The organism is Lelliottia sp. AC1 (genome assembly GCF_023278595.1).
Classification (GTDB): Bacteria; Pseudomonadota; Gammaproteobacteria; order Enterobacterales; family Enterobacteriaceae; genus Enterobacter; species Enterobacter nimipressuralis.
Genome location: NZ_CP025699.1, coordinates 112,941 through 169,933, shown reverse-complemented (window position 1 = coordinate 169,933; position 56,993 = coordinate 112,941). Strand labels below are relative to the sequence as shown.

Sequence of the window (56,993 nt, the reverse complement as noted above, 5' to 3'; positions counted from 1 at the left end):
ACCACTCCGCGCACGATAGAAGGCCGCACATTCTGATATTTCACCAGCCGGGACGTGTAGCTATTCAGCTTATTGAACACTTCATGAAGAGTGTAAAACGTGTCGTGACGAACCCGTCCTGGCATTTTGATTGCCTTAAGCGCGCCTTCCACTTTGTCATCGACCGGACGGTGATTAAACCGGGCATGTGTACGATTGAACAGACGCACCGGGAAGTCTGGTGAAGAGACGGGATAAATGGTCCGAACTTCTTCACCCAGTACGTGCCAGTAGCGCGGAATACGCCAGGCCTGATCTGCGGCAGGTTCATCGTCCGCTTTGAGCGCCAGAATGAAATCAACCAGCTCAGCGTCGAGGATCTCATCGCTGTCCATGCACAGCACCCAGTCGTTTGTCGCCAGATCAATTGCATGATTCATCTGCGCGCCGTGCATTGCATAGGGGTGGTAGTGGGTGGTAAGGCCGTATTCGCGGCAGATATCCAGCGTGGCATCCGTACTCCCGGAATCAACCACGACGAATTCATCCGCCACGGTGAGCAGCGGTGGCAGGACTTCACGCAGCAGACGCGCTGAGTTACAGGTCAATAAACAAACGGTAAGCTTGAACATAGGCACTGTAAAAGTAAATGAAACCTAAACAAACTTTATAAGCGTGTGGTTAAAAAAGCGAAGTAAAAATCGAAATAATCTGATTGCGGATACAAGAAGTGTGAAAGAGTCAAAAAAAAAGCGCCCGCAGGCGCTTTCATGTTTAATCCCAGCTCAGGATCACTTTCCCGGACTGGCCCGAGCGCATCGCGTCGAAGCCTTTCTGGAAATCATCGATGCCGAAATGGTGCGTAATGATTGGCGTCAGATCCAGACCGGACTGGATCAGCGCAGCCATTTTGTACCAGGTTTCAAACATCTCACGGCCATAAATGCCTTTGATGAACAGACCTTTAAAGATGACTTTGTTCCAGTCGATAGACATATCTGACGGCGGAATACCCAGCATCGCGATACGGCCACCGTGGTTCATGGTATCGAGCATAGTGCGAAACGCAGGCGGTGCGCCGGACATCTCCAGTCCCACATCGAAGCCTTCGGTCATGCCAAGCTCGGCCATCACGTCGCTCAGGTTCTCTTTCGAGACATCCACTGCGCGAGTCACGCCCATTTTGCGCGCCAGAGACAGGCGGTATTCGTTCACATCGGTGATCACGACATTCCGCGCACCCACATGTTTCGCCACCGCTGCGGCCATAATGCCGATTGGGCCTGCGCCTGAGACCAGCACATCTTCACCCACTAAATCAAACGACAGCGCTGTGTGAACCGCGTTGCCGAACGGGTCGAAGATCGAAGCCAGGTCGTCAGAGATGTTGTCCGGAATTTTGAAAGCATTAAACGCCGGGATCACCAGATATTCAGCGAAACAACCCGGACGGTTAACGCCTACGCCCACAGTGTTACGGCACAGATGGGTGCGTCCACCGCGACAGTTACGGCAGTGACCGCAGGTGATATGGCCTTCACCGGAGACGCGATCGCCGATTTTGAACCCCTTCACTTCCTGGCCGATACCGACCACTTCGCCGACGTATTCATGACCAACCACCATCGGAACCGGAATGGTTTTTTGCGACCACTGATCCCAGTTGTAGATGTGAACGTCGGTACCGCAAATGGCGGTTTTACGAATTTTGATCAGCAGATCGTTATGACCGACTTCCGGCTCCGGCACGTCGGTCATCCAAATCCCTTCTTCCGCTTTCAGTTTGGATAACGCTTTCATCACACGTCCTCAGGCAATCACGCCCAGTTGTTTGCCGATGCGGGTAAAGGCTGCCACCGCACGCTCGATTTGCTCAGGTGAGTGCGCCGCAGACATCTGGGTGCGGATACGCGCCTGACCTTTTGGCACCACCGGGAAGAAGAACCCGGTGACGTAAATCCCCTCTTTTTGCAGCTCGCGGGCAAAGTTTTGCGCCACAACCGCGTCACCTAACATCACCGGGATAATCGCGTGATCGGCACCTGCCAGCGTAAAGCCTGCAGCGGTCATTTTTTCGCGGAACAGACGCGCGTTAGACCACAGGCGATCGCGCAGCTCAGCGCCCGACTCCACCATCTCCAGCACTTTAATGGAGGCAGAGACAATCGCCGGTGCCAGAGAGTTAGAGAACAGATACGGACGGGAGCGCTGGCGCAACCATTCGACCACTTCCTTGCGCGCTGCGGTATAGCCGCCGGACGCGCCGCCGAGCGCTTTGCCCAGCGTACCGGTGATGATGTCCACGCGACCCATCACGTCACAATATTCGTGGGAACCGCGACCGTTTTCACCGACAAAACCGACCGCGTGAGAGTCATCGACCATCACCAGCGCATCGTATTTGTCTGCCAGGTCGCACACGCCTTTCAGGTTGGCAATCACGCCGTCCATGGAGAACACGCCGTCGGTGGCGATCAGCACGTGACGCGCACCGGCTTCACGCGCCTCTTTCAGACGCGCTTCCAGCTCCTGCATGTCGTTGTTGGCATAGCGGAAACGCTTCGCTTTACACAGACGCACGCCGTCGATAATCGAAGCATGATTCAGGGCATCAGAGATAATCGCGTCTTCCGCACCCAGCAGGGTCTCGAACAGACCGCCGTTGGCGTCGAAGCAGGAAGAGTAGAGAATTGCATCTTCCATCCCGAGGAACGCCGCCAGCTTGCTCTCAAGCTGTTTGTGGCTGTCCTGCGTGCCACAGATAAAGCGCACGGAGGCCATACCAAAACCGTGGGTGTCCATGCCGTTTTTGGCAGCGGCAATCAGCTCAGGGTGATTCGCAAGACCTAAGTAGTTGTTCGCGCAAAAGTTGATCACCTTGCTGCCGTCAGCGACGGTGATATCCGCCTGCTGCGCAGAAGTGATAATACGTTCTTCTTTGAACAACCCTTCCGCGCGGGCGGTCTCCAGGTCGTTGTTTAACTGTTTGTAAAAATCACCACGCATTGCAATTCTCCAGACTCGGCAAATTTCGGCACATATTACCCAAACCTATACGTCGATACGAGATGACGCATCATCAGTTATCGTTTTTGCAGCATAAATCACGTGTACCCCTGCTGCATATCGGTGAATGGCTGAAGGGGCGCCATACTAATGATATGATATGAATATTAGTGTTCGGGACTGGCCCCGAACTCCACACTACAAAGGTTACCGTTATGATCATCGTTACCGGCGGCGCGGGCTTTATTGGCAGCAATATTATCAAGGCCCTCAATGACAAAGGCATCACCGACATTCTGGTCGTGGACAACCTGAAAGACGGCACCAAGTTCGTGAACCTGGTCGATCTGAACATCGCCGACTACATGGATAAAGAAGATTTCCTGATCCAGATTATGGCAGGTGAAGAGTTCGGCGAGATCGAAGCCATCTTCCACGAGGGTGCCTGCTCCTCCACCACCGAGTGGGACGGCAAGTACATGATGGATAACAACTATCAGTACTCCAAAGAGGTTCTGCACTACTGCCTGGAGCGTGAAATTCCGTTCTTGTACGCCTCTTCTGCGGCGACCTACGGCGGCCGTACCTCCGACTTTATTGAATCACGCGAATACGAACAGCCGCTGAACGTCTACGGCTACTCCAAATTCCTGTTCGACGAATACGTGCGTCAGGTTCTGCCGGAAGCCAACTCCCAGATCGTGGGCTTCCGCTATTTCAACGTCTACGGACCGCGTGAAGGCCATAAAGGCAGCATGGCGAGCGTGGCGTTCCACCTGAACACGCAACTGAACAACGGCGAAAGCCCGAAACTGTTCGAAGGCAGCGACGGCTTCAAACGCGATTTCGTCTATGTGGGTGATGTGGCGGCAGTGAATCTGTGGTTCTGGGAAAACGGCGTCTCCGGCATCTTCAACCTGGGTACCGGCCGTGCGGAATCCTTCCAGGCGGTAGCTGACGCGGCGCTGGCCTACCATAAAAAAGGCAGCCTCGAGTACATTCCGTTCCCGGAAAAACTGAAAGGCCGTTACCAGGCGTTCACTCAGGCCGATCTGACCAATCTGCGTGCTGCGGGCTACGATAAGTCGTTCAAGACCGTTGCCGAAGGCGTAACGGAATATATGGCCTGGTTAAACCGCGATTCACAAACTCATTAAGCGGTAACAAGGCTGCATCTGAGTGCATCCCCAGGAACATAGGATAACTATGTGACTGAGGTGAATGCAGGCAGCCAACGCTGAGACCGTTTGAAGGATGAAGTGAATGAAAATACTGGTGATTGGTCCGTCATGGGTGGGCGACATGATGATGTCGCAAAGTCTCTATCGCACGCTCAAGGCGCGCTATCCCCAGGCGATAATCGACGTGATGGCACCCGCGTGGTGCCGTCCGTTATTGTCGCGGATGCCGGAAGTGAACGAAGCGATCCCCATGCCGCTCGGCCACGGGGCGCTGGAAATTGGCGAGCGTCGCAAGCTCGGGCATAGCCTGCGCGAGAAACGCTACGACCGCGCGTTTGTTCTGCCGAACTCTTTTAAATCTGCCCTGGTGCCTTTCTTTGCGGGCGTCCCGCACCGCACCGGCTGGCGCGGCGAGATGCGCTACGGTCTGCTCAACGATGCCCGTGTGCTGGATAAAGAGGCCTGGCCGTTAATGGTCGAGCGTTACGTGGCGCTGGCGTATGACAAAGGCGTGATGCGTACAGCGAAAGATCTGCCTCAGCCGCTCCTGTGGCCGCAGTTGCAGGTGCACGACGGCGAAAAATCGCAAACGTGTAATGCGTTTGACCTTTCGGCGGAACGCCCGATGATCGGCTTCTGCCCTGGGGCAGAATTCGGCCCGGCAAAGCGTTGGCCGCACTATCACTACGCCGAGCTGGCAAAACAGCTGATCGACGAAGGCTATCAGATCGTGCTGTTCGGTTCGGCGAAAGACCACGAAGCGGGCAACGAAATTCTCGCCACCCTGAGTAACGAACAGCAGGCCTGGTGCCGCAATCTGGCAGGGGAAACTCAGCTGGAGCAGGCGGTTATCCTGTTGGCGGCCTGTAAAGCGGTCGTCACCAACGATTCGGGGCTGATGCACGTCGCCGCCGCGCTAAACCGCCCGCTGGTCGCGCTGTATGGCCCAAGCAGCCCGGATTTCACACCGCCTCTGTCCCATAAAGCGCGTGTGATTCGCCTGATCACCGGCTATCACAAGGTCCGCAAAGGCGATGCGGCAGAAGGCTATCACCAGAGTCTGATCGACATTACGCCCCAGCGTGTCCTCGATGAACTCAACGATCTGCTGTTGAACGATGAAGGATAACGAATGCGGGTCTTGATCGTGAAAACCTCTTCTATGGGCGATGTCCTGCACACGCTGCCGTCTCTGACGGACGCGATGCGCGCCATCCCCGGTATTCGTTTTGACTGGGTGGTGGAAGAGGGCTTCGCGCAAATCCCCACCTGGCACGAGGCGGTAGACCGGGTTATCCCGGTGGCGATTCGCCGCTGGCGCAAAGCCTGGTTCTCCGCACCGATTAAAGCTGAACGCAAAGCCTTTCGCGAGGCGGTGCAGGCCCAGCGCTACGATGCAATCATCGACGCCCAGGGCCTGGTTAAAAGCGCCGCACTGGTGACGCGCCTGGCGCATGGCGTCAAACACGGTATGGACTGGCACAGCGCCCGCGAACCGCTGGCGAGCCTGTTCTACAACCGCCGCCACACCATCGCTAAACAGCAGCACGCCGTTGAGCGCACGCGCGAGCTGTTCGCTAAAAGCCTCGGCTACGCCAAGCCTGAAATCCAGGGCGATTACGCTATCTCGCAGCACTTCTTAACGGGATCGCCCCATGACGCTCAGCCTTACCTGATCTTCCTCCACGCCACAACGCGCGACGACAAGCACTGGCCAGAATCTCACTGGCGGGAACTGATCGGGCTGCTCGGCCACACAGGCTTGCGGATAAAACTCCCGTGGGGCGCGCCACACGAAGAGGCGCGGGCCAAACGGCTGGCGGAAGGATTTGATTACGTCGAGGTTCTGCCACGCATGCAACTCGATGGCGTTGCACAACAGCTGGCGGGGGCGATCGCGGTGGTTTCTGTGGATACGGGGCTAAGTCACCTGACGGCGGCACTCGATCGTCCTAATATTACGCTTTACGGCCCAACCGATCCGGGCCTTATCGGCGGCTACGGAAAAAATCAAACTATCTGCCGCCCGGAACATTCATTGCAGCTGAGCGACCTCAGCGCCGCTGCGGTTTTTGCGCAATTAGAGCCTTTGCTGGCAGCAGAGAGAGCCTATGTCTGATTTTTTCTCAGCGGAGCGTCCGCCAAAACGCGTGCTGATCATCAAGCTGCGTCACCACGGTGACGTCCTGCTGACCTCACCGGTCTTTACCGTATTGAAAAAAAACTGGCCGGACGTGGAAGTCGATGCCCTGGTGTATGACGATACCCAGGCGATGCTCACCAGCCATCCGTATATTGACCAGGTGCATACCATTGGCCGCAACTGGCGCAAGCAGGGGTGGTTTGCCCAGCTCCGCCTGTACCGTGCGCTGCTCAAAACGCTGAAAGCGCGTCACTACGACGTGCTGATTAACCTCACCGAACACTGGCACGGCGCGCGTCTGGCGCGTCGTCTGAAACCGCGCGTCTCCGTGGGCTTTAAGCCGGAGAAACGCAGCGGGCTGGCGCGTCGTCGCTGGGTGAAATCCTTCACCACGCTGTATCCAGCGATTCAGGATAACAGCCGTCACATGGTGGAGGTGAACCTCGACGCCCTGCGTCGAATCGGAATTCACCCGCAAAACGATGACGATAAACATACGCTGTTTGTGCCAGGCGACGCGGCGGAAGCCTCAATCGCGGAAAAACTGGCCGGTTTTGGCCTTGCCAGCAAATCCTATATTCTGGTGCACCCGACCTCCCGCTGGATGTTCAAAGCCTGGGATATCAAAAAGCTGGCGGCCACCATCGACAACCTCGCCTCGCGCGGGCTGCCGATTATCCTCTCGGCTGCACCGTCGAAAGAGGAGTCGGCCTATATGGATGAGCTGCGGGCTGCGCTCAGACAACCGGTGTTTGATTTAAGCGGGCAGCTGAATCTGAAAGAGTTGGGCGCCCTGATGAAACACGCGCGGATCTACTTCGGCGTCGACTCAATGCCGATGCACCTCGCGAGCGCCGTTGGCACGCCAACCGTGGCGATTTTCGGCCCGACAGGGGCGATCAAATGGGCGCCGTGGGGCGTGAACTATCGCGTCATCACCGCCGGAATGACTTGCCAGCCGTGTGGCAAAGCAGGCTGTGGCGATGGCGGCGTGTCGGACTGTATTACGGCGATTACGCCTCAACAGGTCCTGAGCGCCATTGATACGCTGCTGCTGGACTCTCCGGCATGAAACTGGCGATCGTCCGACAAACCTATAACCCCAACGGTGGCGCGGAGCGTTTTGTCTCCCGCGCGCTGAACGTACTGGCGCAGGATACGGCGCTGGATGTGACGCTGATTGCCCGCCAGTGGGAAGACGCTGCCGGCTGGAACACGCTGACGGTAAATCCGCCGTTTCGTAACCGTCTGACCCGTGAATCCGGCTTTGCTGACGCCGCCGCCGCGCAGTTTACGCAGTTCGATATCGTGCAAAGCCATGAGCGCATTCCGGGCGCGACGATTTTCCGCGCGGGCGATGGTGTTCACGCCACCTGGCTTGAGCAATACAGTCGCATTTTGTCGCCGCTGGCGCGCTGGGCGCAGTCCCTGAGCCGCTATCATCGCTATATTTTGCAGGCAGAAACGCAGATGTTTATCCATCCGCAGCTGCGCAAAGTGATCTGCAACTCGAAGATGGTGCGCGACGATATTGCTCGCCGCTTTGCGCTGCCGGACGATAAATTGACGGTGATTTATAACGGCGTCGACACCCAACATTTCTCGCCCGACGTGCGCGCACTCTCCCAGCGTGATGCGTGGGGCATTCCACGTCATGCGCCGGTGCTGGCGTATGTCGGGTCCGGTTTCAGTCGCAAAGGGGTGGCTACTGCCCTGCGCGCCATTGCGCCGCATCCTGACGTCTGGCTGGTGATCGCCGGACGCGATAAACATGCCCGTAAATTCGAAAAGCTGGCTCAGACCCTCGGTGTGGTATCCCGCGTACGTTTTCTGGGACCGGTGGCCGATGTTCGCCAGGTATACGGCACCGCCGATGCGCTGATCCTGCCGACCCTTTACGATCCGTTCCCGAATGTCTGCGTCGAAGCGCTGGCCTGCGGTCTGCCGCTAATGACCAGCCACGGCTGCGGTGCGGCGGAGTGGATCGAAGAGGGCGTTAACGGCTGGGTACGTGATGCCCTCGACAGTAACGGCTATCAACAGGTCGTCGGCGAATGGCTTAAAGGGCGAGAACTCGGGCGGGACTATTCAGCAGCGGCGCGTGCCACTGCTGAACCTTACACCCTTGAGAGAATGGCGAAAGAGCTACAGTCGCTCTATCACGATTTGCTGCGCTGAGCGGCATCGGAAAAAACCTTCTCCATCGCATCCAGCATGCATTCGCGCGTAAAATGGGCGCACAGGTAGTCATATCCCTGCTGCGCCAGCGTCTCGCGAAGAGGCGCGTCGTTATACAGTTTCTCAATCGCCCCTTGCAGCGCAGACTCATCACGCTGAGCAATCAGTAATCCCGTTTTGCCGTCGATCACCGCATCCGCTGTACCACCCGCATCGGTGGCTATGGTCGCGATACGTGAGGCCAGCGACTGCAATACTCCCTGCGGCACCCCTTCCATATCGTGCGATGGGCTAAGGGCAATATCAAATGCCGGGAACCAGCGCTCCGGGTCGCTGCGATGCCCGGCCATGAGCACGCGCTGCTGCAACCCCAACGCGGTGATTTCCTGCTCCAGCGTCGCCTTGTGTGGCCCCTCACCGACGATCGCCAGTTTAATACGCGGGTTATCGATCTTCGCCAGAGCGCGCAGCAGCACGCTGTGGCCTTTGTTCGGGCGCAGATGCGAGACCACGCCGAGCCAGAAATCATCCTGCGTTAAACCGCAATGCTCACGGGACTGCTGTTTATCAGCAGGATGAAAACGCTGGGTATCTACCCCACTGGGCACCGATGTGCTCTGTGCCATCGGCACACCAATATCAGCCACCTGATGGCGAAGCGCCTCGCCCGTGGTCACAATATGGGCGCAGGCTTTGCGAAACAGCCAGCGGGTCGTCCAGTTGTTACGTGGAACGCCCGACGCATGGCGAGTTCGTACCAGCGGGACGGGATTCGAGAGAGTCAGGTTGGCGAGCGCCACCAGCCAGGTATCCGCAGAATTGTGACTATTGATGACATCTATAGATTTTCGGTTGTCTTTCAACCAACGACGCAGCAACTGCAGATTTTTGAAATTTTTGCGCTTCAGCGGCATCATCACTACCGTCAGCCCCGCTTCACGGGCCAGGGCGTGCAGCGGCGCTGTTTCCGGGCAGAGAATGGTCACCTGATGGCCGCGATGAATAAGCCCTAATGATTCGTTGATAATGCGCAGCGGCTGCCCGCCTTTGCCACCATCTGCTTCAGTGTGAACAATATGCATACATTTCCTGTGAATGGGCTGTAACCGGACTCATACGGGCATTATATACATTGCCAGCAACGGAATGCACAAAGTCAGCATTAAGCGGGAAATCACGGATTATTCTTGCTTACAAACATAGTCCTTCTGTAGTTAAGGTATTTGTGGTACTTTTCCCACGCTTTTATTCCCATCGGATATCCGTGGAATTATCGTATAGCATTGTTAACTAACCGGTATAAAAGCCTAAATCCTTAACCAGTACCATAAATATGACAAATATTCGCAACATCCTGACGGGCCTTTTAGTACCGGCTGTACTGGCTTTGTGTTTTGTCTGGCCAATCCCGAATGACCAGCTTCCTTTTCACCGCAATGGCCTGATCTATCCCATCATCGCTGTGACTCTGGGTCTTTTTTTTAGCTCAACCTCGGCGAAGAAAAACCTTGACGTCAGCAAAATTAAGTTCGTTCTCATCGCGATATGGATATTAACGTTCTATGTCTTGATTAACGGCTTTTTTGTCGCGCCTGATATTAAAGAGATGGTATCGACGTGGGATGGGCAATGGTTGCGCCCGGTATTACTTTTCTGCGCAGGTCTGGTGTTAATCCCAGCCATTCAAACCCAGTATCCTTCTATTTCAGCCGCCCGCTATTTCACGCTGATCGTTCTCTTTTTCTGGGGCGTGGTCTGTATTCATTTACTGGATACACTCTGGCTCTACTGGCGCGACGGTGTGATCCATTGGGGCGAAACGCGGATTGTATACAACCGCACGCGTATGAGTTTCCAGGTGAACATGATCACTGGATTCCTGATTGCGGAACTGTTAGCGCGCGGCTTACTGCATCAACGTTTCTTACGCCTGAAAACGCCGTTCCTGGCCTTCATGCTGATCTGCAACCTGATCTGCACAGCGCTGGTTGATACGCGTTGGGGCACCATCGGCCTGGTCGGCAGTCTCTTCTCGACCTTTGTCCTGCTGAGCCTGCACAGCATGCGTCGTAGTCGGGTGATAATCACCGCTGGTGTGTTATTTATTATATTCATCGCGTCATTGTTGCTAGGTTACACATCCTGGAAAACCGACCCACGCTGGCAGAATCTGGAAACCGATGCTATTACGGGCTGGAACGCCCCTTTAACAAGTTTCTGTTATAACAAAACAAACGGTAGCGTTCCTCGCAACGATGAAGGCCGTGCGATGAACCATTCCAATGGTTGCCGCGCAAGCTATTTCCATCAGGGCTGGAAACTGATTGCAGAACATCCCGCAGGGATGGGGCCGCGCAAAGAAGCGTTCCGCTACGTGCTGCGCCGCGATACCCAGGACAACCGCATTAACATTCCTCACAGCCACTACGGTCTCATTGAATTCGGCATCCAGAATGGGATTGCCGGGATTGCGGGCTGGCTGATTCTGCTGGCAGGCTGCTGGTACGTTGGCTGGCGTGAATTCCGTCATGGCAATACCATGGTCGGGATGTTCTTGCTGCTGTTCACTATCGGTTTCTTCTCCCGAACCATGGTCGATCACAACCTGAAAGATCACTATCTGGAGCAATATCTACTCTTGACCGGGCTGCTTATCGGGATGTGCGCACTGCGTACGACTAAAGGCACAGAGCCCCTCTCCTGAGTACAAATATCGTGCGCCAGTGCCAGTCCGCACTGGCGCACGTATTTCCACCCGAACTCTTTAGCCTGTCGGCTGTCGAATTGCCATCGCACGTTACGGTTGAATACGCTGATCGCTGCAGCACCGCAGAATAATACGGAGTAAGCATGTCTGGAACGCCTCAATTAAGCCTCATTGTCGCCGTATATAATGGTGAATCTTTCCTGAGCGCTTTTTTTGACAGCATTAAGAAACAGAATCTGGAAAGCCTGGAATTGATCGTGGTGAATGACGGTTCCACCGATAATTCTGCGGACATTATCGCGCGCTACGCCAGTGAATTTAGCGATTTTCAGGTCATCGATCAGCCCAACGGCGGCGTCTCTGCCGCCCGTAATACCGGTCTTGCGGTCTCGAAAGGCGAGTATGTCGCTTTCCCGGATATCGACGATGTAATCTATCCCGGCATGTACCCGCGACTGCTGGAGCTCGCCTTTGCCGGAAACCTCGACGTTGCCACCTGTAACGGCACCTACATTTACGATGATGGCCGCCCGTCGAAGAAGATTTTTCCATCCGATAAGCTCGCCTCCACGGACGTTCTCGATGGCCCTATATGGCTACAAATGGCGCTGGAGTCGCGTAAATTCCTGCATGTCACCTGGTTGAATATCTATCGCCATGCCTTTATCAAAGAGCAAGGGTTTACCTTCGAGCACGGTCTGCGCCATCAGGATATTCCGTGGACAACGGAAGTGCTGCTGACCGCCAAACGCGTTCAGTATGTGGATGAAGTCTTTTACGATTATCTGATTCACTCAGCGTCGGTTTCCCATACGCCGGGCACCGACGATACGCGGATGCGCTCATCTCGCCATTACATGAAAATACTGGAGATGCTGGAGGCGATTAATCAGCGCCATCCAGAACAGGTTAAGCGCGTCCCGGCCTGTCACTGGCAAATCGCCAAAGAGGGTTTGGGCATTCTGCACAGTATTAACAATATCGAAGACAAGGCGAAAAAGCGCGAGATTACCCAGGAGCTGTTCGATCGCGGTATCTGGTCAATGATCTGGAAAAACGCGCGCGGCTTGCGTCAACGCTGGCGTCTGGGACGTCGCTACTTCCGTCTTAAAAAAATTCTCGGCTAACGGACATTATGAGCAAACTCAAACTACACGCGGTCTCCCGCGCTGATTTTATTGCTAAAAATTACGCAGATTTCCAGACATTGCTGGATAACCGCGTAAACCCGGACAGCATCCCTGAGCGTTTTTATTGTGGTGGCCGCGGCGGATGGACTTTCCAGACGACGCTGGCGCTGAAACACTATTACGGCGATGACATTGAGTGCTCGTTTGGCTCAGAGTGTCGGGCTGATGCCATCAACCTGATGCATAACGATGACTTTGGCTCACGCGTAAAACCGTGGCGCGGTGTGACCGTGGTAGCGCGTGCCGACCGTCCGCCGGTCATAGGTGCTGATGTCGTGGTGGATCAGAACCCTGAAGTCGATGGTCACAGCAATCGTATTTTCGTACCGTACTGGCCACAGCCCGGTGTAAAACCTCGCGAACGCACGGATGAAACCGTCAAAACCGTGGCCTTCTTTGGTCGCGTCGACAGCTTCCCGGAAGCGTATCGCGAAGGCAACTTCAAACAGCGTCTGGCGGAACAAGGTATCGAATTGCGCATTTCATTCGATAACTGGACGAACTACCAGGATGTGGATGTGTGCATCAGTTTCCGCAAATCGCACGATCACAAACTCGCCCGCAAACCTGCCAGTAAGCTCATCAACAACTGGCTGGGTAAAACGGTCATGGTCTGTGACGACGAGCCCTCTTACCGCGCTATCCGTGAGTCTGAACTGGACTATCTGATCGCTAAAACCCCGGACGAAGCGTTCGAGGCCATTATGCGCTTAAAAAATTCTCCTGAGCTGTATCGTCAGATGCGTGAACAGGGTGATAAACGTCTGCAGGTCTATTCCCGCGAAGCGGTTGCCGCCCGCTGGTATGCCCTGTTTGAGGATATCTGGCGTAAAGGATTGCACAATCGCCCCACACTGGTTCGCGCACTGCGCTTTGGATTTGGTAAAGCCATTCGTCCGCTGACTAAAAAGTTCTGAGTTAGATTGAGTCTGAACATGTTTAAAACATCTACACAATCATCACTCACACCGCGCCGCAATCTCCTGCGCACGCTGGTGTTGACGCTGGCTTTCCTGGTGCTGTTTTCGCTTTCCGAAATCATCATTCTGTTAAAAGACCACGTTTACCAACCCAAAGCCGGGGATATCTCGCTTTATCTGATCATTTCGCTGTTAGCGGCGGTGAGCGCTCGATTCTTCCTCACGCGCCTGCTGCTGGCGGTGACGTTTATCGTGCAGATCTCAGAAGCGGTCTACTATCAGTTTTACGGTCAATTCTATGGCCCAAGCGAAGTCTGGCTGGCGTTCGTTGAAACGAAAGATATCGCCAGCGGGATCACCGACAGCCTCGGCTCGCTGGGCATCTACTTTGCGATCATGATCGTGGCGGTTGTGTTTGCTCTGGTCTTTACCCGCCGGATGGCACCGCAGTGGCATAAATGGCTGGCAATGCCGTGCCTGCTGGCTATCGTGGTGATGTTCGCGGGCCAGTTCTACAAAGCGATCGACGGGCAGATGTATAAATTCAACCCGGATCTCCGCCACTCGCTGCTGCGTAATGGTCTGTCTGCCATGAGCTTCAGCGCCATACGCCTGATACCGGAAGCCCTTTCCGGTGAAAACCAGAGCGTCACCCATTATGAGCCGTACCAGGTTACACCGGTAGAAGGTTCCCAGGCGGGCAAATACTCCATCATTCTGGCGATTGGCGAGAGCCTGAACCCGCACCACGTTAGCGCGCTGGGTTACGATCGTGATACCACGCCGGAACTGAAAGCGCTGATGCAGCAGTATCAGGGGTCTGGTCGTTTGATCGTCTCCAACGCCGTCTCGACGCGCGTCGCCATTCCGATGCTGGTGAATAACCTGCGCGAGCCAGATAACTACGGCGCGTATAAATCGAAATCGACCAATATCTTTGCCAATGCGAAGAAACAAGGTTATCAGACCGCATTCATCTCCGCGCAAGGTCTGGAGGGGCTGAGTAACTGGATCGGCATCCACGATATTGATCTGTGGGAAGACACGCAGATCCGGCCGGCTCCTGATGTCGGCGCAGACGTTGTGCTCACACCGTCAGTGGAAAAAGCGACGCTGGACTGGAACAAACCCTTCCTGATGGTACTTAACAGTCGCGCGCCGCACATTCCTTACGAGCGCAACATTCCTCAGGGCTTCGCCAAATTCTCTTCGCCGCGCCTGAACGATGATGTTGCACAGAAGAAAAATGAGTACGACGACGCCGTGCGTTTGTACGATAAAGAGCTGGCCTCTGCGATTCGTACTACCATGGCGAAATCCAAACTGCCGGTGCTGGTGTTTATCACCTCGGATCACGGGGAGCGCGTGGGCGATGGCGGATTGTTCGGCCACTCCGTCGTTGAGATGCCGATCGCTCAGGTGCCGTTCCTCTATTTCAGCAACGACCCGGCCTATTCCATGAAGGCGATTAGCCCGCAGATCCCGCTGAACCACTTCCAGGTGGCGACGCTGATCAACAAAATGCTGGGCTACTCGGTGAGCAACCCGAATCAGAAAGACGACAGCTTCTTTATCACCGGCGGCGATATTCGCGGCCTGTCGGAGCGGGTGACCTATCATCTGAATGCACTCCCTGAAGCAGAACGTTAATTCGCAAGAGACAAAACGGGCAAGCAATTGCCCGTTTTTTTTTGGGAAAATGAATGCAACACAGCCAAATGCACGAGCAAAAACGCCAAAGAGATAGCTTTAAACCGCCTAAATGCTTAGAATTTGCCCGCCGAAACTAAAAAACGGATAATCGCTTGGAATTGTTGTATACCGCCCTGCTTTACCTCATTCAGCCACTGGTGTGGCTGCGACTGCTGCTTCGTAGCCGTAAGGCGCCTGCGTATCGAAAACGCTGGGCTGAACGTTATGGCTATTGCCGCAACAAAGTCGCCCCGGACGGTATTTTACTGCACTCCGTATCCGTCGGTGAGACGCTGGCGGCAATCCCGCTGGTACGCGCTCTGCGCCACCGCTATCCGTCATTGCCTATCACCGTCACCACGATGACTCCGACCGGCTCCGAACGCGCCATGTCGGCCTTCGGCAAAGACGTGCATCACGTCTACCTGCCGTATGATTTACCCTGCGCCATGAACCGCTTCCTCAACACCGTGCGTCCAAAGCTGGTGATCGTGATGGAAACCGAACTGTGGCCAAATATGATTTCCGCCCTGCATGCCCGTAAAATTCCGCTGGTCGTGGCGAACGCCCGTCTGTCGGAGCGTTCGGCGAAGGGCTACGGCAAGCTGGGCAGCTTTATGCGCCGCCTGCTGTCAAAAATCACGCTGATCGCCGCGCAAAACGAAGAAGATGGCGCACGCTTTATCTCCCTTGGACTGAAGCGTAATCAGCTCGCCGTCACCGGCAGCCTGAAATTTGATATTTCCGTCACGCCGGAACTCGCCGCCCGCGCAGTCACGTTACGTCGCCAGTGGGCACCGCGTCGTCAGGTGTGGATTGCCACCAGTACTCACGACGGCGAAGAAGAGATTATCCTGCAGGCCCATCGCCAGCTGCTGGCGAAATTCCCGGACCTCCTGCTGATTCTGGTCCCTCGCCATCCGGAGCGCTTCAAAGATGCCCGTGAAATGGTGCAGAAAGCCGGATTTAGCTTCACCCTGCGTAGCAGCGGCGAGATCCCGTCTGGCAGCACTCAGGTGGTGATTGGCGATACGATGGGCGAACTGATGCTGCTGTACGGAATTGCCGATCTGGCCTTCGTCGGCGGAAGCCTGGTTGAGCGCGGCGGCCACAACCCGCTGGAGCCGGCCGCACACGCGATTCCGGTGCTCATGGGTCCGCATATTTTTAACTTCAAAGATATCTGCGCTAAATTGCAGCAAGCCGACGGCTTAATTACCGTAACGGATGTGGATTCTGTCGTGAAAGAGGTTTCTACTCTGCTCACCGACGAAGATTATCGCCTGTGGTATGGCCGCCATGCCGTCGAAGTGCTGCATCAGAACCAGGGTGCCTTGACCCGTCTGCTGCAACTTCTGCAACCTTATCTGCCTCAGCGGAGTCACTAATGTCGACGCGTCTGTCGGTCATAATGATCGCCAAAAACGCCGCTGACCTGCTTCCGGACTGCCTGGCGTCTGTCGCCTGGGCCGACGAAATTGTCCTCCTCGATTCAGGCAGCGAGGACAACACCACGGAAATCGCCCGCGTTGCGGGAGCGAAAGTCTTTGTCGATACAGACTGGCAGGGTTACGGCATTCAGCGCCAGCGTGCGCAATCTTTTGCCACCGGTGACTACGTGCTGATGATCGATACCGACGAGCGCGTCACACCGGAACTTCAGCAATCTTTACAGTCCGTTCTGGCTGCGCCCCAGCCTGGCGCCGTTTACAGTATCGCCCGCCAAAACTATTTCCTTGGTCGTTTCATGCGCCACAGCGGCTGGTATCCAGACCGCGTGATGCGCCTGTATGAGCGCGAGCGCTACCAGTACAACAGCAATCTGGTGCACGAGTCGCTGGAGTGCGCGAGCGCAAAGGTCATCCCGCTGTCAGGCGATTTACGCCATCTCACCTGCCGGGACTTTGCCAGCTTCCAGCGCAAACAGCTCAGCTACGCAACCGCATGGGCGCAGGAGCGTCATCAGCGCGGCAAGAAGGCCTCGATTGCCGGAATCTTCGCCCACACGCTGGGGGCGTTTCTCAAAACGCTGATACTGCGTGCAGGCGTGCTGGATGGTAAACAGGGCTGGCTACTGGCAGTGGTGAATGCGCAGTATACTTTCAACAAATACACCGAGCTGTGGGCTTTGAACCGCGGCTACTCAGAGAAAGCGTGAGCCATGAGCACAAAAGCGATTTATCCGGGTACCTTCGATCCGATCACTAACGGTCATCTTGATATCATCACCCGCGCAGCGAGCATGTTCGATCGGGTGATTCTGGCCATTGCCGCCAGCCCAAGTAAAAAGCCGATGTTCGATCTGGATGAACGCGTCGCGCTGGCGACCGCTGCGATTGCGCATCTGCCAAATGTGGAAGTGGTGGGTTTTAGCGATCTGATGGCGAATTTCGCCCGCGCACAGCAGGCTACTATCCTGATTCGCGGGCTTCGCGCCGTGGCCGATTTTGAATATGAAATGCAGCTGGCGCACATGAACCGTCATTTGATGCCGGAACTTGAAAGCGTGTTCCTGATGCCGTCAAAAGAGTGGTCGTTTATCTCATCGTCTCTGGTAAAAGAGGTGGCGCGCCACGGGGGCGATGTGACGCACTTCCTGCCAGCGAACGTCCATCAGGCGTTGATGGATAAGCTCAAATAATTCACTTCTGGCACTGGCGGCAGTAAAACGTCGCCCGCTGCGCATGTTTCGACGCCACTATCGGCGTGCCACACACTCTGCACGGCTCCCCTTTTCGACCATACACCTGCAGCTCCTGAGCAAAATAGCCCGGTTTACCGTCGCTTTGCAGGAAATCCTTCAGCGTGGTTCCTCCTTGCTCGATCGAGCGCAGCAGGACGGCTTTAATCACCTTCACCAGCAATGTGCACTCTTGATCGGAAAGCGAAGAGGCGAGCCGATCGGGATGGATCCCGGCAGCAAACAGGGATTCACTGGCATAAATGTTACCGACACCCACCACCAGCTTGTTATCCATCAGCCAGGGTTTAATCGGGGTTTTCTTCTTCGCGCACTTCGCCTTCAGGTAGTCGGCGTTGAAATCCGAACTGAGTGGCTCAGGGCCAAGATGGGCCAGCACGTTGTGCCCTTCCAGCTCTTTGGTCCATAGCCATGCGCCAAAGCGGCGAGGATCGGTGTAACGCAACACTTTGCCGTTGCTCATCACCAGATCAACGTGGTCGTGTTTTTCGGCGGGTAACTCTTCAGTGAGAATTCGCAGGCTCCCGGACATCCCCAGGTGGATGATGATCCAGCCATCGGGTAATTCCAGCAGCAGATACTTGGCGCGACGCTGCACGCTGAGCACAGGCTTATCACTGAGAGCGTGGATCTCATCGGAAACGGGCCAGCGCAGGCGGCCATTACGGACGACAGCGTGAAGAATGGTTGCACCCACCAGATGAGGCTCAATTCCACGGCGGCTGGTCTCTACCTCAGGTAATTCAGGCATGTTTCCTCCATTGAGATACACAGAATGCAAAAAACCCCGCGATTGCGGGGTTTTTCTTCAAAGAAAACTAAAATTATTTGATTTTAGCTTCTTTGTACAGCACGTGCTGACGGACAACTGGATCGAACTTTTTCAGTTCCAGTTTTTCCGGCTTAGTACGCTTGTTCTTCGTGGTGGTGTAGAAGTGACCTGTACCAGCAGAAGAAACCAGCTTGATTTTCTCACGAATACCTTTAGCCATGATTTATTTCCTCGTTAAGTACTTAGTACTTTTCGCCACGGGCACGCAGTTCGGACAGAACTGTATCGATGCCTTTCTTATCAATAACACGCATACCTTTAGCAGATACACGCAGGGTGACAAAACGCTTCTCGCTCTCAACCCAAAAACGGTGAGAGTGCAGGTTCGGCAGGAAACGGCGTTTAGTCGCGTTCAGTGCGTGGGAACGGTTGTTACCGGTCACCGGACGCTTGCCAGTAACTTGGCAGACTCGGGACATGTCTATTCTCCAAAAATCAAATTAGCTCGAGCTTCGTATGGGGTATCGGCGCCTCGTCAGGCTTTACAGCCCGGTCATCGCGGTTCTAAGCGAACTCTCGATTGCCAGGCCCAAATGCCAAACCCGAGATTCTCAAAGGTGGCGTAGTATACGCTGACTCGACGATGTGCTCAAGTCCCGAACAGACAAAGATCCCGATGGATCGCGCGAAATGGTCTAAATCCAACCATATTCGGCAAAAGAAACATACTCTCCCCGACCGATAACTAAATGGTCAAGCACACGAATGTCCATGAATTGACAGCATTTGATGATACGCTCAGTGATCTCTTTGTCGGCTTGACTTGGTTTAGCGCAACCCGAGGGGTGATTATGCGCGAGGATCACGGCGGCTGCATTCACTTTTATCGCTTCACGCACAATTTCTCGCGGATGCACCTCCACATGACTCAAGGTACCCGAGAATAAACGGCAATGTTTTAGCACCCGGTTTTGGTTATCGAGGAAGATCACCATAAAGATCTCGCGCTCAACATCAGAAAGCTGGCTCTGCAAAAAATCCCGCGTCATTTCAGGGCTTATCAGGGGATTATCCTCAAGCATACGCACGCTGTGATAGCGCCTCGACAGCTCGGCAATCCCTTTTAGCTGGGCAAATTTAGCCAAGCCTATCCCCTCGACATGCTTAAATTCTGCAAGCTCGGCGTTGAGCAGGCCGTAGAGCGAGCCAAAATGCTCAAGCAGCTGCTGCGCCAGTACAAAAACACTCTTCCCGGACGTGCCGGTGCGCAAAAAGAGTGCCAGCAGTTCGGTATCCGTCAGAGACGTAATGCCGGAGTGCAGCATTTTTTCTCGCGGCAAGAGCGGCAATGTGAAATCCATATCCCTTCTCCCTTTTTCTTTCATCCTGACACAGGATTCGTGGCCGCTCGACAGGCTCTTATCGTTCTTGCGTAGCGCCTCGCAAAGCGAGGCACGCACAAAATCACGCCACTTTTGGGATTGTGATAAAATGCCCGCTCTCTGGTGAAACCCAACAGGAAAGAATCATGATGAGCCTGGCCGGTAAAAAAATCGTTCTTGGCGTGAGCGGCGGCATTGCCGCCTATAAAGCGCCAGAACTGGTGCGCCGTTTGCGCGAGCGCGGGGCCGATGTGCGGGTCGCGATAACCGAAGGCGGCAAAGCCTTTATCACCCCCCTGAGTTTGCAGGCAGTTTCTGGATACCCGGTCTCTGACAGTCTGCTGGACCCTGCGGCAGAAGCCGCCATGGGCCATATTGAGCTTGGCAAGTGGGCAGACCTGGTGATCCTCGCCCCCGCGACGGCTGATTTAATCGCCCGCGTCGCCGCCGGTATGGCAAACGATCTGGTCTCTACCATTTGCCTGGCCACACCCGCTCCGGTCGCCGTGGTGCCTGCCATGAACCAGCAGATGTATCGCAACGCCGCTACCCAGCATAATCTTGACGTGTTGGCCTCTCGCGGCCTGCTGATTTGGGGCCCGGACAGCGGCAGTCAAGCCTGCGGTGATATCGGCCCAGGCCGTATGCTAGACCCTCTTGCCATTGTCGATATGGCTGCGGCCCATTTTGCCCCTGTCAACGACCTGCAACATCTCAACATCATGATTACCGCGGGCCCCACGCGTGAACCCCTGGACCCGGTGCGTTATATCACCAATCACAGCTCCGGTAAGATGGGCTTCGCTATCGCCGCAGCGGCGGCAAAACGCGGGGCGACGGTCACGCTGGTGAGCGGGCCGGTCTCGTTGCCCACGCCATCGTCTGTGCAGCGAATCGACGTAACCACAGCGCTGGAAATGGAAGCCGCTGTCCAGGCGCACGCGCAAAAACAGCACATATTTATCGGCTGCGCCGCCGTTGCGGATTACCGCGCAGAAACCATTGCTGACGCAAAAATTAAAAAGCAAGGCGATGAATTAACGATAAAAATGGTGAAAAACCCGGATATCGTCGCGGGCGTTGCTGCATTAAAAATGCATCGACCTTACGTCGTTGGATTTGCCGCAGAAACGAATAATGTGGAAGAATACGCCCGGCAAAAACGTACCCGCAAAAATCTCGATTTGATTTGTGCGAATGATGTATCGCTGGCGACACAAGGATTTAATAGCGACAGCAATGCACTGCACCTTTTCTGGCAGGATGGAGAGAAAGTCTTACCGCTTGAGCGCAAGGAACTCCTGGGCCAACAATTACTGGACGAGATCGTTACCCGTTATGATGAAAAAAATCGACGTTAAGATTCTGGACCCGCGCGTTGGCCAGCAATTTCCGCTGCCAACTTATGCCACCACCGGCTCTGCTGGTCTTGACCTGCGTGCCTGTCTCGATGACGCCGTAGAGCTGGCACCGGGTGCCACTACGCTTATCCCAACTGGTCTGGCGATTCACATTGCCGACTCGTCACTGGCGGCGGTGATCCTCCCTCGCTCAGGTCTTGGTCATAAGCATGGTATCGTGCTGGGCAATCTGGTTGGGCTTATCGATTCTGACTACCAGGGTCAGCTGATGGTCTCTGTCTGGAACCGTGGCCAGGATAGCTTCACCATTGAGCCGGGCGAACGTATCGCACAGATGGTCTTTGTGCCAGTGGTTCAGGCAGAATTTAACCTGGTGGAAGATTTTGATGCCACCGATCGCGGCGAAGGCGGCTTCGGCCACTCAGGGCGCAAATAAGCCTAACAGTACGCATCTCACAGCGTAATAACGCGATAACACACCGCAAACAACAGTTTGCGGTCGCTGTGTGGATGCCAGCCGTAAAAGCGCGTATTTTCAGGGGTATTTTGTAACATGGCAGAAAAACAAACCGCGAAAAGGAATCGTCGCGAAGAAATACTTCAATCTCTGGCTCTGATGCTTGAATCCAGCGATGGCAGCCAACGCATCACCACCGCGAAACTGGCCGCCTCTGTTGGCGTATCAGAAGCGGCGCTCTATCGTCATTTCCCCAGCAAAACGCGGATGTTTGACAGTCTGATCGAATTTATCGAAGACAGCCTGATCACCCGCATCAATCTGATTTTAAAAGATGAAAAAGACACGACCGCACGCCTGCGTCTGATTGTGCTGCTGATTTTGGGTTTTGGTGAGCGCAATCCGGGTTTAACCCGCATTCTGACCGGTCATGCACTTATGTTTGAGCAGGACAAACTTCAGGGGCGCATCAACCAGCTGTTCGAGCGCATTGAAGCGCAGCTGCGGCAGGTTTTGCGTGAAAAGAAAATGCGTGAAGGCGAAGGTTACGTTACTGACGAAACCTTGCTGGCCGGGCAACTTCTGGCTTTCTGCGAGGGGATGCTCTCCCGCTTTGTGCGCAGCGAGTTCAAATATCGCCCGACGGACGATTTCGACACTCGCTGGCCGTTAGTGGCTGCTCAACTGCAGTAAATCTTATCCGGCCTACGTGATGCGTAGGCCCGGTAAGCGCAGTGCCACCGGGCAATTCACTCAAACGCCAAACGCTTCCCGATACGCCTGCACTGACGCCAGGTGATCCGCCATTTCAGGCTTCTCTTCCAGATAGGCAATCAGGTCTTTCAGCGTGATGATCGACGTCACTTTGCAGTGGTAGTCGCGCTCGACTTCCTGAATCGCCGAGATCTCGCCACGGCCACGCTCCTGACGATCCAGAGAGATAAGCACGCCAGCCAGCGTTGCGCCGTTAGCCTGAATGATCTCCATGGATTCACGGATCGCTGTTCCTGCGGTGATCACGTCGTCCACCAGCATCACCCGGCCCTGCAACGGGCTGCCGACCAGGTTGCCGCCTTCACCGTGCGTTTTGGCTTCTTTACGGTTGAAGCAGTACGGCAGGTCTCGATCGTGGTGTTCCGCTAACGCCACCGCCGTCGTGGTCGCGATTGGAATCCCTTTATAAGCCGGACCAAACAGCAGATCGAAATCAATCCCGGAATCCACCAGCGCTTCGGCGTAGAAACGGCCTAACAAAGCCAGATCGCGCCCGGTATTAAACAGGCCGGCATTGAAGAAATAGGGGCTTTTGCGCCCGGATTTCAGCGTAAATTCGCCGAACTTAAGAACCTGCTTGTTAAGCGCAAACTCAATAAACTGGCGCTGATAGGGTTTCATGGATTTGCTCCTCATCTTACTTATCATCATTTTGGTTTACGCTACATCATTCACGCCCTATCGGCAGCCGACACAGAGACGGCGCTCAGGATGAAGCATAAAAAAAAGGGCGACAACGTCGCCCTTACATCAATTTTCTAACGCCGCTTTCTGCGCCGCGACAATGGATTCGATTCCCCCTCGGGCTAACGCCAGCAAGGTAAGAAGCTCTTCGTGGGTGAACGGCTCGCCTTCTGCCGTGCCCTGCACCTCAATAATGCGACCGTCTTCGGTCATCACGACGTTCATGTCGGTTTCTGCGGCGGAGTCTTCAACGTACTCAAGATCGCAAAGGGCTTCGCCTTTTACAATCCCAACGGAGACAGCGGCCACCATCCCTTTCATTGGGTTGGTTTTCAGTTTACCGGCGGCAACCAGCTTGTTCAGCGCATCGGCAAGCGCCACGCAAGCGCCGGTGATGGACGCGGTACGCGTACCACCATCAGCCTGAATCACGTCGCAGTCCAGCGTGATGGTGAATTCGCCCAATGTTTTCAGATCCACCGCCGCGCGCAGTGCGCGAGCAATCAGACGCTGAATTTCCATCGTGCGGCCACCCTGCTTCCCTTTTGCCGCTTCGCGAGCGTTACGGGTGTGGGTCGCACGAGGAAGCATGCCATATTCGGCAGTGATCCAGCCTTGGCCCTGACCTTTCAGAAAACGCGGAACGCCTTCATCGATAGAGGCGGTGCACAGCACTTTGGTGTTACCGAATTCAACAAGCACGGAGCCTTCAGCGTGTATTGTATAGTTACGGGTCAGGGTGACGGGGCGCACCTGATTGGCGCTACGGCCTGCTGGACGCATGATGATATCTCCGGCTTGAAACGAATGTGGCTGCGCATTATACGGATTAAACGCGCTTATTCCTATCCTGAGAAAGCCCCGAAAGCTATAATCCCCCCATCTCTCCTCTAAAAACGGACATGTTTATGATTCGCAGTATGACCGCCTACGCCCGGCGTGAAATCAAGGGTAGCTGGGGTAGCGCTACCTGGGAAATGCGCTCGGTAAACCAGCGCTATCTGGAAACGTATTTCCGTATGCCGGAGCAGTTTCGCAGCCTCGAGCCGGTTGTTCGCGAACGCATTCGTGCTCGCCTGACGCGCGGTAAAGTGGAATGCAACCTGCGTTTTGAACCCGACGCGAGCGCGCAAGGGGAGCTGATCCTCAATGAAAAACTGGCCAAACAGCTGGTGAATGCTGCGAACTGGGTCAAGATGCAGAGCGACGAAGGCGAAATCAATCCTGTTGATATCCTCCGCTGGCCAGGCGTGATGGCCGCAGGAGAGCAGGATCTGGATGCAATTACCACTGAAATTCTGGGTGCGCTTGATGGCGCATTAGATGATTTTATCGTCGCCCGTGAAACCGAAGGTCAGGCGCTGAAAGCGATGATTGAGCAGCGTCTGGAAGGTGTCAGCGCAGAAGTCCTGAAAGTACGCGCGCACATGCCAGAAGTCCTCCAGTGGCAGCGCGAGCGCCTGCTTGCCCGGCTCGAAGATGCAGAAGTTCAGCTGGAAAATACCCGTCTGGAGCAGGAACTGGTCCTGATGGCCCAGCGTGTTGACGTGGCCGAAGAGCTGGATCGTCTGGAAGCGCACGTCAAAGAGACCTACAACATTCTGAAGAAAAAAGAAGCCGTGGGTCGTCGTCTCGATTTCATGATGCAGGAATTCAACCGCGAGTCGAACACCTTGGCATCCAAATCAATCAACGCCGAAGTGACCACATCTGCGATTGAGCTGAAGGTGCTGATTGAGCAAATGCGCGAGCAGATTCAGAACATTGAATAATCGCCAGGGTAGCTCAACGTGAGCTACCCATTACTTTTTCTCATGCTGATAATTCCTTCTCATTCAAAAAAACCTTTCACTCTACTGATAAAATACTCAGCGATTAATTAGTTTAACTAAGCCAAATCGGCTCACTTTAGAAAATCTCAATCGTGATCTAAGCCACAAAAGGCTACTCTGCCACCAGTTTTTCTGGAGGCGATAATGCTTTTACACATTCTCTATCTGGTCGGTATCACCGCTGAAGCCATGACCGGTGCGCTGGCTGCTGGGCGCCGTCGTATGGACACCTTCGGTGTCATCATTATCGCCACCGCTACGGCACTCGGTGGAGGATCTGTCCGTGATATCTTGCTGGGACACTATCCACTCGGTTGGGTCAAACATCCTGAGTATGTTGTGATCGTTGCTGTCGCCGCGGTTCTGACGACGATTGCCGCCCCTGTGATGCCTCATCTGCGCCGTCTGTTTTTGGTACTGGACGCATTAGGGCTGATCGTGTTTTCCATTATTGGTGCGCAAATTGCGCTGGATATGGGTGAAGGCCCGATCATTGCCATCATCGCCGCTGTGGTCACGGGCGTGTTTGGCGGTGTGCTGCGCGATATGTTCTGTAAACGCATTCCGCTGGTGTTCCAGAAAGAGCTCTACGCTGGCATTTCGTTCGCCTCAGCCGTGCTGTACATTGCGCTACAGCATTATGTGTCGAGCCATGATGTTGTCGTCATTGCCACCCTGCTGTTTGGTTTTACCGCGCGCATGTTGGCGTTGCGCCTAAAACTTGGGCTTCCGGTGTTTCATTACACCCATGACTCGCACTAAGTAACGTAATAGAGAGGCAACAAGTATTAATCAGCACGTTTCGTAGGCTTATATTAAATCGAAAAACGATTACAATAACCGCCTGTAACCGTCCTGGAAATATGCGTTAAGAACCGATGTCACTTGCTAAAGCCTCTGCCCTCATCCTGGATAAAAAACTCAGCAGTCATTTTTTAATCCTGTTGATGATCTCTGTATTGATACAAGTGTGGCCAGTGTACTTCACGCAGCCTGCACGCTTTGTTGTGCGCATTGCGATTTGCAATGGCCTGCTTTTACTTGGCGCGTCAGCCCTTTATCGCTACCTTCCCGGTAAAATTATTGCCTTTCTTCTTACGGCCCTCCTGACGCTTAATTTTGCGATCGCATTCAGTACCTGGAATGTTTATCAGAGCGAATTCAACACCGTTTTTGCGATGAGTATTCTGGCGACCCACGTAGCCGAAGCGAAAAGTATGTCCGGGCTGTATTTAAACAGCTTCCCTGTCATCGCGGCCTATTTTGTTATCACCTGGTATGCCATTAAGTCACTGAGCGAAAACCTGTCAGACAGGGCAAAAATCATCAGCTTGGTGTTGTTGGTGGGCTATATAGGCTGGTATTCAACTGCTAACTGGTTGAAAAAACGTAAAGACCTGGAAGTTTATTACCCGTTGAGTGCACGCATCCTGACGAACACGCCATTTTACACAGGCTCGGAATTTATTATTGCCCACCGAGATAGCGCACTGGCTGAAAAAATTAGCCAGAAGCAAGTGCACTATCCCGCCCTGCAGTACCATCAGACGGGTATCGAAAACTATGTGGTGATCGTTGGAGAATCTGCTCGCCGCAGTAATATGCAGCTTTATGGTTTCAACCAGGAGACCACGCCAGTTGAATCAGCGTATGCAAAGAATGCTCTGATCTTTACCCACGCTATTGCTCCGGCGTCAGCCACGGTGCTGGCAGTCCCAATGATACTGAGTAAAGCCGATCCTGATAACTTTACGGTCGACAAACTCGCCGACAATATCGTCAGCATTGCCAAAAAATCTGGTTATTACACGGAATGGATCAGCGCGCAGGGCAACTCAGGAAAGAGTAATAATTATATTGTCGCGATTGCCTCTGCGAGCCATAAAGCACAGTGGATTAACACGCAGTATGACACCGAACTTTTACCTGCCCTGGATGAAGCGCTGAAAAAACCGGGTAAGAAATTCATCGTATTGCATATTAATGGCAGTCATGAGATGGCGTGTGACCGCTATCCCGCGTCCGCTCAGGTACTCAATACGGGAAATAAGTACGAAGATTGCTACAACAATGCGATTCGCTTTACCGACGCATTTATTGGTGAGGTGGCAAAACGCCTGCAAAATAGCGCCTCTTCTCTTCTCTATTTCTCCGACCATGGGCTGGAAAAAAACCCACAGCTGGAATCCATCTACATGCATGGCTCACGTAATCCTAGCAAAGAGGCGTACGAAGTCCCGCAGTTTATCTGGTACAGCCAGCCCGCGCTCTCCAGCCAGCAACGTCAACTGGGCTGGGTACCAGGATACTGGTCCACCGCAAACAATTATTGGCTTATGCTGAGTTGGCTTGGCATCTCCACGGGCGCTGAGAACTGCCGTTCGGTTCTGGAAACCTGCTATCAGGAATCAACATTGCTTCCGGTAATGGACGGTGGTCGACATATCTTCGACTACGACCAGCTTCGGGATACTTTTAGCTCGCCAGACAAAAAAACACCATGGCGTAAGGCTAAGGCCGGTTCGCTCTAAAACCCCTGGATGCCTTGCGTTCGCAGCCAGACTGCCATAGCCGCGATAGCTGGATCGTGAAAAAACTCGACCAGCTTTCGTGCTTTCTCCGGGCCGATACCGGGAAGCAGGCGCCAGCTCACCGCCTCTTTGTCGCGTAATTGCTGCCATGAATGTTCTGTCAGCGCTTTTGCTGCAGCTTGCGGCAGCGGCACACTTAGCGCACCAATCCATCGCATAAAAGGCTGATGACGCACCCGCTCAAAACGATGCCATAGCTGTAATCCCCGCGAAGCATTTAAGCCTGGCGTATTCTGGAGCTGCTCCTGAGTCAGCGACAGCCAGGAGAAAATATGTTCGAAATGATGAGCCTGATGTAATAGCCGCCAGCCTGACTCACCCAGTCCTTCGATATCGAGTATTTGCTTCGAACTCAGCCAGACTAACCGGGCAAAAAACTGTTCCAGACATTCTGGCGACGCATAAAAGCAGGTCAGCGGGCTAAAATGTGAGGACGGTGGCGTCGGTTTTACACGGTCAACTCCCCGCCACACAACCTTATCCAGCCGGGGTATGCCCTGCCCCGCCAGACTCACCAGTACCTGATCGCCAGGCGCGATATCCAGCGTCCGCCAGCGCCCTACGGAACCGAGACTCACTCGCTGTACCCGTTTGTCATCCAGTTGCACAGGTTCAAGAGAGGCGACAACAGAGATCTTGCCCGTTCGCCCAACGGCAAACTGAATGGCTTTAACCTCGGCAAGCTGTGAGACCGGCGAATACTTCCATGCAACGACCCAGTCTCCTGCTCCAGGCTGCCAGTGCTCACCCGTAGGTTCGATTGCGGAACGCACCACAATGCCGTCCGTGGCAAAGGGCAAAACGGATGTCAGCCAATCGGTTTTGTTTTGCTCCACCTCTTCTGCGGTTCGGACTGCGCGCGTATAACGCCCGGTCAGAGAAAACCCCGCTTTCGCCAGTTCAGCGACACGCTGCGGCATTGAAGAGGGGCCATCGGGCCAGGCCCAGATAAAAACGCCGATTTTATCCAGCGTCGGCTTGCCACTCTGGCGCATCATCATGCCAGCGACTTTAGCGCGCGCATTCATTCCCCCTTTCTGCTGCTGGATATGCCCTTCGCTGCGTAAAAACAGTTCGCCCTGCAAAATACTGTCCGCCAGTGCTCCCTGCAGAGTTAACGGAATCGACGGTATTTTTTGCACCTGCGCCGTCCAGTCCTCTCCTTTCATTCCATCGCCACGACTAATCGCCTGCACTAACTTGCCCTTGCGATAGATCAGCGTCACCGCCACACCATCTACTTTCGGCTGCACCCACAGATCGTGGTGCGCTTTCATCCACTGGCGTAACTCATTAATCCCCACAACCTTATGCACACCCGTATGCGCAATAGGGTGTTTCACCGTCCCACTGGCAGGTGGGATATCATCGGAAGTGGGTTCGTTGTTGAAGCAAAAGCGCCATTGCGCGAGCCGCGCACTAAGCTGATCGTAAACCTCATCGCTGACCTCGCTTTTCCCCTCCTGCCAGTACGCCTCACTCCAGCGGGCGATCTGCGCACTCAGTTTTGCCATTTCCTGATCTGCTTTAGCATGCGACCAGGCGGGGCAAACCGCCATCACGCAGCCATTCCACAGCATCAATACCAATCCAGCCCATTTCCACATCGCGATACCTCCCTGTTTTGCGAAAGGTATAACCCTGCTGTTTTAACCTGGCTAGCGGCAAAACCACGATTTACGAGCCTGCTTCCGCGTTATGTTCTGATTGCAGCAAACGGCGGGTAAAACCGGAAAACGATACGCAAAAATCAACAATCCCGAGGAAAAAGTGTGACAAAGACTACGTCACAGAGCAGTGACGTGTATAATAAGCCCGTATGTAGGACTTCTTCGCTAACACATACAAAAGACTCTCATGGCTCAAGGCACGCTTTATATTGTTTCTGCCCCTAGTGGCGCGGGTAAATCCAGCCTGATTCAGGCGCTGTTAAAAACCCAACCGTTGTACGATACGCAAGTTTCGGTTTCTCACACCACGCGGGCACCGCGTCCGGGTGAAGTACACGGTGAACACTATTTCTTTGTGAATCACGATGAATTCAGAACGATGATTGGCAGAGACGCGTTCCTTGAACACGCTGAAGTATTCGGAAATTTCTACGGGACATCCCGTGAAACCATCGAGCAGGTCCTGGCAACCGGCGTCAATGTGTTCCTGGATATCGACTGGCAGGGCGCACAGCAGATTCGTGCGAAGATGCCGCAAGCGCGGAGCATCTTTATTCTGCCGCCGTCGAAAGATGAGCTTGACCGTCGCCTGCGTGGCCGCGGCCAGGACAGCGAAGAAGTTATCGCAAAACGTATGGCGCAGGCAGTTGCAGAAATGAGCCATTACGCCGAATATGATTACCTTATTGTGAATGATGATTTTGATACTGCCCTGGGCGATCTGAAAACCATTATTCGCGCAGAACGTCTGCGTATGAGCCGCCAGAAGCAGCGACATGACGCATTAATCACCAAACTGTTGGCAGACTGAACCCACATTCAGTATCATGCCCAGTCATTTCTTCATCTGTGGAGCATTTTAAGTATGGCACGCGTAACTGTTCAGGACGCTGTAGAGAAAATTGGTAACCGTTTTGACCTGGTACTGGTCGCCGCGCGTCGCGCTCGTCAGATGCAGTCCGGCGGCAAAGATCCACTGGTACCAGAAGAAAACGATAAAACCACCGTGATCGCACTGCGCGAAATCGAAGAAGGTCTGATCAACAACCAGATCCTCGACGTACGTGAGCGCCAGGAGCAGCAAGAGCAGGAAGCCGCAGAACTGCAGGCCGTAACCGCCATTGCTGAAGGCCGTCGTTAATTAAACCTGCGGGTCGCCCTTGTATCTGTTTGAAAGCCTGAATCAACTGATTCAAACCTACCTGCCTGAAGACCAGATTAAGCGTCTTCAGCAGGCGTATCTCGTTGCACGTGACGCTCACGAGGGCCAAACACGTTCAAGCGGTGAACCCTATATCACGCACCCGGTAGCGGTGGCCTGTATTCTGGCCGAGATGAAACTCGACTATGAAACGCTGATGGCCGCGCTGCTGCATGACGTGATCGAAGATACCCCCGCCACCTACCAGGATATGGAACAGCTGTTTGGTAAAAGCGTTGCCGAACTGGTGGAAGGGGTCTCTAAGCTTGATAAGTTGAAATTCCGCGATAAGAAAGAGGCGCAAGCCGAAAACTTTCGCAAGATGATTATGGCGATGGTGCAGGATATCCGCGTCATTCTCATCAAACTCGCTGACCGTACTCACAATATGCGCACGCTGGGCTCATTACGCCCCGATAAACGTCGCCGCATCGCCCGTGAAACCCTCGAAATTTATAGCCCGCTGGCACACCGTTTAGGTATCCATCACATTAAAACTGAGCTTGAAGAGCTGGGTTTTGAAGCGTTGTACCCAAACCGCTATCGCGTGATTAAAGAGGTGGTTAAAGCCGCGCGCGGCAACCGTAAAGAGATGATTCAGAAGATCCTCTCTGAAATCGAAGGGCGTTTGCAGGAAGCGGGAATTCCGTGTCGCGTCAGCGGTCGCGAAAAGCACTTGTACTCCATCTACTGCAAAATGGTGCTGAAAGAGCAGCGTTTTCACTCGATCATGGACATCTACGCGTTCCGCGTCATCGTTCATGATTCCGACACCTGCTACCGCGTTCTCGGTCAGATGCACAGCCTCTACAAACCGCGTCCGGGGCGCGTTAAAGACTATATTGCCATTCCAAAAGCGAACGGCTATCAATCTTTGCACACCTCGATGATCGGGCCGCACGGCGTACCTGTTGAGGTACAAATCCGTACCGAAGACATGGACCAGATGGCGGAAATGGGTGTTGCTGCGCACTGGGCTTATAAAGAGCACGGTGAAACCAGTACCACCGCGCAAATCCGCGCCCAGCGCTGGATGCAAAGCCTGCTTGAACTTCAGCAGAGCGCCGGTAGTTCGTTTGAATTTATCGAGAGCGTTAAATCCGATCTCTTCCCGGATGAGATTTACGTTTTCACGCCAGAAGGGCGCATTGTCGAGCTGCCTGCTGGCGCAACGCCGGTCGACTTCGCTTACGCGGTGCATACCGATATTGGTCATGCCTGCGTGGGCGCACGTGTCGACAGACAGCCGTATCCGCTGTCTCAGCCGCTCACCAGCGGTCAGACCGTCGAAATTATTACCGCACCGGGCGCCCGCCCAAATGCCGCATGGCTTAACTTCGTCGTCAGTTCGAAAGCACGCGCGAAGATCCGTCAGCTGCTGAAAAACCTCAAACGTGACGACTCCGTCAGCCTGGGCCGTCGCCTGCTCAACCATGCGTTGGGTGGCAGCCGCAAGCTGGCCGAAATTCCGCCAGAGAACATTCAGCGAGAGCTGGAGCGCATGAAGCTCGCCTCGCTTGACGATCTGCTGGCAGAAATCGGCCTGGGTAATGCAATGAGCGTTGTCGTGGCGAAGAACCTCCAGCAGGGCGAAGCCTCCGCTGTGCAGCCCACCACGCAGGGGCATGGCCATCTGCCGATCAAAGGTGCGGATGGGGTGCTTATCACCTTCGCTAAATGCTGCCGACCGATTCCTGGCGACCCAATCATCGCCCACGTCAGCCCAGGTAAAGGGCTGGTTATCCATCACGAGTCCTGCCGTAACATCCGTGGCTATCAAAAAGAGCCAGAGAAGTTCATGGCCGTTGAGTGGGATAAAGAGACCGAGCAAGAATTTATCACCGAAATTAAGGTCGATATGTTCAACCACCAGGGCGCGCTGGCAAACCTGACGGCGGCGATCAACACGGCTTCTTCCAACATTCAGAGCCTGAATACGGAAGAAAAAGATGGCCGCGTTTACAGCGCCTTTATTCGTCTGACTGCGCGCGATCGTGTGCATCTGGCGAATATCATGCGCAAAATCCGCGTGATGCCGGACGTCATTAAAGTCACCCGTAACCGAAACTAGGATAATGAATTCAGAACGTTATGCACGTATCTGTGAGATGCTCGCCAGACGCCAGCCCGATCTGACAGTCTGCATGGAGCAGGTCCATAAACCTCATAACGTCTCCGCCATCGTCCGCACCGCGGACGCCGTTGGCGTGCATGAAGTTCACGCAGTCTGGCCGGGTAAAAATATGCGCACCATGGCCTCCAGCGCGGCAGGCAGCAACAGCTGGGTAACGGTAAAAACCCACCCCACGATAGCGGATGCTGTCACGCAGCTGAAAAGCAGCGGGATGCAAATCCTGGCGACCCACCTTTCCGATAAAGCCGTCGATTTTCGCGACATTGATTACACCCGACCGACCTGCATTCTGATGGGTCAGGAGAAAACCGGGATCACGCAAGAAGCGTTAGATCTGGCGGATCAGGATATCATTATCCCGATGATTGGCATGGTGCAGTCGCTGAATGTCTCTGTCGCCTCTGCGCTGATTCTGTATGAAGCCCAGCGCCAGCGTCAGAACGCAGGTATGTACGAACGCGAAAACAGCATGCTTCCAGAAGTTGAACAGCAGCGTCTGCTGTTTGAAGGCGGCTATCCGGTACTGGCTCGCGTGGCAAAACAGAAACAATTACCTTATCCCCACGTCAATGCGCAGGGCGAAATCGAAGCCGATGCCGCATGGTGGTCCACCATGCAGTTTGCAGGCTAAACCATGAACGGCCACCTGCTTGATGCCGTTCCGCTCAGCTCATTAACGGGCGTAGGTGCGGCGCAAAGCAACAAGCTGGCTAAAATTGGCCTGCACACTGTGCAAGATTTGCTCCTGCACCTTCCTCTGCGTTACGAAGATCGCACCCAGCTTTACGCGATTGGCGATCTGCTGCCCGGCATCTACGCCACCGTGGAAGGCGAAGTCCTGAACAGCACTATTACATTTGGCGGCCGTCGCATGATGACCTGTCAGATCAGCGACGGCTCCGGCATTCTCACCATGCGTTTTTTCAATTTCAGTGCTGCGATGAAAAACAGCCTGGCCGCCGGACGACGCGTGCTGGCCTATGGCGAAGCCAAACGCGGGAAATATGGCGCGGAGATGATCCACCCGGAGTACCGTGTGCAGGGCGATCTGAGTACGCCTGAACTGCAGGAGACGCTGACGCCGGTGTACCCCACTACCGAAGGTATCAAGCAGGCGACGCTGCGAAAACTGACGGATCAGGCGCTGGAGTTGCTTGATACCTGCGCCATCGCCGAACTGCTGCCGCCTGAGCTGGCACAGGGCATGATGAGCCTGCCGGAAGCCATTCGCACCCTGCACCGCCCACCGCCGTCTTTACAGCTGAGCGAGTTAGAAAACGGGCAACACCCGGCGCAGCGGCGGCTTATCCTTGAAGAATTACTGGCACATAACCTGAGCATGCTGGCGCTTCGCGCGGGTGCACAGCGTTTTCACGCACAACCTCTGCCTGCCCGTGATGATTTAAAAGATAAGCTGCTGGCCTCACTGCCCTTTAAACCGACGACTGCCCAGGCACGCGTGACTGCCGAGATCGAACGCGATATGGCGCTCGATATTCCGATGATGCGTCTGGTACAGGGTGACGTAGGCTCCGGTAAAACGCTGGTTGCCGCCCTTGCGGCCCTGCGCGCTATCGCGCACGGCAAACAGGTGGCGCTGATGGCCCCCACCGAACTGCTCGCCGAGCAGCACGCCAATAACTTCCGCAGCTGGTTTGCGCCGCTGGGCGTGGAAGTGGGCTGGCTTGCCGGCAAGCAAAAAGGCAAAGCACGCCTCGCACAGCAGGAAGCCATCGCCAGCGGTCAGGTACAGATGATTGTCGGTACCCACGCCATTTTTCAGGAACAGGTGCAGTTTAACGGCCTTGCACTGGTGATCATCGATGAGCAACATCGCTTTGGCGTACATCAGAGGCTGGCCTTGTGGGAAAAAGGGCTGCAGCAGGGCTTCCACCCGCATCAGTTGATCATGACCGCCACGCCTATCCCGCGTACCCTGGCGATGACCGCCTATGCCGATCTGGATACCTCGACGATCGATGAACTGCCACCCGGCCGAACGCCGGTCACTACCGTGGCCATTCCGGATACGCGCCGCAGCGAGATCATCGATCGCGTGCGCAACGCCTGCACTCACGAAGGCCGTCAGGCTTACTGGGTTTGTACATTGATTGAAGAGTCCGACCTGCTGGAAGCGCAGGCCGCAGAAGCAACGTGGGAAGAGCTAAAACTGGCGCTGCCCGAGCTGAATATTGGGCTGGTGCATGGCCGCATGAAACCCGCTGAAAAACAGGCCGTAATGCACTCATTCAAGCAGGGTGAGTTGCATTTACTGATTGCCACAACAGTTATCGAAGTGGGCGTGGATGTGCCGAATGCCAGCCTGATGATTATCGAAAACCCGGAGCGGCTGGGCCTTGCGCAACTTCACCAGCTGCGGGGCCGCGTTGGCCGTGGTGCGGTGGCTTCCCACTGCGTCCTACTCTTCAAATCCCCGCTTTCTAAAACGGCACAAATGCGACTCCAGGTGCTGCGCGACAGCAATGACGGCTTTGTGATTGCGCAAAAGGATCTCGAGATCCGCGGCCCCGGCGAACTGCTGGGCACACGCCAGACCGGTAACGCCGAATTCAAAGTGGCCGATCTGCTTCGTGACCAGTCGATGATTCCGGAAGTCCAGCGCCTTGCCCGCCACATTCATGAGCGTTATCCCGTCCAGGCCGCCGGGCTTATTCAACGGTGGATGCCAGAAACCGAGCGCTATTCCAACGCCTGATCACTGTGCTCAGCCCTGTTTTAATAAATTTATAAATGCAATCGTTTGCTTTTACCATCCGGTCAGCTAAAATGCCCGCTTTTCACCCGTGGGATTGCCGCCGATGTCCGTTAACGCCGTAGAGTCTCAAGATGCGCAACCGATTGCGCACGCTCAACATAATAGTGAACTCATCTACCGTCTTGAAGATCGCCCACCGCTGGCGCAAACGCTGTTCGCCGCGTGTCAGCACCTGCTGGCGATGTTCGTGGCCGTTATCACGCCTGCCCTGCTGATTTGCCAGGCGCTCGGCTTACCGGCTCAGGACACACAGCACATCATCAGCATGTCGCTGTTTGCATCCGGCGTGGCGTCTATTATCCAGATTAAAGCCTGGGGTCCGGTCGGTTCAGGGTTGCTGTCGATTCAGGGCACCAGCTTTAACTTTGTTGCCCCGCTGATCATGGGTGGCACTGCGCTGAAAACCGGCGGGGCCGATGTCCCGACGATGATGGCTGCGCTTTTCGGCACCCTGATGCTGGCCAGCTGCACAGAAATGGTCATCTCCCGTGTGCTGCACCTGGCGCGCCGCGTCATTACCCCGCTGGTTTCCGGCGTGGTGGTGATGATTATCGGTCTTTCGCTGATTCAGGTGGGCCTGACCTCTATCGGCGGCGGGTATGCGGCGATGAGTGACCACACTTTCGGCGCACCGAAAAACCTGCTGCTGGCGGGCGTAGTGCTGGCGATTATTATTTTGCTCAACCGTCAGCGTAACCCGTACCTGCGCGTCGCCTCGCTGGTGATTGCCATGGCGACCGGTTATCTGGTGGCGTGGGCGATGGGCATGCTGCCGGAAAACACCGCGCCGACCAATAGCGCGCTGATTATGGTGCCGACACCGCTCTATTATGGGCTCGGCATTGACTGGAGCCTGCTCCTGCCGCTGATGCTGGTGTTCATGATCACCTCGCTGGAAACCATCGGCGATATCACCGCGACGTCTGACGTCTCCGAACAGCCGGTCTCTGGCCCGCTGTACATGAAACGCCTGAAAGGCGGCGTACTGGCGAACGGTCTGAACTCGTTTGTCTCTGCCGTGTTCAACACCTTCCCGAACTCCTGCTTTGGCCAGAACAATGGCGTGATCCAGCTGACCGGCGTCGCCAGCCGCTACGTGGGCTTTGTCGTGGCGCTGATGCTGATCGTGCTCGGCCTGTTCCCGGCGGTGAGTGGCTTCGTGCAGCACATTCCAGAACCGGTGCTGGGCGGCGCAACGCTTGTGATGTTCGGTACGATTGCGGCCTCTGGCGTGCGCATCGTGTCGCGTGAGCCGCTGAACCGTCGTGCCATCATGATTATCGCGCTGTCCCTGGCCGTCGGTCTGGGTGTTTCCCAGCAGCCGCTGATCCTACAGTTCGCCCCTGACTGGGTGAAAAACCTGCTCTCCTCCGGCATCGCCGCAGGGGGTATCACGGCGATTGTGCTGAACCTCGTCTTCCCGCCAGAAAAGAACTGATCCCCCGTCACGGCAGGCATCACGCCTGCCGTGAAACCGAATTACACCATTCCTGCCTTGAGGATTGCGCATAAATCGTGCATAACTCCCTTATGTGCGTTTGATGGGATGGAAGACCATGAAATTTATTGGAAAGCTGCTGATCTGGATTTTGATTGCGGTGCTGCTCGCAATCCTGGCACTTTATATCCTCGTGCAGACCCGCTGGGGCGCGGCTCAGGTGAGCAGCTGGATTACGGTTAACACCGACTACGAACTCAATTTCGACCTGATGGATCACCGTTTTTCTTCCCCGTCGCACATCATTCTGGAAAATGTCACCTTTGGCCGCGATGGCAAACCCGCCACCCTGGTGGCGAAAAAAGTGGATATTGGTCTGAGCAGCCGACAGCTCACCGATCCGCTGCACATGGATACCATCACCCTGCACGACGGGACACTTAACCTCTCCCCGCAAACCGCGCCGCTTCCGTTCCGGGCCGACCGCCTGCAGCTGAACAACATGGCGTTCAACAGCCCGAATATGGAATGGGATCTGAGCGCGCAAAAAGTGACAGGCGGCGTCAGCCCCTGGCAGCCGGAAGCGGGCACCGTGCTGGGCAAAAAAGCGCAAATTCAGATGAGCGCCGGATCGCTGACGCTCAACGGCGTGCCCACCAGCAATGTGCTGATTCAGGGCGAGCTGAACGGTAAAGAAGTGGTGCTGAGCACTATCGGCGCAGATATGGCGCGCGGCTCGCTGACCGGTACTGCGCGGCGCAATGCCGACGGCGGCTGGGTGATCGACACTCTGCGCCTGAACGACATTCGTCTGCAAAGCGACAAATCATTGCTGGATTTCTTTGCGCCGATCACCACCCTGCCGTCGCTGCAGATTGGTCGCCTGGAGGTCACCGATGCCCGCCTGCAAGGGCCGGACTGGGCCGTAACCGATCTCGATTTAAGCCTGCGCAATCTGACCCTCAGCCAGGGCGACTGGCAAAGCCAGGACGGACGTTTATCGATGAATGCCAGCGAGTTTATCTACGGCTCGCTGCATCTTTTTGATCCGATTCTGAATGCAGAGTTTGCACCGCAGGGCGTGGCGCTGCGCCAGTTCACCTCCCGCTGGGAAGGCGGTATGGTGCGCACCTCCGGCAACTGGCTACGCAACGGTAAAGCGCTGGTACTGGACGATGTCGCGGTGGCCGGTCTGGAGTACACCCTGCCACCGAACTGGAAAACCCTGTGGATGGAGCAGCTCCCCGAATGGCTCCACGGCGTGACCCTGAAAAAATTCGGCCTGAGTCGCAACCTGGTGATCGATATCGATCCCGCCTTCCCGTGGCAGATCACCTCTCTCGACGGAGATGGTGCCAACCTCCAGCTGGCGAAAGATCGTCAGTGGGGCGTGTGGGGCGGCAATGCGACTCTGAACGGTGCCGCCGCCACCTTTAATCGTGTAGACGTGCGCCGTCCGTCACTGGCGCTGGCGGCCAACGCGTCGACGGTGAATATCACGGAACTGAGCGCCTTCACCGAGAAGGGCATTCTTGAAGCCACGGCGACCGTATCACAGTTACCGCCGCGCCAGACCACGGTTAGCCTGAAGGGGCGCGGCGTGCCGGTGAATGTGTTGCAACAGTGGGGCTGGCCTGCACTGCCAATTAACGGCGACGGCAATATCCAGCTGACCGCCAGCGGCAGCGTGCAGGACAAAGCGCCGCTGAAACCGTCGGTAAATGGGAAGTTGAACGCGGTGAATATGGATAAACAACAAGTACAGCAGACGATGACGGGTGGCCAGGTATCGACAAGCCCTGCGGTCGCGCCATCTGTAACACCCCAGCCCTGAAATGTTAATGGCATAAAAAAGCCGGGTGGCGGCTACGCTTAATCCGGCCTGCAAACCAAAGCTGACACCGTAGGCCCGGTAAGCGTAGCGCCGCCGGGCCATTTCAGGCACATCACTTCAGGTGAATCACCACTTCACTCCCCTGCGCTTTCACCACCACACCCCATTCGCTACCGGCATGGGAACCGCCTTTAACACCCGCGATCTGCTGCACATTGCGCAAACAGACCGACCAGTCCTGGGCGTTTCCTTCGCCTTTTAACGTCACCGTATCGCCCTGGCGAGAAGCCGTCAGTGTAAACACGACCGATCCGTCCGCCGCCGGGACGTCGCTCACCGCCGAGCAACCGTCTGCCAGGCTAAACAGCTGGAATGCCGTGCCCGCGTTCCACGCGTAATCCGGTTTCTGGCTGTTGTTGCCGAGCGCCAGCAGGGTGTTCTCGCGTACATACACCGGCAGACTCTGGAAGTCGTGCTGCTGTTTATGCCAGCGGCTGCCCTGCACTTCGTCGTTATGCCACAGGTGTGTCCAGCGACCTTCCGGCAGATAGAACTGCACGTCACCCGCTTCGCTAAATACCGGTGCCACCATCATCGCGTCGCCGAGCATGTACTGACGGTCCAGATAATCACACGCCGGATCGTCCGGGAATTCGAGCATCATCGCGCGCAACATCGGTGTGCCGACCTCGCGGGCCAGCGCCGCCTGGCGATACAGATACGGCATCATCCGGCATTTCAGCTGGGTGAAGTGGCGCACCACATCGCAGGACTCATCATCGTACGCCCACGGCACACGGTAGGATTTGCTGCCATGCAGGCGGCTATGGCTGGAGAACAGCCCGAACGCGCACCAGCGTTTGTACACATGGGCAGGCGCGGTATTCTCGAACCCGCCGATATCGTGGCTCCAGAAGCCAAAGCCCGACAGACCAATCGACAGCCCACCGCGCAGGCTTTCCGCCATAGATTCGTAATTGGCGTAACAGTCGCCGCCCCAGTGAACCGGGAACTTCTGCGCACCGACGGACGCGGAGCGCGCGAACAGCACAGCTTCCTCTTCACCAACGGTCTCTTTCAGCACGTCCCACACCAGCTCGTTATAGGTATAGGCATAGTGGTTGTGCATCTTCTGCGGATCGGACCCGTCATGCCACACCACGTCGGTTGGGATGCGCTCGCCGAAGTCGGTCTTGAAGCAGTCCACGCCGATATCAACCAGCCCTTTCAGCTTATCGGCGTACCACTGGCAGGCTTCCGGATTGGTAAAGTCATAAATTGCCAGCCCCGGCTGCCACTTATCCCACTGCCATACGGAGCCATCCGCACGCTTGAGCAGATAACCTTTCTCTTTCAGCTCCTTGAACACCGGCGATTTCTGGCCGATATACGGGTTGATCCACACGCAGACTTTCAGCCCCTTGTCCTTCAGGCGGCGAATCATCCCTTCCGGGTCCGGGAAAGTCACCGGGTCCCATTCAAAATCACACCACTGGAAGGCTTTCATCCAGAAGCAGTCGAAGTGGAAAACATGCAGCGGCAGATCGCGCTCGGCCATGCCGTCGATAAAGCTGTTCACCGTCGCTTCGTCGTAGTTGGTGGTGAATGAGGTGGTGAGCCACAGGCCGAACGACCATGCAGGCGGCAGCGCCGGGCGACCGGTGAACTGGGTATAGCGGTTGAGCACCTCTTTCGGCGTCGGGCCGTCGATTACGAAATATTCCAGATACTCGCCCGCCACGCTGAACTGCACTTTGGAGACTTTCTCCGAGCCAACTTCAAACGACACATTTTCCGGATGATTCACCAGCACGCCGTAACCACGGTTTGTCAGGTAGAACGGAATATTTTTGTAGGACTGTTCGGTGCTGGTGCCGCCGTCACGGTTCCAGGTTTCGACCGTCTGGCCGTTACGCACCAGCGCAGTAAAGCGCTCGCCGAGGCCATACACCGCTTCGCCGACGCCTAAATCCAGGCGCTCGAACATGTAGTTGCTGTCGGTATTGCCATCCTGCACGTAGCCGTTATTTTTCAGCTGGCTGCCGGTGATACGCTGGCCATCACGCAGGAAATCCAGCGCCCAGAACTCCCCTTTGGTAACGCGCACGCTCAGATTGCCGCTTTTCAGCTCGGCAAATTCCGCCGTGTTTTCAATCTGTACTTTCACGTCTTTCAGAACGTTCAGCGGATAGTGCGGGCCGTTGTCCAGCGCGCCCTGGAAGTGCTCGATGCGTACACCGACAATGCCTTCCTGCGGCGAGAACAGGCGAACCGTAAACATCAATGTGTCGAGCTGCCAGGTGCGTTCACGCACGTCGCGCGGCGCAACGTACACCACCAGGTCGTTGCCCTGCTGCTCCACGTCGAACACCTGCACCGGGTACGTCACGTTCAGGCCCGGTTGAATTAGCCAGTTTCCGTCACTGATTTTCATACTTTTATCCTCTTAGTTCTGCATTTCTTTGCTGACCGGCAGGGTTTCAAACTCCTGCTGGTTGCGGCGCGCGCCTTGCGCCAGCTCGCCCATAATTTTGGTCAGGAACGGGGTTTTCAGCGTGTAATAGCGTTTGGCGACGATGGCACTCAGCACATAGCACGCCGCCGGAGCCAGGGTGAACAGGCCAATAATGATGTTGATGGTGGTACCGTTCTGAGTTTTGGCTGCGGCATCGTAGCCACCGCCGGCCAGCATCCAGCCGATCAGCGCGCCGCCCAGCGCCAGGCCCAGTTTCAGCACAAACAGCGTGCCCGCAAAGCTGATCCCCGTCAGGCGTTTGCCGTTGGTCCATTCGCCGTAATCGACGGTATCGGACATCATCACCCACTGGATTGGCGTCACCAGCTGGTGCAGCACGCCAATCACGAAGATAAAGCTGAACATCATTAGCGTGGCATGCATCGGCACGAAGAACATCGCCACGCTCGCTACCGCCAGCAGGGCGTTGGTCCACCAGAAGATACTGACTTTGCATTTCCAGTCGGTGAGGGGTTTGGCGAGCGCGGAGCCAATCAGGTTACCGACGCAGTAGGTGGTGAGGAACGCGACGAACACTTCCGGCGTGCCCATAATCCAGGTGCAGTAGTACATCATCGCGCCGCCGCGCACGCAGACGGCGAGGATGTTGAGAATGGTGAGCACACCGACGATGCGCCATTGGTCGTTTTGCCAGATATCGCGCAGATCTTCACGCATGGAGGTGGTGCTTGGCGGCACCTGGATGCGCTCTTTGGTGGTGAAGAAGCAGAACGCCAGCATCAGAAACGCGACCACCGACAGCACGGCGATCCCGCCCTGGAAGCCAAAAGCTTTGTCTTCGCCGCCAATGAGATTCACCAGCGGCATCATCAGCACCGTGGAGAGCATGCCGCCCGCCGTCGCCAGCACAAAGCGCCAGGACTGCAGGGAGATGCGCTGCGTCGGGTCATTAGTAATGACGCCGCCGAGGGCGCAGTAAGGGATATTCACCACGGTATAGAGCAGGGTCAGCAGCGTGTACGTGATGGCGGCATAAACCATTTTACCGTTCAGGCTAAGATCCGGCGTGGTGTACGCGAGCACGCAGACGATGCCAAACGGGATTGCACCGAACAAAATCCACGGACGGAATTTCCCCCAGCGGCTGCGGGTGCGGTCGGCCAGCAGCCCCATGCACGGGTCGGAAATCGCATCCAGCGCACGCGCCAACAGGAACATGGTGCCGACAAATCCGGCGGGGATACCGAAAATATCGGTATAGAAAAACATCATATACAACATGACGTTATCAAAAATGATGTGGCTGGCGGCATCTCCCATGCCATAGCCAATCTTTTCCTTCACAGACAATATTTCGCTCATTATCTTTATCCTTGACGCTGTAGGGGCGCTGATACCGGTTTCAGATGTTGTAAACCATCGCCGGGAGAGCGGATATTCTGTTTTCTGGTTAGCTGGTTACGATTCTTCTCTTTTGTGATCGCCGTAGAAGTTGGAGAAAAAACCTAACCTCAGGATTTTCTTAAGTTTTAAGTAAGAGGGGTTAATGCAGGTCAAAGCAGGGGTGAAAAAACTCTGCGAAATGATGTGGTAAATGCCTGAAAGTAGCTATAATGCGCACCGCCTCCATGTAGCAATCGAGGCGCGGAAGATCGTCATCTCCGGTGAGGTGGCTGGATTTCAAATCCAGTTGGGGACGCCAGCGTTCCCGGGCAGGTTCGACTCCTGTGATCTTCCGCCAAATATCGTCTCGCCATGTCCGACAAAGTCATTTAAACCCATTATTTACAGCAAGTTATCTAATGGCGTCATCCGTATCAGTCCGAGGGGATCTCCCTAAATCCACGAAAAATATGTATAGTAGTGTGTATAATTTTTTTATACACAGATTTCACTTATACACATGCCACTTACAGACATACAAATCCGACGCGCTAAGGCACAAGACAAGCCCTACACCCTCAATGATGGACAAGGCTTATCCTTGCTCATAAATCCCGACGGGAGCAAAGGATGGAGGTTCCGCTACCGGTTTGCAGGAAAAGCCCGGTTAATGTCATTTGGTTCCTACAGTCTCGTCTCGCTTGCAGAGGCACGCGACAAACGCGAGACAGCACGCAAGCAGGTGGCAAATGGCATTGATCCAGTCGAAGAACGCAAAGCTCAAAAGCTCGCACAGCAGCTCTCAACAGAAAACTCATTCGAAGTTATATGCCGGGAGTGGCACACAAATAAAGCAGATCGTTGGACGGTGGCTTACCGCGAAGAAATCATTAAGACATTTGAGCAAGATGTTTTTCCGTACATTGGTAAGCGCCCCATTAGTGAGATAAAACCACTGGAACTGCTTGAAGTGCTGCGACGAATAGAGAAGCGTGGAGCACTAGAGAAAACACGTAAGGTGCGTCAGAGGTGCGGTGAGGTTTATCGCTACGCAATCATAACTGGCCGTGCTGAGTACAATCCTGCTCCTGATTTAGCTATCGCTCTGGCCGTTCCTAAGCAAAAGCACCATCCATTTTTATCCGCCGAAGAGTTACCTCATTTTGTTAGAGATCTTGAAGCGTATACCGGCAGCATCATCACAAAAAATGCAACGAAGATAGTTATGTTGACCGGCGTAAGAACTCAGGAGATGCGCTTTGCAACATGGGATGAAGTGGATTTAGATAAAGGGCTATGGGAAATACCGTCAGAACGCATGAAAATGCGTAGGCCCCATGTCGTTCCTTTATCTACTCAGGTCGTGGACCTATTTAAGCAGCTCAAACCTATCACCGGTCATTATCCATACATTTTTATTGGCAGAAATAATCGTAGCAAACCTATATCGAAAGAAAGCGTGTCCCAAGTTATTGAACTTCTTGGCTACAAAGGACGTGCTACAGGCCATGGATTCAGACATACGATGTCAACAATATTACATGAACAAGGATTTGATAGTGCATGGATTGAAATGCAGTTAGCACATGTAGATAAGAACAGTATCCGAGGAACATATAATCATGCTCAGTATTATGAAAAGCGTAAAGAAATGATGCAATGGTACTCAGATGAAATAATTTATGCACTGGAGCGTTGACGCTCCAGTTTCATTAAGGCAGTGCAATAATTTTTTTAATTACTGCATAAAAGAAGCACACTACTACGCCCCATATTAATAGATAACCCCAAATGCTACATAGGTAATATGATAATCTTCCCTTCAGTTCTCTGATAAAACTAAAATGCTCGGTGGTTTTGGCGATATAAAATCTTTTTCTTATTATTTTATGATATTCATAATCCAATGGACTATGGTTAAATACACAAGTCGACTTTATCTTTTCATACTCTTCGCGAAGAACATCAATTTTATCATAATCTTCTTGAGATAAGTCATCAGTTATCTTCGCCTTAAAAAGGGTTATTTTCCTTTCATGCTCATTGAGTAATTCCGCATTGCGAAATAATGCTTCTGATTTAGCACCCGCAGCAAATCCCCACTCAATCAAACTTATTATTATAAGCAACATGCTTAATACAATTGAAAAAGCAGTAACAAGGTTATTGAGGTTTCCCCCTAAGGCTTTACCGAAGGAAAACTGTATTAAAGAAAGGGCTATGCCTGATAATCCTATCAAAGCTATGCTTATAGTGGAAAATATTTCCCTTATCTTTAATCTTCGTGATGAATTGTATCTTGCGCATGACGTTTCCCATGCTGATTTACTTAAGCTATCTAAAAATCCTTTCATTATCGCCCTCTGAATGAAAAAGACACAACGCCGGAGATATCAGTCCAATCCTCTTCTCCAGCAGTTTCCCCCGAAGAAGGTTTACAACCATAATCTATGTCGTGAGCACTTCAGCCCACACTAGCTTATCTGTGTGGGGTACGGGACCTATCTCTAAGCACCGTCGGCGTTGGTCTTGCTTAAGATAGCATTACTTAGGATATATTTCACCTTCATCTGCCTGCATTCTGGACAAAATTGTCGCTTTATAACGTTCAAAACGCTCTTCGATTTGATCTCTGGTAAGCCTTTCATCTGGAGCAATTCTACCTCTGCTAACTAAAAAATCTGTTTTTTGTTTGAGCGTTTCTATTTTGTCATAGTTTCTAATATACCCGCCTTGAGGGTTGAATTTTATCTCATAATAAGACCTTGAAATCTTTTTAAGTTCTGCTGGCGGCTGATAATCGAAATCACTTAATCTCGAAAACATTTCTTTTGCTATAAAATCTATCTTGTGGAGCAGAGACAGATCATTTATGTTGGAATAGTAAGCAACCCAGCCATAACGTTTATTACCACTAATTGCACCTGTGATTTTTTCATTAAGTTCCTCCACAAATATTTCTTTTAAATCATCAATAGATAAGTGAGAGTACTTTTTAAGCCTACGGTTTTTGTTATGTGTGAAATCGCTAAATCGTGCGGCAATGGATTGCAAGAACGCCTCGAGAGTTGTATCTCTAACAGTTATGTCATTTCCTTTGAAAACATAACCAAGAAACCCGAACGGTTGATTAAGATATCCTAGATGAGTTTTTGGAGATGATGGGGGATGTGTATTTAAACCCCTTAACTTTAGTTTTCTTCTTATCGACGAATAAGCTTTTGACACACAATCCCTATCACCATAAATGAGGACATCATCAACATACCGGTAATAATTTACATTAAACCCCTTCATTGAAGTATCAATATCAGACATATATATTGAGGCAAGCACATTTGAAATTGAAAGTCCCTGCGGAACTCCTTTATCCTTATTAAAAAACTCTTTCCTTTGGTTTTTCTTAACTGAGCCGTGGGAGGTTGGCGTTAATAAAGAGCGGACAATTAGATTTAATGCTTTTTTAGAGTTTATTCGCGTTGAAAGTTTTTTAATTAGTCTATCTTTAATTATGTTATCGTAAAAGCCTTCAATATCGCAACTACAAATATAAACATTATCAGGGTTAGCTGAAAGGAAATCTGAAGACAAAGCTCTTATATATGTTGACGCTACACTCTTTGGCACGTACTCAGGAAAAACCTTACAAAGAAATATATTTAGCTGTCGCAAAACCACACGATCACGTACCGTTGGAATTGAAATAACCCTTGGATTTTTCCCCCTACCTTTGCTTTTTAACATTTCAAGATACGGACTGAAACGAAAGCTTTCATTTAAACATTTCTCAGACGTCTTTATCAAATCTCTCTGAGCCCTGAGGGAATATTGCATTCCATTTAAGCGATCAATTCCCTTTGCTCCAGAATTACCAAACTTCTCATTAAATGTTTTGAATAGACTTTCTGAAGAAAAAAGCTCATCAAATAAATCATCCTGATCAATTATGCTCATTTTTTATCTCATGGAATCTGGTTATGTATAAACGTCTTTTTCATAATTTATACCTTAAGATATCTTTAGTTGCAGAGCCGAGCAATGGATCATGAAACAAACTTCATAATTGGTAGTGATATAATTCTTTTCGTCCGTAGCGCGCAATGCTCTCCCCGCCACGCCTGCACGCTTAAGGGGCCGCTTTTAATGCAGGTGCATAAGCGGCCTCAGGCCGCGCCAGAGCTGGTACTGGCGGGGGAGGCCGGGACGTGAAAATGCATGCAAAACCATGCACCTTACGCATGCATGGCTTAATTAGGGGAAATTGGCGGGATTTATTGGGATTTTCTGACGGACTACTGCACGGCCAGATCTGCGCGTTTATTCACGTAATTCTGGTTTTGTGCGGGTGTATATTTTTCACGATTATCATCCCGCGAAGCCGCGTCAGGCCTGAATCCGATGGCCGTTAAAATGTCGTTATCCTGTGCGGAATAATTAATTTTTTCACCGGCTGCCAGCCAAACCGACAGCGCTTCACGCAGGTAATCGACGGAGTGCTGCATCGCGCAGCGTGTGACGGCGGGATTCTGGCCGTTATAGCCCATTAATTCAGGTGCAAGCGCGGCGGCCAGCTCTGCGCCGTGCGCCTGCATAAAATCATTCAGCCGGTTACGGATGCTGATGCGCTGCACGTTTTCATGTGCGCGAATATAGCGACCGGCAGCCTGATTAATTTCCCATTTTTTCACGTCGATAATATCGCGCAGGGTTTGCAGACTCCGGGTGTGGCTGTCATCACCGGTGGCGATAAGTTCGCGGTATTCCTGTTCGGTGTCGGCCAGCTCCTGTTTGCGGGTCAGCCAGGCGGTTTTCGTGTTCTGACAGGCTTCAAAAGCCTGCTCCAGCGTTAAGGGTGTCATCAGGTGTCTCCGTATGCTTTACAGGCGTTGTTTTCGGGGTTTACCGGCCTGAGTACAAATTAAATGGTCATCTGCATCTGTCGTGGCCGAGGGCGGCTGTATCACTTTGTCGACTGACTCCACCGTTCGGAACGTGGCGGAGCACAGGACGTTTGTGCACTGGTAATAAATTTGTTTGACCGTCCCGGACAGATAGCGGCTGGTGCGGGTGTGGGCCGGGCACTGACAGAACGGGCAATGCATCACTCCAACAGCCCCCGCGCTTTCAGGTCAGCTTCACGCTCACGCAGTTTGTTAAAGAAGGCCTGACGCTGGCCGTTGGTCACTGCGACGCCGTAATCCATATGCGACAGCGTCTCAGCCGACAGCCCGGTTTTAAACAGCACCGGCTCATCCGCCAGACGGATATGACAGTCATTCACTGCACGCTTGAGCCATGCCTGCACCTCCTGCATGACCGCTTTATCAGGTTCGACATATCCCTGAATCCCGACGGTATTTGCGAGCGGGTTCCCCAGCGTCAGCATTTTCAGTTTCATCGCCCGGACTAGGGCCCCGCACGTCTCACGCAGCGCGTTATCCAGCTCTTTTCCGGCGTACTCGCTCAGCACATTGTGATGCGCCTGACGGTACTTTCTGGCCGTGATGTCACAGGAGGCTTTCAGGCGGTCGCTGTCATAGGCCAGCACCTCAGCCAGCCTGTCGCATTCCTGCACCAGCTCGCGGGAGGCCACGCGTGCCAGATGCTGTTGTTTCAGCTCATCCGTCAGCACTGCCCCACCGGCACGGAATGCCCTGCGCCATACGCTGGCATCGCTGCCGTTTTCCTTTTCAATCTCAGCTTTCTGTTCGGCGGTTCGGGCAATGGCCGTGGTGGTGTCATCCAACTGACGGGCGCTCTCAAGGTGTGCTGCTCTGGCCGCATCCAGTTGTTGAAATGCGGGTGTCAGGTATTCAGGGATAGCGGTGTTGGTCATGGTGTGTCTCCTCAGTCATGTCAAGTTGAGGAGATTCTGCCGTGCACCACACAACAACTCGACTCATTGCCGTTGTGGCAGGAATGGCACAGACGGGACTTTCAAAAGAAGGCTGGCCAGAGAAAGGTCGCAGGAAAATCACTCTCTCTGTTTGTTTTTTTACTGTTAACTATTCACCACTGTTCACCTTTAATAAAAATATAAGTAATACAGTATGTTAAAGGGTGAACAGTTGAGGGTCTGACTGTTCACCGTCTGTTCACCACTGTTCACCTTTGGTTCTTTCCTCTGTAGTAACTCTTATACTTTTTTCTGGTTAATTTAGTGAGAATCAATAAGTAAAAGTACTCGCCGGTTTGCCATCAATTGTCAATGATTGCCAATAATTGCCAGTGTTTTCCACATTCAAAAAATCAATAGGTTGTATGAAACAAGGCACGAAAAAGACTTGTTGCCCTGAGAGAAAATATTCACAAAATAGAGCGCTACCCGAGGCCGGACGGACACGACCGGCACTGTATGGACTTTATGAGGTAGCCCGATGCACACCGCTTTTTCTTCCCCGTCTTCTGCGCCTGTCGCCCCGCCAATTCCGTTTTCTGACACCGTTCAGGAGCGCTTTATCCGCCTGCCAGAAGTGATGCACCTGTGCGGCCTGTCCCGTTCGACAATTTATGACCTCATCAGCCGGGAGGCTTTCCCGAAACAGATCTCACTTGGCGGTAAAAACGTGGCGTGGGCGCAGTCAGAAATTACCGCATGGATGGCCGAGCGGATCGCCGACCGTAACCGGGGCTGTGACGCATGATGATGGCCGTTCTTCTGAAAGCCCCTTTTTCTGGCTTGCTTCCGTTCGCCGTTTCCAGGTATAGTTTTCCCGCTGTCGCAAAATCGGCAGCCGGAATTGGCGTTCCGAATAACTTCAAGGCGACACGACACGCGCCATGCGTGTTTTTTTATGTCGTTGCTCAGGCACACCCATTTTCAGGGCTGTGGTGTTTATTCGTGCACCAGTGGTCTTTTCTGATAATGGTAGTCCGGGCGGGGCAGCCTTCGGGCTGGCCGGTTTCCTTGAAGGCCGGTTACGCCAACCCCGTTCGGGCTGCCACCAGTGAAATTGGCGTTTCCGGTGGTAGTTTTTCAAACTACTTCAAGGAGGCTGCCATTATGGCTACTACCCTCGCACCATTACACCCACAATTCATCTTCGTGTTTGCCGCCGTTCGTCGCGCAGACCGTAAACCTCGCATCTGTATGCTCCGCACTGTTGCCGGTGACGAGCACGCCGCACGTCTTTCCCTCGTTCGTGATTACGTCCTCTCGTTTGCTGGCCGTCTGCCGGTTGCAGAGGGGCACGCATGAAACACACTACCCTCAGCATCAAAGAACTCGAATGCCTTGAGCACCTGCGTAACGTCGGCCACTTTGTCAGCGCGATGATGCAGGAGCAGGACTGCACCACCCTCCGCCGCGACCCCGCGCAGCAGTCGCAGCTTAACTCCGTGATTTACCTGATGACCGCCCAGCTCGACGGCGTGGTCGAGCGCTGCAACCAGCGCTGGCTGGCCGGGGAGGGTAGCGTATGAAAAAGCCGTTACCGCCGGTATTACGCGCCGCCATGTATCGTCGTGCCGTGGCCTGTGCCTGGCTGACCCTGTGCGTACGTCAGCACCGCTATCCACAGCTCACCCTCGATACGCTGGAAAGTGCTATTGCCGACGAGCTGGAAGGGTTTTATCTGCGCCAGCACGGCGAGGAAAAAGGCCGTCAGATTGCCTGTGCGCTGCTCGAAGATTTAATGGAAGCCGGACCACTGAAAGCCGCGCCGTCGCTGTCCTTTCTCGGGATGGCCGTCATGGATGAACTCTGCGCCCGTCATATCGCCGTGCCGGTTGTGCACTGAGGGAGAAAATAACGATGAAAATGAACGTAACGGAAACCGTAAAACAGGCGTGCGGCCACTGGCCGCGCATTCTCCCGGCGCTGGGTGTGAAAGTGATTAAAAACCAGCATCAGGCCTGCCCGGTATGCGGTGGCTCTGACCGCTTTCGCTTCGATGATAAAGAGGGGCGCGGGACGTGGTTCTGCAACCAGTGCGGTGCGGGTGACGGGCTTAAGCTGGTCGAAAAGGTGTTCGGCGTGTCGGCCTCCGAGGCCGCCGGGAAGGTGGGCGCCCTGACCGGCACCCTGCCGCCGGTAGCTGAGGACATGATTGCCGCCGCTGAGGCTGAAACTGATGCCAGCCGCAAAGCTGCTGCCACACTTGCCGCAAAACTTCTGGAGAAAACCCGACCGGCCACCGGCAACGCCTACCTGACCTGCAAGGGCTTTGCTGCGCTCGAATGCCTGACGCTGACCACCACACACAAAACCGGCGGCGTAACGTACCGCGCCGGAGATTTAATCGTGCCGCTGCAGGACGATACCGGCGCGCTGGTTAACGTTCAGCTCATTAACGCTGACGGCCTCAAACGCACCCTGAAAGGCGGGGCGGTAAAAGGGGCGTATCACCTTATCAAGGGGGAAAAAGAGGCGGGAAAACGGCTGTGGATAGCGGAGGGCTATGCGACCGCGCTCACCGTGCATCACCTGACCGGTGAAACCGTCATGGTGGCGCTGTCGTCCGTGAACCTCCTTTCTCTGGCGAGCCTTGCCCGTCAGAAACACCCGGCCTGTCAGATTGTGCTCGCCGCCGACCGCGACCTCAGCGGGAACGGCCAGACCAAGGCCGCAGCGGCCGCTCAGGCCTGTGAGGGCACGGTTGCCCTCCCGCCGGTGTTCGGTGACTGGAATGATGCCTTTATCCAGCAGGGGGAAGACGCGACGCGCAAAGCGATTTACAGTGCCATACGGCCAGCGGCGCAAAGCCCGTTCGACACCATGAGTGAGGCGGAGTTTACCGCCATGAGTACCAGTGAAAAGGCGATGCGGGTGCATGAGCATTACGGCGAAGCGCTGGCTGTGGACGCGAACGGCCAGCTCCTGTCCCGCTATGAAGCCGGGACATGGAAAATTATCCCGCCGTCGGACTTTGCACGCGACGTGGCCGGGCTGTTCCAGCGCCTGCGCGCCCCGTTCTCGTCGGGGAGAATTGCCTCGGTGGTCGATACCCTGAAACTGATTATCCCTCAGCAGGCCGCCCCGGCACGTCGTCTGATTGGTTTTCGCAACGGTGTGCTCGATACCCTCACCGGCGTATTCAGTCCGCACAGCAAATCACACTGGCTGCGCACCCTGTGCGACGTGGACTTTACCCCGCCGGTGGAGGGCGAAACGCTGGAAACTCACGCGCCGAACTTCTGGCGCTGGCTCGACCGTGCGGCCAGCGGGAACGCTGAAAAGCGCGACGTCATTCTCGCTGCGCTGTTTATGGTGCTGGCGAACCGCTACGACTGGCAGCTCTTTCTCGAAGTGACCGGCCCCGGAGGCAGCGGGAAAAGTATTCTGGCTGAAATTGCGACCCTGCTTGCCGGGGAAGACAACGCCACGTCAGCAACCATTGAGACACTGGAATCACCACGTGAGCGCGCGGCGCTGATTGGTTTCTCGCTGATACGCCTGCCTGACCAGGAGAAATGGAGCGGTGACGGCGCAGGACTTAAGGCCATCACCGGCGGCGATGCCGTGTCAGTTGACCCAAAATACCGCGACGCCTATTCGGCTTATATCCCGGCGGTGATTCTGGCCGTGAACAATAACCCGATGCGCTTCACCGACCGCAGCGGCGGCGTGTCGCGTCGCCGGGTGATTATCCACTTCCCGGAGCAAATCGCTCCTGAGGAGCGCGACCCGCAGCTTAAGGACAAAATCGCACACGAGCTGGCCGTCATCGTGCGCCAGCTTATGCAGCAGTTCAGCGACCCGATGACGGCACGTACACTGCTCCAGTCGCAGCAGAACTCTGACGAGGCACTGAGTATCAAGCGCGACGCTGACCCGACGTTTGATTTTTGCGGTTATCTGGAAGCGCTGCCGCAGACGAACGGGATGTTTATGGGGAATGCCAATATCATCCCGCGACGGCCCCGTAACTATCTCTATCACGCCTATCTGGTCTATATGGAGGCGAACGGCTACAAGCACGTGCTTAGTCTGAAAATGTTCGGGCTGGGGCTGCCGATGATGCTGAAAGAGTACGGGATGAACTACGAGAAGCGGCACACCAAACAGGGCACGCAAACCAACCTGACGCTCAGGGAAGACAGCAACGGCGACTGGCTGCCGAAGTGCGATGAATCCACAGCGGTATAACCCACTCAGACCGGCAATCGCCGGTCTTTTTATGCCTGACTGTCCCGCGAGGTGAACAATCGACTGTTCACCCTTCACCGTCTAATCACCTCTTAACCTTATGAAAATGTTATATAAAAATGAAAGGTGAACAGAGTGAACAGTAAAACCTAAAAAAAACTTTTAAGGGGGGAGTCCGGTACGACTAAAGTGAGTAGAGGTCAGTTTAGGATGATTGCGTATTCAATGAAGATTCCAAATATCACATTGATATATCTACAATTAATTCATATTTGCCGATTTAACGATACTCGTCAAAAATTTTAAATTCTCTAATAATGTTGAGAGGATCAGGGAAATCAAGCTAATCTTAGCGTTTACTAATGCTGATTTTTGGCTAAAGGTGCAGAGTGAGATTGATGTTAAAATGATGAATAATAAGAATATTGGACAATTATTTACAAGCCAAGCTATAAATGCCGTTGCAGATGGTGATTTTTCGTTACTCCACGAATTAGCGGCGACTACTTTAAATCCTAAATTTTTCCCTGTTAAGGTTTCCGAAATATTCGATATAGCTTTTAAAAAGCTATCTCACGAATATAAATCAGAGTATTTTTTCAAAAACATTATAGCAAACGAAGTGTTTTTGAAAAAACATAAGAAAAATGAAGCAGTAATGCTCTCTGAGTTTAGAGTTGGTACAAATAAAGCAGATTGCGTAATTTTAAATGGATTATCAACTTGCTATGAAATAAAAACCGAACTAGATAATCTGAAAAGATTACCAGAACAATTAGACTCATATACTAATTTGTTTGATAAGGTCTATGTCGTAGCGGCTAAGACTCACATAGAAAAAATCAAGCTTATAATTCCAGAAACTGTTGGCATCATTGAACTAACAGAAAAAAATAAGTTGGATGAAATAAAACCTGCATCAGTCATCGATTCGGAAATTAATCCGAAGTTAATGATTAGTTCTATGCGAATTGCAGAGTATAAACATATGGCCGAAAAAATATCCGGGATGAGAATCGACCTCCCAAACATGGATGTATATTCTTTTTGCCTAGAAATATTCGAGAACATAGACTCTCAAACTCTAAGAAAGCACTTCCGTGACTCACTCAAGATACATAGAGCAAACAACATTAGCTTTATTAATACGTTACCTAGATCACTAAAATCATCAGCAATTAGTTTTAGTATCAATCAGTCTCGTCAGAGATCACTGACCAAAATACTATCAAGCTACATTGAAAAGGATGATATATGTACTTCCCTTTACTCAGAGGTAAACAGTTCGAGTTTACAGCGTTAAGAGAACTATCGGCTATTGTGCCTAATAGCCTTTTTAAACCAGTTATTGAGCCCGTACGAGAAAACACAAAGCAACTCGAAACTACGATTAACTCATTGAACAAAAACAATATTACGCCACTTATTATTGTCAATTCTGAGATAGGAGAACTCAAAGGAAAGACTGATCAATTCATTGATGAACTATATAAAATCAAAGGTATATCATTCACCCCCTGCATTAAATATATAGATAACATTCAGGAGTTTGATAGATTAAATGGTCTTATAAAAGGAGAAAAAGCATCATATGTTGAAAGTGGTGTTACCCGAGATTTGGTATCTCGTTTAAAAACATTTACAATTAATATTATTCCTGAAGGTTCACCTAACATTGTACTACAACAATTATCAAATATTGTCTTAATGGATGATCCGTTTAAAAAGAAAAAAAGGAATGCTGATTATCCATCAAATTCATATTTCTCAGATTTGCATGTCCGTTATAAAGGTGTCCACAATTCAGTAATTGGTTTTGGGGATTTCAATATTGCGGGTTCAGATTATGCAGAATCTGGTGGCCCTGCATACGTGGTGACTATTCATGCTAGCTATTTGGATAGTGATGAATTTGATGCAATGTCAGTTAAACATTTTTCATCAATCGATGATGGCACACCCTCGAATCCATCAGGAAAATTCCAGCAAGCTTTAGAAAAGCTTGTCGTGCATGATCAAACTTATCCCGGTTTCTTTGATAACACATTAGGCCTACGTGAGTTTAAAGCGCTTCATTCACGTAGACATTACCCTGGGCTTGGCCAAGTCAAGCAATTTTCGATGGAACACCATATTGAAACAATCTGCAATTTCATCGCAATCTAGTTTTTCCATATGTATATAGAAGTGTATAACATGGCGGTTAGCACCCTGATAAAATCATATATATTAGTATGTTACCCGCCAATACTGACTCCTGTGATCTTCCGCCAATAGTTCTCATTTTTTTACCTTCCCTTTAGTCAATTATATTTATGCTCATATCTTAAAATTGCTTTCTAGTTAATTTTAAAATTGAATATGGGAAGTCAAATAAGCATTAGAATCGATTGAAATCTGACTGAAAAATCTAGAAATTATTATTTCGGCAATGAATTAGCAGCTAAAAAATTAAAAATTACAGTTCACTTGGAATTTCCACTAACTCTCTTTTTTCAATCGCATTAAACATGCCTCCTTCACCCACTTACTAAAATTCCCTTTCCCCGCAGCTTTCTCAATCTGTTCCAAAAGCTCATCCTCGAAACGGATGTTCTTCATGGTGCTTTTAGTGCGGTCAAAATTTGGTTTTTTTTTCTCTTGCATGGTAGGTACCATTCCGGTTAGTTTATCTGCATGTGGTACCTACCACATGGATTTGAAATTCTAGCAACGCCCAGCAGTGTTGCAGCACTAAAAGGCGTCTAACCTCACCAACTATCAAGGAGTTGATTATGGCTGATTCGCATTCTACCCCAGACACTACCGCCACCGGAACTGAGCGCTCGATAATTGTGGGATATCGCCCGAACGTTCACGACAAAACCACGCCGAACATCATTCTTTCGGGCAAGTGGCTGCGCGCCGCCGGGTTTGATACCGGGCATCAGGTGACGGTTAAAGTCATGGACGGGTGCATTGTTCTGGTGGCGTACAGCGAGCAGGAACAGCGGTTGCTGGACGATTATAAACGGACGAAAGCAAAGCTCATTAAAATAGAGGAAATGCTTGCAGCGATTCAAACTCAGCTTCCTGGAAAGCTCCTCGCAAAATCAAATACAAACCACATGGCTTAAGGCTGATTCTGGCATACTACCAACTGGTAGGGTTGATCGTTATAAAAGAGGCGACATGGCAGATAAAGACGAAATCCAATCTCCGGCAGGTGAATTTGTTATGTTTGCCAGTGATGACGGAACTGTTCGCATCAGATGCCGCTTTGAACACGAAACGCTCTGGCTGTCGCAAGCAGCCATAGCGACACTTTATCAGGTCACTCCGCAAGCAATTACTCAGCATATTAAAACCATTTATGAAGAAGGTGAGCTTGAACAAAAAGCAACTTGTAAGGCTTACTTACAAGTTCAGCAAGAAGGTCAGCGCAAGGTCAATCGCAACACTCTTCACTATAGTCTGCCCGTGATTCTCGCCATCGGCTATCGCGTCCGCTCCACGCGAGGTACACAATTCCGCCAGTGGGCAACACAGATGCTCCAGGAATACCTGGTTAAAGGCTTCGTTATGGACGACGAGCGCCTGAAAAATCCGCCTGTCGGAACCTCCGCCGTGCCCGACTATTTCGATGAAATGCTGGAACGCATTCGCGACATTCGGGCCAGCGAACGCCGGGTATATCTCCGCGTGAAGGAGATTTTTACGTTAGCCGCGGACTATCAGCCTTCGATGAAAGAAACCACGCAATTCTTCCAGACCATTCAGAATAAACTGCATTTTGCCTGCACGGGTCACACCGCTGCGGAGTTGATTCATCAACGCGCTGACGCCACTCAACCGCATATGGGGCTGACCAGCTATAAAGGCGAAGAGATCCGTAAAACCGATGTCACCACTGCAAAAAATTATCTATCCCAGGAAGAAGTTAGCGAGCTTAATCGTGTCGTTAATATGTGGCTCGATTTTGCTGAAGATCAGGCCAAACGCCGCAAGCAGGTATTTTTACGTGACTGGCAAACCAAACTCGATCAGTTCCTGCAATTTAACGACCGGATAGTTTTAGAAGGGGCAGGCAAGATCAGCAAGAAAGCGGCTGATGAAAAGGCGTGCTCAGAATACATTGAGTTTGAAAAAAAGCAGCGCCTACTGAAAGAATCCGAGGGAGAGAAAGATATCATCGGCTTATTAAAATGGGATAAGAAGGCTAAGCGTTAATCCCGGTATGTCCACCCAGCCTCATATGCAACAATGGAAACGGATTCCCCTGCCCGTCGAGTTCCGAGCGCCCGATCTGCTCAAACCCCATATGGCGATAAAATTCCACCCCTTGCGGGTTTTGCTCATTCACATCCACTTCGTTCACACCAAACTCTGCGATGGCATATTGCAGCAGCAATTTCCCCACGCTTTTACCGCGGCTCGCAGCATCAATAAACAGTATTTCAATGCG

General features: G+C 53.2%; 55 protein-coding genes and 1 tRNA gene (2 of these 56 cut by a window edge). 36 read left to right on the top strand and 20 right to left on the bottom strand.

From position 1 onward, the window contains the following. The 3 genes from C0560_RS00820 to kbl form a co-directional block, all read right to left on the bottom strand. Positions 1-611 carry the 5' portion of a glycosyltransferase family 2 protein gene (locus C0560_RS00820; protein WP_248859428.1) on the bottom strand. 190 nt of this gene lie to the left of the window's left edge, so only the first 611 of its 801 coding nucleotides appear in the window; its start codon is at positions 609-611; the stop codon falls past the left edge of the window. 142 nt (positions 612-753) lie between these two features. Continuing rightward, entirely contained in the window at positions 754-1,779 is a 1,026-nt protein-coding gene (gene tdh, locus C0560_RS00815; protein WP_100778184.1) for an L-threonine 3-dehydrogenase, read from the bottom strand. 9 nt (positions 1,780-1,788) lie between these two features. After that, entirely contained in the window at positions 1,789-2,985 is a 1,197-nt protein-coding gene (kbl, locus tag C0560_RS00810; protein WP_107702526.1) for a glycine C-acetyltransferase, read from the bottom strand. A gap of 215 nt (positions 2,986-3,200) precedes the next feature. On the opposite strand from kbl, the gene rfaD reads away from it, so the two are divergent. The 5 genes from rfaD (at position 3,201) to C0560_RS00785 (ending at position 8,487) form a co-directional block, all read left to right on the top strand. Continuing rightward, complete coding sequence (gene rfaD, locus C0560_RS00805; protein ID WP_100778186.1) at positions 3,201-4,142, top strand: ADP-glyceromanno-heptose 6-epimerase; 942 nt, start codon at positions 3,201-3,203, stop codon at positions 4,140-4,142. Positions 4,143-4,248: 106 nt separating this feature from the next. Continuing rightward, positions 4,249-5,295, top strand: coding sequence for an ADP-heptose--LPS heptosyltransferase RfaF (gene rfaF, locus C0560_RS00800; RefSeq protein ID WP_102105063.1), 1,047 nt, complete (start codon positions 4,249-4,251; stop codon positions 5,293-5,295). 3 nt (positions 5,296-5,298) lie between these two features. Next, on the top strand, positions 5,299-6,285 hold the full coding sequence (gene rfaC / locus C0560_RS00795; protein WP_248859426.1) for a lipopolysaccharide heptosyltransferase RfaC: 987 nt from the start codon (positions 5,299-5,301) through the stop codon (positions 6,283-6,285). After that, positions 6,278-7,381: a putative lipopolysaccharide heptosyltransferase III gene (rfaQ, locus tag C0560_RS00790; RefSeq protein ID WP_100778189.1), complete on the top strand. Its 1,104-nt coding sequence runs from the start codon at positions 6,278-6,280 to the stop codon at positions 7,379-7,381. The genes rfaC and rfaQ overlap by 8 nt, the downstream gene beginning before the upstream one ends. Next, on the top strand, positions 7,378-8,487 hold the full coding sequence (locus tag C0560_RS00785; RefSeq protein ID WP_248859424.1) for a glycosyltransferase family 4 protein: 1,110 nt from the start codon (positions 7,378-7,380) through the stop codon (positions 8,485-8,487). The genes rfaQ and C0560_RS00785 overlap by 4 nt, the downstream gene beginning before the upstream one ends. Here C0560_RS00785 and C0560_RS00780 read toward each other — a convergent pair. Further along, on the bottom strand, positions 8,469-9,569 hold the full coding sequence (locus tag C0560_RS00780; protein WP_248859423.1) for a glycosyltransferase family 4 protein: 1,101 nt from the start codon (positions 9,567-9,569) through the stop codon (positions 8,469-8,471). The two genes, C0560_RS00785 and C0560_RS00780, sit on opposite strands and share 19 nt — an antisense overlap. A gap of 251 nt (positions 9,570-9,820) precedes the next feature. Here C0560_RS00780 and C0560_RS00775 point away from each other — a divergent pair, with 251 nt between their 5' ends. The 7 genes from C0560_RS00775 to coaD all read left to right on the top strand — a co-directional run bounded on the left by C0560_RS00775 (position 9,821) and on the right by coaD (position 17,637). Next, the gene (locus C0560_RS00775; RefSeq protein WP_248859421.1) at positions 9,821-11,191 is read left to right on the top strand and encodes an O-antigen ligase; all 1,371 of its coding nucleotides are present in this window, start codon (positions 9,821-9,823) and stop codon (positions 11,189-11,191) included. A gap of 146 nt (positions 11,192-11,337) precedes the next feature. After that, a complete protein-coding gene (locus C0560_RS00770; protein ID WP_248859420.1) occupies positions 11,338-12,321 on the top strand; it encodes a glycosyltransferase in 984 nt (327 codons plus the stop codon). An 8-nt stretch (positions 12,322-12,329) separates the two neighbouring features. Then, complete coding sequence (locus C0560_RS00765) at positions 12,330-13,301, top strand: glycosyltransferase (RefSeq protein WP_100778193.1); 972 nt, start codon at positions 12,330-12,332, stop codon at positions 13,299-13,301. 18 nt (positions 13,302-13,319) lie between these two features. Next, entirely contained in the window at positions 13,320-14,954 is a 1,635-nt protein-coding gene (locus C0560_RS00760; RefSeq protein WP_100778194.1) for a sulfatase-like hydrolase/transferase, read from the top strand. Positions 14,955-15,109: 155 nt separating this feature from the next. Continuing rightward, positions 15,110-16,384: a lipid IV(A) 3-deoxy-D-manno-octulosonic acid transferase gene (gene waaA, locus C0560_RS00755; protein ID WP_100778195.1), complete on the top strand. Its 1,275-nt coding sequence runs from the start codon at positions 15,110-15,112 to the stop codon at positions 16,382-16,384. Next, the gene (locus C0560_RS00750; RefSeq protein ID WP_248859419.1) at positions 16,384-17,154 is read left to right on the top strand and encodes a glycosyltransferase family 2 protein; all 771 of its coding nucleotides are present in this window, start codon (positions 16,384-16,386) and stop codon (positions 17,152-17,154) included. The genes waaA and C0560_RS00750 overlap by 1 nt, the downstream gene beginning before the upstream one ends. A 3-nt stretch (positions 17,155-17,157) precedes the next feature. Continuing rightward, positions 17,158-17,637 carry a pantetheine-phosphate adenylyltransferase gene (coaD, locus tag C0560_RS00745; protein WP_123429704.1) on the top strand — a complete coding sequence of 160 codons (480 nt, stop codon included), beginning with the start codon at positions 17,158-17,160 and terminating at the stop codon, positions 17,635-17,637. A 1-nt stretch (position 17,638) separates the two neighbouring features. On the opposite strand, the gene mutM is transcribed toward coaD, so the two are convergent. The 4 genes from mutM to radC form a co-directional block, all read right to left on the bottom strand. Continuing rightward, positions 17,639-18,448 (bottom strand): bifunctional DNA-formamidopyrimidine glycosylase/DNA-(apurinic or apyrimidinic site) lyase, encoded by an 810-nt coding sequence (gene mutM / locus C0560_RS00740; RefSeq protein ID WP_102105071.1) that lies wholly within the window; start codon positions 18,446-18,448, stop codon positions 17,639-17,641. A 73-nt stretch (positions 18,449-18,521) separates the two neighbouring features. Next, entirely contained in the window at positions 18,522-18,689 is a 168-nt protein-coding gene (gene rpmG, locus C0560_RS00735) for a 50S ribosomal protein L33 (protein ID WP_003024094.1), read from the bottom strand. A gap of 22 nt (positions 18,690-18,711) precedes the next feature. Further along, on the bottom strand, positions 18,712-18,948 hold the full coding sequence (gene rpmB, locus C0560_RS00730) for a 50S ribosomal protein L28 (RefSeq protein ID WP_002436699.1): 237 nt from the start codon (positions 18,946-18,948) through the stop codon (positions 18,712-18,714). A 216-nt stretch (positions 18,949-19,164) separates the two neighbouring features. Next, a complete protein-coding gene (gene radC, locus C0560_RS00725; protein WP_100778199.1) occupies positions 19,165-19,830 on the bottom strand; it encodes a DNA repair protein RadC in 666 nt (221 codons plus the stop codon). Between the two features lie 170 nt (positions 19,831-20,000). Here radC and coaBC point away from each other — a divergent pair, with 170 nt between their 5' ends. The 3 genes from coaBC (at position 20,001) to slmA (ending at position 22,362) form a co-directional block, all read left to right on the top strand. Further along, positions 20,001-21,212: a bifunctional phosphopantothenoylcysteine decarboxylase/phosphopantothenate--cysteine ligase CoaBC gene (gene coaBC, locus C0560_RS00720; RefSeq protein WP_184957401.1), complete on the top strand. Its 1,212-nt coding sequence runs from the start codon at positions 20,001-20,003 to the stop codon at positions 21,210-21,212. After that, positions 21,190-21,648: a dUTP diphosphatase gene (dut, locus tag C0560_RS00715; protein WP_164971809.1), complete on the top strand. Its 459-nt coding sequence runs from the start codon at positions 21,190-21,192 to the stop codon at positions 21,646-21,648. Before coaBC ends, dut begins: the two co-directional genes overlap by 23 nt. 117 nt (positions 21,649-21,765) lie before the next feature. Further along, positions 21,766-22,362: a nucleoid occlusion factor SlmA gene (slmA, locus tag C0560_RS00710; RefSeq protein ID WP_100778201.1), complete on the top strand. Its 597-nt coding sequence runs from the start codon at positions 21,766-21,768 to the stop codon at positions 22,360-22,362. Positions 22,363-22,422: 60 nt separating this feature from the next. Here the strand turns inward: slmA and pyrE are convergent, their stop codons facing one another. Further along, complete coding sequence (pyrE, locus tag C0560_RS00705) at positions 22,423-23,064, bottom strand: orotate phosphoribosyltransferase (protein ID WP_102105074.1); 642 nt, start codon at positions 23,062-23,064, stop codon at positions 22,423-22,425. 129 nt (positions 23,065-23,193) lie between these two features. Beyond that, the gene (rph, locus tag C0560_RS00700; protein ID WP_100778203.1) at positions 23,194-23,910 is read right to left on the bottom strand and encodes a ribonuclease PH; all 717 of its coding nucleotides are present in this window, start codon (positions 23,908-23,910) and stop codon (positions 23,194-23,196) included. Between the two features lie 125 nt (positions 23,911-24,035). Here rph and C0560_RS00695 point away from each other — a divergent pair, with 125 nt between their 5' ends. The 3 genes from C0560_RS00695 (at position 24,036) to C0560_RS00685 (ending at position 27,490) form a co-directional block, all read left to right on the top strand. Further along, entirely contained in the window at positions 24,036-24,899 is an 864-nt protein-coding gene (locus C0560_RS00695; RefSeq protein ID WP_102105075.1) for a YicC/YloC family endoribonuclease, read from the top strand. A gap of 204 nt (positions 24,900-25,103) precedes the next feature. Beyond that, entirely contained in the window at positions 25,104-25,721 is a 618-nt protein-coding gene (locus tag C0560_RS00690; RefSeq protein ID WP_123429706.1) for a trimeric intracellular cation channel family protein, read from the top strand. 116 nt (positions 25,722-25,837) lie between these two features. After that, on the top strand, positions 25,838-27,490 hold the full coding sequence (locus C0560_RS00685) for a phosphoethanolamine transferase (protein WP_248859418.1): 1,653 nt from the start codon (positions 25,838-25,840) through the stop codon (positions 27,488-27,490). Here C0560_RS00685 and ligB read toward each other — a convergent pair. Further along, positions 27,487-29,157, bottom strand: a complete 1,671-nt coding sequence (ligB, locus tag C0560_RS00680) for an NAD-dependent DNA ligase LigB (protein WP_248859417.1) — start codon at positions 29,155-29,157, stop codon at positions 27,487-27,489. The two genes, C0560_RS00685 and ligB, sit on opposite strands and share 4 nt — an antisense overlap. A 250-nt stretch (positions 29,158-29,407) precedes the next feature. Here ligB and gmk point away from each other — a divergent pair, with 250 nt between their 5' ends. The 7 genes from gmk (at position 29,408) to C0560_RS00645 (ending at position 38,603) form a co-directional block, all read left to right on the top strand. Then, a complete protein-coding gene (gene gmk, locus C0560_RS00675) occupies positions 29,408-30,031 on the top strand; it encodes a guanylate kinase (protein ID WP_100778209.1) in 624 nt (207 codons plus the stop codon). A 54-nt stretch (positions 30,032-30,085) separates the two neighbouring features. After that, a complete protein-coding gene (rpoZ, locus tag C0560_RS00670; protein ID WP_032615688.1) occupies positions 30,086-30,361 on the top strand; it encodes a DNA-directed RNA polymerase subunit omega in 276 nt (91 codons plus the stop codon). A gap of 19 nt (positions 30,362-30,380) precedes the next feature. Beyond that, a complete protein-coding gene (gene spoT, locus C0560_RS00665) occupies positions 30,381-32,492 on the top strand; it encodes a bifunctional GTP diphosphokinase/guanosine-3',5'-bis pyrophosphate 3'-pyrophosphohydrolase (protein ID WP_107702540.1) in 2,112 nt (703 codons plus the stop codon). Between the two features lie 4 nt (positions 32,493-32,496). Next, a complete protein-coding gene (gene trmH, locus C0560_RS00660) occupies positions 32,497-33,186 on the top strand; it encodes a tRNA (guanosine(18)-2'-O)-methyltransferase TrmH (RefSeq protein WP_102105079.1) in 690 nt (229 codons plus the stop codon). A 3-nt stretch (positions 33,187-33,189) separates the two neighbouring features. Then, positions 33,190-35,271: an ATP-dependent DNA helicase RecG gene (gene recG / locus C0560_RS00655; RefSeq protein ID WP_129035843.1), complete on the top strand. Its 2,082-nt coding sequence runs from the start codon at positions 33,190-33,192 to the stop codon at positions 35,269-35,271. 103 nt (positions 35,272-35,374) lie between these two features. Next, on the top strand, positions 35,375-36,769 hold the full coding sequence (locus C0560_RS00650) for an NCS2 family protein (protein WP_100778213.1): 1,395 nt from the start codon (positions 35,375-35,377) through the stop codon (positions 36,767-36,769). Between the two features lie 118 nt (positions 36,770-36,887). Further along, positions 36,888-38,603, top strand: coding sequence for an AsmA family protein (locus C0560_RS00645; RefSeq protein ID WP_248859416.1), 1,716 nt, complete (start codon positions 36,888-36,890; stop codon positions 38,601-38,603). Between the two features lie 112 nt (positions 38,604-38,715). Here the strand turns inward: C0560_RS00645 and yicI are convergent, their stop codons facing one another. Next, positions 38,716-41,037 (bottom strand): alpha-xylosidase, encoded by a 2,322-nt coding sequence (gene yicI, locus C0560_RS00640; protein WP_248859415.1) that lies wholly within the window; start codon positions 41,035-41,037, stop codon positions 38,716-38,718. A gap of 12 nt (positions 41,038-41,049) precedes the next feature. After that, a complete protein-coding gene (locus C0560_RS00635; protein ID WP_164971811.1) occupies positions 41,050-42,444 on the bottom strand; it encodes a glycoside-pentoside-hexuronide family transporter in 1,395 nt (464 codons plus the stop codon). Positions 42,445-42,725: 281 nt separating this feature from the next. On the opposite strand from C0560_RS00635, the gene C0560_RS00630 reads away from it, so the two are divergent. Both C0560_RS00630 and C0560_RS00625 read left to right on the top strand, forming a co-directional pair. After that, a tRNA-Sec gene (locus tag C0560_RS00630) sits at positions 42,726-42,820 on the top strand. 162 nt (positions 42,821-42,982) lie between these two features. Then, positions 42,983-44,161, top strand: a complete 1,179-nt coding sequence (locus tag C0560_RS00625) for an integrase arm-type DNA-binding domain-containing protein (RefSeq protein ID WP_248859414.1) — start codon at positions 42,983-42,985, stop codon at positions 44,159-44,161. A 13-nt stretch (positions 44,162-44,174) separates the two neighbouring features. On the opposite strand, the gene C0560_RS00620 is transcribed toward C0560_RS00625, so the two are convergent. The 5 genes from C0560_RS00620 to C0560_RS00600 form a co-directional block, all read right to left on the bottom strand. Further along, on the bottom strand, positions 44,175-44,816 hold the full coding sequence (locus tag C0560_RS00620) for an SLATT domain-containing protein (protein ID WP_248859413.1): 642 nt from the start codon (positions 44,814-44,816) through the stop codon (positions 44,175-44,177). A 190-nt stretch (positions 44,817-45,006) separates the two neighbouring features. Next, the gene (locus tag C0560_RS00615) at positions 45,007-46,416 is read right to left on the bottom strand and encodes a reverse transcriptase domain-containing protein (protein ID WP_248859411.1); all 1,410 of its coding nucleotides are present in this window, start codon (positions 46,414-46,416) and stop codon (positions 45,007-45,009) included. Positions 46,417-46,754: 338 nt separating this feature from the next. Further along, on the bottom strand, positions 46,755-47,321 hold the full coding sequence (locus tag C0560_RS00610; RefSeq protein WP_248859409.1) for a phage polarity suppression protein: 567 nt from the start codon (positions 47,319-47,321) through the stop codon (positions 46,755-46,757). 18 nt (positions 47,322-47,339) lie between these two features. After that, on the bottom strand, positions 47,340-47,567 hold the full coding sequence (locus C0560_RS00605) for an ogr/Delta-like zinc finger family protein (protein WP_248859408.1): 228 nt from the start codon (positions 47,565-47,567) through the stop codon (positions 47,340-47,342). Continuing rightward, positions 47,564-48,298, bottom strand: coding sequence for a glycoprotein 3 (locus C0560_RS00600; protein WP_248859407.1), 735 nt, complete (start codon positions 48,296-48,298; stop codon positions 47,564-47,566). The genes C0560_RS00605 and C0560_RS00600 overlap by 4 nt, the downstream gene beginning before the upstream one ends. A 541-nt stretch (positions 48,299-48,839) precedes the next feature. Here C0560_RS00600 and C0560_RS00595 point away from each other — a divergent pair. The 7 genes from C0560_RS00595 (at position 48,840) to C0560_RS00565 (ending at position 54,715) form a co-directional block, all read left to right on the top strand. After that, positions 48,840-49,106, top strand: coding sequence for an AlpA family transcriptional regulator (locus C0560_RS00595; protein ID WP_248859406.1), 267 nt, complete (start codon positions 48,840-48,842; stop codon positions 49,104-49,106). Continuing rightward, on the top strand, positions 49,103-49,660 hold the full coding sequence (locus C0560_RS00590) for a host cell division inhibitor Icd-like protein (RefSeq protein ID WP_248859405.1): 558 nt from the start codon (positions 49,103-49,105) through the stop codon (positions 49,658-49,660). Before C0560_RS00595 ends, C0560_RS00590 begins: the two co-directional genes overlap by 4 nt. Further along, a complete protein-coding gene (locus C0560_RS00585) occupies positions 49,657-49,884 on the top strand; it encodes a hypothetical protein (RefSeq protein ID WP_063157516.1) in 228 nt (75 codons plus the stop codon). The genes C0560_RS00590 and C0560_RS00585 overlap by 4 nt, the downstream gene beginning before the upstream one ends. Next, complete coding sequence (locus tag C0560_RS00580) at positions 49,881-50,201, top strand: DUF5375 domain-containing protein (RefSeq protein WP_248859404.1); 321 nt, start codon at positions 49,881-49,883, stop codon at positions 50,199-50,201. Before C0560_RS00585 ends, C0560_RS00580 begins: the two co-directional genes overlap by 4 nt. A 14-nt stretch (positions 50,202-50,215) precedes the next feature. Further along, positions 50,216-52,549: a primase-helicase zinc-binding domain-containing protein gene (locus C0560_RS00575; RefSeq protein ID WP_248859403.1), complete on the top strand. Its 2,334-nt coding sequence runs from the start codon at positions 50,216-50,218 to the stop codon at positions 52,547-52,549. A 406-nt stretch (positions 52,550-52,955) separates the two neighbouring features. Next, entirely contained in the window at positions 52,956-53,852 is an 897-nt protein-coding gene (locus C0560_RS00570) for a sce7726 family protein (RefSeq protein WP_248859402.1), read from the top strand. Beyond that, on the top strand, positions 53,804-54,715 hold the full coding sequence (locus C0560_RS00565) for a sce7725 family protein (protein WP_213838670.1): 912 nt from the start codon (positions 53,804-53,806) through the stop codon (positions 54,713-54,715). Before C0560_RS00570 ends, C0560_RS00565 begins: the two co-directional genes overlap by 49 nt. Before the next feature lie 315 nt (positions 54,716-55,030). Here C0560_RS00565 and C0560_RS00560 read toward each other — a convergent pair whose 3' ends face one another. Then, a complete protein-coding gene (locus C0560_RS00560) occupies positions 55,031-55,195 on the bottom strand; it encodes a YlcI/YnfO family protein (protein WP_123429713.1) in 165 nt (54 codons plus the stop codon). A 128-nt stretch (positions 55,196-55,323) separates the two neighbouring features. Between C0560_RS00560 and C0560_RS00555 the strand changes: the two genes are divergently transcribed. After that, positions 55,324-55,665 carry a SymE family type I addiction module toxin gene (locus tag C0560_RS00555; RefSeq protein WP_248859400.1) on the top strand — a complete coding sequence of 114 codons (342 nt, stop codon included), beginning with the start codon at positions 55,324-55,326 and terminating at the stop codon, positions 55,663-55,665. A 55-nt stretch (positions 55,666-55,720) separates the two neighbouring features. Further along, complete coding sequence (locus C0560_RS00550) at positions 55,721-56,758, top strand: virulence RhuM family protein (RefSeq protein ID WP_248859399.1); 1,038 nt, start codon at positions 55,721-55,723, stop codon at positions 56,756-56,758. On the opposite strand, the gene C0560_RS00545 is transcribed toward C0560_RS00550, so the two are convergent. Next, a protein-coding gene (locus C0560_RS00545) for a GNAT family N-acetyltransferase (RefSeq protein WP_181827093.1) crosses the window boundary here: on the bottom strand, positions 56,748-56,993 show its 3' portion. The gene runs 210 nt beyond the window's last position; 246 of the gene's 456 nt are visible here — the last part of the coding sequence; the start codon falls outside the window, past its right edge; its stop codon occupies positions 56,748-56,750. The two genes, C0560_RS00550 and C0560_RS00545, sit on opposite strands and share 11 nt — an antisense overlap.

What these genes read in the sequence shown, in the direction of transcription:
- tdh (WP_100778184.1), bottom strand. Translation starts at nt 1,779, where the DNA reads ATGAAAGCGTTATCCAAACTGAAAGCGGAAGAAGGGATTTGGATGACC.
- kbl (WP_107702526.1), bottom strand. Translation starts at nt 2,985, where the DNA reads ATGCGTGGTGATTTTTACAAACAGTTAAACAACGACCTGGAGACCGCC.
- rfaD (WP_100778186.1), top strand. Translation starts at nt 3,201, where the DNA reads ATGATCATCGTTACCGGCGGCGCGGGCTTTATTGGCAGCAATATTATC.
- rfaF (WP_102105063.1), top strand. Translation starts at nt 4,249, where the DNA reads ATGAAAATACTGGTGATTGGTCCGTCATGGGTGGGCGACATGATGATG.
- rfaC (WP_248859426.1), top strand. Translation starts at nt 5,299, where the DNA reads ATGCGGGTCTTGATCGTGAAAACCTCTTCTATGGGCGATGTCCTGCAC.
- rfaQ (WP_100778189.1), top strand. Translation starts at nt 6,278, where the DNA reads ATGTCTGATTTTTTCTCAGCGGAGCGTCCGCCAAAACGCGTGCTGATC.
- C0560_RS00785 (WP_248859424.1), top strand. Translation starts at nt 7,378, where the DNA reads ATGAAACTGGCGATCGTCCGACAAACCTATAACCCCAACGGTGGCGCG.
- C0560_RS00780 (WP_248859423.1), bottom strand. Translation starts at nt 9,569, where the DNA reads ATGCATATTGTTCACACTGAAGCAGATGGTGGCAAAGGCGGGCAGCCG.
- C0560_RS00775 (WP_248859421.1), top strand. Translation starts at nt 9,821, where the DNA reads ATGACAAATATTCGCAACATCCTGACGGGCCTTTTAGTACCGGCTGTA.
- C0560_RS00770 (WP_248859420.1), top strand. Translation starts at nt 11,338, where the DNA reads ATGTCTGGAACGCCTCAATTAAGCCTCATTGTCGCCGTATATAATGGT.
- C0560_RS00765 (WP_100778193.1), top strand. Translation starts at nt 12,330, where the DNA reads ATGAGCAAACTCAAACTACACGCGGTCTCCCGCGCTGATTTTATTGCT.
- C0560_RS00760 (WP_100778194.1), top strand. Translation starts at nt 13,320, where the DNA reads ATGTTTAAAACATCTACACAATCATCACTCACACCGCGCCGCAATCTC.
- C0560_RS00750 (WP_248859419.1), top strand. Translation starts at nt 16,384, where the DNA reads ATGTCGACGCGTCTGTCGGTCATAATGATCGCCAAAAACGCCGCTGAC.
- coaD (WP_123429704.1), top strand. Translation starts at nt 17,158, where the DNA reads ATGAGCACAAAAGCGATTTATCCGGGTACCTTCGATCCGATCACTAAC.
- mutM (WP_102105071.1), bottom strand. Translation starts at nt 18,448, where the DNA reads ATGCCTGAATTACCTGAGGTAGAGACCAGCCGCCGTGGAATTGAGCCT.
- rpmG (WP_003024094.1), bottom strand. Translation starts at nt 18,689, where the DNA reads ATGGCTAAAGGTATTCGTGAGAAAATCAAGCTGGTTTCTTCTGCTGGT.
- rpmB (WP_002436699.1), bottom strand. Translation starts at nt 18,948, where the DNA reads ATGTCCCGAGTCTGCCAAGTTACTGGCAAGCGTCCGGTGACCGGTAAC.
- radC (WP_100778199.1), bottom strand. Translation starts at nt 19,830, where the DNA reads ATGGATTTCACATTGCCGCTCTTGCCGCGAGAAAAAATGCTGCACTCC.
- coaBC (WP_184957401.1), top strand. Translation starts at nt 20,001, where the DNA reads ATGAGCCTGGCCGGTAAAAAAATCGTTCTTGGCGTGAGCGGCGGCATT.
- dut (WP_164971809.1), top strand. Translation starts at nt 21,190, where the DNA reads ATGATGAAAAAAATCGACGTTAAGATTCTGGACCCGCGCGTTGGCCAG.
- slmA (WP_100778201.1), top strand. Translation starts at nt 21,766, where the DNA reads ATGGCAGAAAAACAAACCGCGAAAAGGAATCGTCGCGAAGAAATACTT.
- pyrE (WP_102105074.1), bottom strand. Translation starts at nt 23,064, where the DNA reads ATGAAACCCTATCAGCGCCAGTTTATTGAGTTTGCGCTTAACAAGCAG.
- rph (WP_100778203.1), bottom strand. Translation starts at nt 23,910, where the DNA reads ATGCGTCCAGCAGGCCGTAGCGCCAATCAGGTGCGCCCCGTCACCCTG.
- C0560_RS00695 (WP_102105075.1), top strand. Translation starts at nt 24,036, where the DNA reads ATGATTCGCAGTATGACCGCCTACGCCCGGCGTGAAATCAAGGGTAGC.
- C0560_RS00690 (WP_123429706.1), top strand. Translation starts at nt 25,104, where the DNA reads ATGCTTTTACACATTCTCTATCTGGTCGGTATCACCGCTGAAGCCATG.
- C0560_RS00685 (WP_248859418.1), top strand. Translation starts at nt 25,838, where the DNA reads ATGTCACTTGCTAAAGCCTCTGCCCTCATCCTGGATAAAAAACTCAGC.
- ligB (WP_248859417.1), bottom strand. Translation starts at nt 29,157, where the DNA reads ATGTGGAAATGGGCTGGATTGGTATTGATGCTGTGGAATGGCTGCGTG.
- gmk (WP_100778209.1), top strand. Translation starts at nt 29,408, where the DNA reads ATGGCTCAAGGCACGCTTTATATTGTTTCTGCCCCTAGTGGCGCGGGT.
- rpoZ (WP_032615688.1), top strand. Translation starts at nt 30,086, where the DNA reads ATGGCACGCGTAACTGTTCAGGACGCTGTAGAGAAAATTGGTAACCGT.
- trmH (WP_102105079.1), top strand. Translation starts at nt 32,497, where the DNA reads ATGAATTCAGAACGTTATGCACGTATCTGTGAGATGCTCGCCAGACGC.
- recG (WP_129035843.1), top strand. Translation starts at nt 33,190, where the DNA reads ATGAACGGCCACCTGCTTGATGCCGTTCCGCTCAGCTCATTAACGGGC.
- C0560_RS00650 (WP_100778213.1), top strand. Translation starts at nt 35,375, where the DNA reads ATGTCCGTTAACGCCGTAGAGTCTCAAGATGCGCAACCGATTGCGCAC.
- C0560_RS00645 (WP_248859416.1), top strand. Translation starts at nt 36,888, where the DNA reads ATGAAATTTATTGGAAAGCTGCTGATCTGGATTTTGATTGCGGTGCTG.
- yicI (WP_248859415.1), bottom strand. Translation starts at nt 41,037, where the DNA reads ATGAAAATCAGTGACGGAAACTGGCTAATTCAACCGGGCCTGAACGTG.
- C0560_RS00625 (WP_248859414.1), top strand. Translation starts at nt 42,983, where the DNA reads ATGCCACTTACAGACATACAAATCCGACGCGCTAAGGCACAAGACAAG.
- C0560_RS00620 (WP_248859413.1), bottom strand. Translation starts at nt 44,816, where the DNA reads ATGAAAGGATTTTTAGATAGCTTAAGTAAATCAGCATGGGAAACGTCA.
- C0560_RS00615 (WP_248859411.1), bottom strand. Translation starts at nt 46,416, where the DNA reads ATGAGCATAATTGATCAGGATGATTTATTTGATGAGCTTTTTTCTTCA.
- C0560_RS00610 (WP_248859409.1), bottom strand. Translation starts at nt 47,321, where the DNA reads ATGACACCCTTAACGCTGGAGCAGGCTTTTGAAGCCTGTCAGAACACG.
- C0560_RS00600 (WP_248859407.1), bottom strand. Translation starts at nt 48,298, where the DNA reads ATGACCAACACCGCTATCCCTGAATACCTGACACCCGCATTTCAACAA.
- C0560_RS00595 (WP_248859406.1), top strand. Translation starts at nt 48,840, where the DNA reads ATGCACACCGCTTTTTCTTCCCCGTCTTCTGCGCCTGTCGCCCCGCCA.
- C0560_RS00590 (WP_248859405.1), top strand. Translation starts at nt 49,103, where the DNA reads ATGATGATGGCCGTTCTTCTGAAAGCCCCTTTTTCTGGCTTGCTTCCG.
- C0560_RS00585 (WP_063157516.1), top strand. Translation starts at nt 49,657, where the DNA reads ATGAAACACACTACCCTCAGCATCAAAGAACTCGAATGCCTTGAGCAC.
- C0560_RS00580 (WP_248859404.1), top strand. Translation starts at nt 49,881, where the DNA reads ATGAAAAAGCCGTTACCGCCGGTATTACGCGCCGCCATGTATCGTCGT.
- C0560_RS00575 (WP_248859403.1), top strand. Translation starts at nt 50,216, where the DNA reads ATGAAAATGAACGTAACGGAAACCGTAAAACAGGCGTGCGGCCACTGG.
- C0560_RS00570 (WP_248859402.1), top strand. Translation starts at nt 52,956, where the DNA reads ATGATGAATAATAAGAATATTGGACAATTATTTACAAGCCAAGCTATA.
- C0560_RS00565 (WP_213838670.1), top strand. Translation starts at nt 53,804, where the DNA reads ATGTACTTCCCTTTACTCAGAGGTAAACAGTTCGAGTTTACAGCGTTA.
- C0560_RS00560 (WP_123429713.1), bottom strand. Translation starts at nt 55,195, where the DNA reads ATGCAAGAGAAAAAAAAACCAAATTTTGACCGCACTAAAAGCACCATG.
- C0560_RS00555 (WP_248859400.1), top strand. Translation starts at nt 55,324, where the DNA reads ATGGCTGATTCGCATTCTACCCCAGACACTACCGCCACCGGAACTGAG.
- C0560_RS00550 (WP_248859399.1), top strand. Translation starts at nt 55,721, where the DNA reads ATGGCAGATAAAGACGAAATCCAATCTCCGGCAGGTGAATTTGTTATG.